Source organism: Geobacillus sp. WSUCF-018B (genome assembly GCF_002809985.1).
Lineage (GTDB): Bacteria > Bacillota > Bacilli > Bacillales > Anoxybacillaceae > Geobacillus > Geobacillus thermophilus.
Genome location: NZ_PIJF01000013.1, coordinates 1 through 56,406, shown reverse-complemented (window position 1 = coordinate 56,406; position 56,406 = coordinate 1). Strand labels below are relative to the sequence as shown.

58 protein-coding genes, 2 pseudogenes and 2 riboswitches are annotated in these 56,406 nt (G+C 52.3%); of the genes and pseudogenes, 42 read left to right on the top strand and 18 right to left on the bottom strand.

Annotated features, from left to right (window positions below):
* Positions 1-144 precede the first annotated feature (144 nt).
* Both CV944_RS05965 and yhbH read left to right on the top strand, forming a co-directional pair.
* Complete coding sequence (locus tag CV944_RS05965) at positions 145-2,040, top strand: PrkA family serine protein kinase (RefSeq protein ID WP_044742561.1); 1,896 nt, start codon at positions 145-147, stop codon at positions 2,038-2,040.
* A gap of 224 nt (positions 2,041-2,264) precedes the next feature.
* Positions 2,265-3,422: a sporulation protein YhbH gene (gene yhbH, locus CV944_RS05960; protein ID WP_050368243.1), complete on the top strand. Its 1,158-nt coding sequence runs from the start codon at positions 2,265-2,267 to the stop codon at positions 3,420-3,422.
* Positions 3,423-3,492: 70 nt separating this feature from the next.
* Here yhbH and CV944_RS05955 read toward each other — a convergent pair whose 3' ends face one another.
* A complete protein-coding gene (locus tag CV944_RS05955) occupies positions 3,493-4,182 on the bottom strand; it encodes a hypothetical protein (protein ID WP_100663955.1) in 690 nt (229 codons plus the stop codon).
* A 280-nt stretch (positions 4,183-4,462) separates the two neighbouring features.
* On the opposite strand from CV944_RS05955, the gene CV944_RS05950 reads away from it, so the two are divergent.
* Entirely contained in the window at positions 4,463-5,440 is a 978-nt protein-coding gene (locus CV944_RS05950) for a LacI family DNA-binding transcriptional regulator (RefSeq protein ID WP_100659400.1), read from the top strand.
* A 58-nt stretch (positions 5,441-5,498) separates the two neighbouring features.
* Here the strand turns inward: CV944_RS05950 and CV944_RS05945 are convergent, their stop codons facing one another.
* Together CV944_RS05945 and CV944_RS05940 are read right to left on the bottom strand one after the other, a co-directional pair.
* Positions 5,499-6,179, bottom strand: coding sequence for a response regulator (locus CV944_RS05945; RefSeq protein ID WP_100659401.1), 681 nt, complete (start codon positions 6,177-6,179; stop codon positions 5,499-5,501).
* A gap of 83 nt (positions 6,180-6,262) precedes the next feature.
* Positions 6,263-7,840: an ATP-binding protein gene (locus CV944_RS05940; RefSeq protein WP_100659402.1), complete on the bottom strand. Its 1,578-nt coding sequence runs from the start codon at positions 7,838-7,840 to the stop codon at positions 6,263-6,265.
* 106 nt (positions 7,841-7,946) lie between these two features.
* Here CV944_RS05940 and CV944_RS05935 point away from each other — a divergent pair, with 106 nt between their 5' ends.
* The 5 genes from CV944_RS05935 to CV944_RS05915 all read left to right on the top strand — a co-directional run bounded on the left by CV944_RS05935 (position 7,947) and on the right by CV944_RS05915 (position 13,776).
* The gene (locus tag CV944_RS05935; RefSeq protein ID WP_100659403.1) at positions 7,947-8,993 is read left to right on the top strand and encodes a TRAP transporter substrate-binding protein; all 1,047 of its coding nucleotides are present in this window, start codon (positions 7,947-7,949) and stop codon (positions 8,991-8,993) included.
* A gap of 166 nt (positions 8,994-9,159) precedes the next feature.
* Complete coding sequence (locus tag CV944_RS05930) at positions 9,160-10,425, top strand: dicarboxylate/amino acid:cation symporter (RefSeq protein ID WP_100659404.1); 1,266 nt, start codon at positions 9,160-9,162, stop codon at positions 10,423-10,425.
* A gap of 238 nt (positions 10,426-10,663) precedes the next feature.
* On the top strand, positions 10,664-11,491 hold the full coding sequence (locus CV944_RS05925) for an aldo/keto reductase (protein ID WP_100659405.1): 828 nt from the start codon (positions 10,664-10,666) through the stop codon (positions 11,489-11,491).
* A 147-nt stretch (positions 11,492-11,638) separates the two neighbouring features.
* Positions 11,639-12,331 (top strand): zinc metallopeptidase, encoded by a 693-nt coding sequence (locus CV944_RS05920; RefSeq protein WP_100659406.1) that lies wholly within the window; start codon positions 11,639-11,641, stop codon positions 12,329-12,331.
* A gap of 98 nt (positions 12,332-12,429) precedes the next feature.
* Entirely contained in the window at positions 12,430-13,776 is a 1,347-nt protein-coding gene (locus tag CV944_RS05915) for a hemolysin family protein (protein ID WP_100659432.1), read from the top strand.
* A 70-nt stretch (positions 13,777-13,846) separates the two neighbouring features.
* Here CV944_RS05915 and CV944_RS05910 read toward each other — a convergent pair whose 3' ends face one another.
* Positions 13,847-14,758, bottom strand: a complete 912-nt coding sequence (locus CV944_RS05910; protein WP_100659407.1) for an RluA family pseudouridine synthase — start codon at positions 14,756-14,758, stop codon at positions 13,847-13,849.
* 137 nt (positions 14,759-14,895) lie between these two features.
* On the opposite strand from CV944_RS05910, the gene CV944_RS05905 reads away from it, so the two are divergent.
* The gene (locus CV944_RS05905; protein ID WP_100659408.1) at positions 14,896-15,294 is read left to right on the top strand and encodes a YhcU family protein; all 399 of its coding nucleotides are present in this window, start codon (positions 14,896-14,898) and stop codon (positions 15,292-15,294) included.
* A 35-nt stretch (positions 15,295-15,329) separates the two neighbouring features.
* On the opposite strand, the gene CV944_RS05900 is transcribed toward CV944_RS05905, so the two are convergent.
* Entirely contained in the window at positions 15,330-15,806 is a 477-nt protein-coding gene (locus CV944_RS05900) for a thioredoxin family protein (RefSeq protein WP_100659409.1), read from the bottom strand.
* Positions 15,803-16,240 (bottom strand): disulfide formation protein C, encoded by a 438-nt coding sequence (locus CV944_RS05895; protein ID WP_013523012.1) that lies wholly within the window; start codon positions 16,238-16,240, stop codon positions 15,803-15,805. The genes CV944_RS05900 and CV944_RS05895 overlap by 4 nt, the downstream gene beginning before the upstream one ends.
* Positions 16,241-16,422: 182 nt before the next feature.
* On the opposite strand from CV944_RS05895, the gene CV944_RS05890 reads away from it, so the two are divergent.
* Both CV944_RS05890 and CV944_RS05885 read left to right on the top strand, forming a co-directional pair.
* Positions 16,423-16,869, top strand: a complete 447-nt coding sequence (locus CV944_RS05890) for a CBS domain-containing protein (protein WP_094239605.1) — start codon at positions 16,423-16,425, stop codon at positions 16,867-16,869.
* A gap of 113 nt (positions 16,870-16,982) precedes the next feature.
* A complete protein-coding gene (locus tag CV944_RS05885) occupies positions 16,983-18,740 on the top strand; it encodes a phospho-sugar mutase (protein ID WP_033009340.1) in 1,758 nt (585 codons plus the stop codon).
* Positions 18,741-18,781: 41 nt separating this feature from the next.
* On the opposite strand, the gene CV944_RS05880 is transcribed toward CV944_RS05885, so the two are convergent.
* Complete coding sequence (locus CV944_RS05880) at positions 18,782-19,039, bottom strand: YhdB family protein (protein ID WP_050368250.1); 258 nt, start codon at positions 19,037-19,039, stop codon at positions 18,782-18,784.
* A gap of 180 nt (positions 19,040-19,219) precedes the next feature.
* Between CV944_RS05880 and CV944_RS05875 the strand changes: the two genes are divergently transcribed.
* Positions 19,220-19,468, top strand: a complete 249-nt coding sequence (locus CV944_RS05875; RefSeq protein ID WP_100663954.1) for an MFS transporter — start codon at positions 19,220-19,222, stop codon at positions 19,466-19,468.
* Between the two features lie 29 nt (positions 19,469-19,497).
* On the opposite strand, the gene CV944_RS05870 is transcribed toward CV944_RS05875, so the two are convergent.
* Positions 19,498-20,103, bottom strand: coding sequence for a DedA family protein (locus CV944_RS05870; protein WP_100659410.1), 606 nt, complete (start codon positions 20,101-20,103; stop codon positions 19,498-19,500).
* Between the two features lie 147 nt (positions 20,104-20,250).
* Here CV944_RS05870 and CV944_RS05865 point away from each other — a divergent pair, with 147 nt between their 5' ends.
* From CV944_RS05865 to CV944_RS05835, 8 genes are all read left to right on the top strand, one after another.
* A complete protein-coding gene (locus CV944_RS05865; protein WP_100659411.1) occupies positions 20,251-21,672 on the top strand; it encodes a SpoVR family protein in 1,422 nt (473 codons plus the stop codon).
* A 284-nt stretch (positions 21,673-21,956) separates the two neighbouring features.
* Positions 21,957-23,294 (top strand): cytochrome ubiquinol oxidase subunit I, encoded by a 1,338-nt coding sequence (locus CV944_RS05860; protein ID WP_100659412.1) that lies wholly within the window; start codon positions 21,957-21,959, stop codon positions 23,292-23,294.
* Positions 23,291-24,319 (top strand): cytochrome d ubiquinol oxidase subunit II, encoded by a 1,029-nt coding sequence (locus CV944_RS05855; protein WP_100663953.1) that lies wholly within the window; start codon positions 23,291-23,293, stop codon positions 24,317-24,319. Before CV944_RS05860 ends, CV944_RS05855 begins: the two co-directional genes overlap by 4 nt.
* Positions 24,319-24,420, top strand: a complete 102-nt coding sequence (gene cydS / locus CV944_RS18035) for a cytochrome bd oxidase small subunit CydS family protein (protein ID WP_483299646.1) — start codon at positions 24,319-24,321, stop codon at positions 24,418-24,420. Before CV944_RS05855 ends, cydS begins: the two co-directional genes overlap by 1 nt.
* Before the next feature lie 82 nt (positions 24,421-24,502).
* The gene (locus CV944_RS05850) at positions 24,503-24,793 is read left to right on the top strand and encodes a hypothetical protein (RefSeq protein WP_100663952.1); all 291 of its coding nucleotides are present in this window, start codon (positions 24,503-24,505) and stop codon (positions 24,791-24,793) included.
* A 107-nt stretch (positions 24,794-24,900) separates the two neighbouring features.
* Positions 24,901-25,003, top strand: a riboswitch (guanidine-I (ykkC/yxkD leader).
* 56 nt (positions 25,004-25,059) lie between these two features.
* Positions 25,060-25,380, top strand: a complete 321-nt coding sequence (locus CV944_RS05845; protein WP_050368256.1) for a DMT family transporter — start codon at positions 25,060-25,062, stop codon at positions 25,378-25,380.
* Positions 25,381-25,757: 377 nt separating this feature from the next.
* Positions 25,758-26,030 (top strand): YkvA family protein, encoded by a 273-nt coding sequence (locus CV944_RS05840; RefSeq protein ID WP_063330078.1) that lies wholly within the window; start codon positions 25,758-25,760, stop codon positions 26,028-26,030.
* 14 nt (positions 26,031-26,044) lie between these two features.
* Complete coding sequence (locus CV944_RS05835; RefSeq protein ID WP_094239621.1) at positions 26,045-26,737, top strand: TerC family protein; 693 nt, start codon at positions 26,045-26,047, stop codon at positions 26,735-26,737.
* 39 nt (positions 26,738-26,776) lie between these two features.
* On the opposite strand, the gene CV944_RS05830 is transcribed toward CV944_RS05835, so the two are convergent.
* Positions 26,777-27,226 (bottom strand): hypothetical protein, encoded by a 450-nt coding sequence (locus tag CV944_RS05830; protein ID WP_100659414.1) that lies wholly within the window; start codon positions 27,224-27,226, stop codon positions 26,777-26,779.
* A 300-nt stretch (positions 27,227-27,526) separates the two neighbouring features.
* Between CV944_RS05830 and CV944_RS05825 the strand changes: the two genes are divergently transcribed.
* The 6 genes and pseudogenes from CV944_RS05825 (at position 27,527) to CV944_RS05800 (ending at position 33,911) form a co-directional block, all read left to right on the top strand.
* A complete protein-coding gene (locus CV944_RS05825) occupies positions 27,527-29,602 on the top strand; it encodes a carbon starvation CstA family protein (protein WP_100659415.1) in 2,076 nt (691 codons plus the stop codon).
* Positions 29,595-29,798: a YbdD/YjiX family protein gene (locus tag CV944_RS05820; protein WP_015374005.1), complete on the top strand. Its 204-nt coding sequence runs from the start codon at positions 29,595-29,597 to the stop codon at positions 29,796-29,798. Before CV944_RS05825 ends, CV944_RS05820 begins: the two co-directional genes overlap by 8 nt.
* Before the next feature lie 99 nt (positions 29,799-29,897).
* A pseudogene (locus CV944_RS17575) lies at positions 29,898-30,041 on the top strand (ketopantoate reductase C-terminal domain-containing protein); the annotation flags it as partial.
* Between the two features lie 198 nt (positions 30,042-30,239).
* Positions 30,240-31,907 (top strand): glycoside hydrolase family 13 protein, encoded by a 1,668-nt coding sequence (locus tag CV944_RS05810; RefSeq protein ID WP_100659417.1) that lies wholly within the window; start codon positions 30,240-30,242, stop codon positions 31,905-31,907.
* A 51-nt stretch (positions 31,908-31,958) separates the two neighbouring features.
* Positions 31,959-32,495, top strand: coding sequence for a YfiT family bacillithiol transferase (locus tag CV944_RS05805; RefSeq protein WP_100659418.1), 537 nt, complete (start codon positions 31,959-31,961; stop codon positions 32,493-32,495).
* A 210-nt stretch (positions 32,496-32,705) separates the two neighbouring features.
* On the top strand, positions 32,706-33,911 hold the full coding sequence (locus tag CV944_RS05800) for an MFS transporter (RefSeq protein ID WP_100659419.1): 1,206 nt from the start codon (positions 32,706-32,708) through the stop codon (positions 33,909-33,911).
* 23 nt (positions 33,912-33,934) lie between these two features.
* On the opposite strand, the gene CV944_RS05795 is transcribed toward CV944_RS05800, so the two are convergent.
* A complete protein-coding gene (locus CV944_RS05795) occupies positions 33,935-35,119 on the bottom strand; it encodes a class I SAM-dependent rRNA methyltransferase (protein WP_100659420.1) in 1,185 nt (394 codons plus the stop codon).
* Positions 35,120-35,263: 144 nt separating this feature from the next.
* Positions 35,264-35,371: riboswitch (TPP riboswitch) on the top strand.
* 102 nt (positions 35,372-35,473) lie between these two features.
* Between CV944_RS05795 and tenA the strand changes: the two genes are divergently transcribed.
* From tenA to CV944_RS05740, 10 genes are all read left to right on the top strand, one after another.
* Positions 35,474-36,157, top strand: coding sequence for a thiaminase II (gene tenA, locus CV944_RS05790; RefSeq protein ID WP_100659421.1), 684 nt, complete (start codon positions 35,474-35,476; stop codon positions 36,155-36,157).
* 30 nt (positions 36,158-36,187) lie between these two features.
* Entirely contained in the window at positions 36,188-36,778 is a 591-nt protein-coding gene (locus CV944_RS05785) for an ECF transporter S component (RefSeq protein ID WP_044745052.1), read from the top strand.
* Between the two features lie 12 nt (positions 36,779-36,790).
* Positions 36,791-38,245: an ABC transporter ATP-binding protein gene (locus tag CV944_RS05780; RefSeq protein WP_063210556.1), complete on the top strand. Its 1,455-nt coding sequence runs from the start codon at positions 36,791-36,793 to the stop codon at positions 38,243-38,245.
* Positions 38,242-39,024: an energy-coupling factor transporter transmembrane component T family protein gene (locus CV944_RS05775; RefSeq protein WP_033011047.1), complete on the top strand. Its 783-nt coding sequence runs from the start codon at positions 38,242-38,244 to the stop codon at positions 39,022-39,024. Before CV944_RS05780 ends, CV944_RS05775 begins: the two co-directional genes overlap by 4 nt.
* Before the next feature lie 20 nt (positions 39,025-39,044).
* Complete coding sequence (tenI, locus tag CV944_RS05770) at positions 39,045-39,668, top strand: thiazole tautomerase TenI (RefSeq protein WP_100659422.1); 624 nt, start codon at positions 39,045-39,047, stop codon at positions 39,666-39,668.
* Complete coding sequence (gene thiO / locus CV944_RS05765; RefSeq protein ID WP_100659423.1) at positions 39,652-40,785, top strand: glycine oxidase ThiO; 1,134 nt, start codon at positions 39,652-39,654, stop codon at positions 40,783-40,785. The genes tenI and thiO overlap by 17 nt, the downstream gene beginning before the upstream one ends.
* The gene (gene thiS, locus CV944_RS05760; protein WP_011230128.1) at positions 40,782-40,985 is read left to right on the top strand and encodes a sulfur carrier protein ThiS; all 204 of its coding nucleotides are present in this window, start codon (positions 40,782-40,784) and stop codon (positions 40,983-40,985) included. Before thiO ends, thiS begins: the two co-directional genes overlap by 4 nt.
* A 2-nt stretch (positions 40,986-40,987) precedes the next feature.
* Positions 40,988-41,755 (top strand): thiazole synthase, encoded by a 768-nt coding sequence (locus CV944_RS05755; RefSeq protein WP_063330480.1) that lies wholly within the window; start codon positions 40,988-40,990, stop codon positions 41,753-41,755.
* Complete coding sequence (locus tag CV944_RS05750; RefSeq protein WP_100659424.1) at positions 41,752-42,777, top strand: thiazole biosynthesis adenylyltransferase ThiF; 1,026 nt, start codon at positions 41,752-41,754, stop codon at positions 42,775-42,777. Before CV944_RS05755 ends, CV944_RS05750 begins: the two co-directional genes overlap by 4 nt.
* Positions 42,778-43,257: 480 nt before the next feature.
* Positions 43,258-44,532 (top strand): hemolysin family protein, encoded by a 1,275-nt coding sequence (locus CV944_RS05740; RefSeq protein ID WP_100659425.1) that lies wholly within the window; start codon positions 43,258-43,260, stop codon positions 44,530-44,532.
* An 87-nt stretch (positions 44,533-44,619) separates the two neighbouring features.
* On the opposite strand, the gene CV944_RS05735 is transcribed toward CV944_RS05740, so the two are convergent.
* A complete protein-coding gene (locus tag CV944_RS05735) occupies positions 44,620-44,832 on the bottom strand; it encodes an alpha/beta-type small acid-soluble spore protein (RefSeq protein ID WP_011230133.1) in 213 nt (70 codons plus the stop codon).
* A gap of 289 nt (positions 44,833-45,121) precedes the next feature.
* Here CV944_RS05735 and CV944_RS05730 point away from each other — a divergent pair, with 289 nt between their 5' ends.
* The gene (locus CV944_RS05730; RefSeq protein WP_094239628.1) at positions 45,122-45,364 is read left to right on the top strand and encodes a hypothetical protein; all 243 of its coding nucleotides are present in this window, start codon (positions 45,122-45,124) and stop codon (positions 45,362-45,364) included.
* A gap of 54 nt (positions 45,365-45,418) precedes the next feature.
* Here the strand turns inward: CV944_RS05730 and CV944_RS05725 are convergent, their stop codons facing one another.
* The 3 genes from CV944_RS05725 to CV944_RS05715 form a co-directional block, all read right to left on the bottom strand.
* On the bottom strand, positions 45,419-46,531 hold the full coding sequence (locus CV944_RS05725; protein WP_100659426.1) for an ABC transporter ATP-binding protein: 1,113 nt from the start codon (positions 46,529-46,531) through the stop codon (positions 45,419-45,421).
* Positions 46,532-46,663: 132 nt separating this feature from the next.
* Positions 46,664-47,554, bottom strand: a complete 891-nt coding sequence (locus CV944_RS05720) for a PucR family transcriptional regulator (RefSeq protein ID WP_100659427.1) — start codon at positions 47,552-47,554, stop codon at positions 46,664-46,666.
* A gap of 82 nt (positions 47,555-47,636) precedes the next feature.
* Positions 47,637-47,825 carry a hypothetical protein gene (locus CV944_RS05715; RefSeq protein WP_033011064.1) on the bottom strand — a complete coding sequence of 63 codons (189 nt, stop codon included), beginning with the start codon at positions 47,823-47,825 and terminating at the stop codon, positions 47,637-47,639.
* 108 nt (positions 47,826-47,933) lie between these two features.
* Here CV944_RS05715 and CV944_RS05710 point away from each other — a divergent pair, with 108 nt between their 5' ends.
* Entirely contained in the window at positions 47,934-48,335 is a 402-nt protein-coding gene (locus CV944_RS05710) for a hypothetical protein (RefSeq protein ID WP_033011066.1), read from the top strand.
* On the opposite strand, the gene CV944_RS05705 is transcribed toward CV944_RS05710, so the two are convergent.
* Genes CV944_RS05705 through CV944_RS05690 form a run of 4 tightly spaced genes read right to left on the bottom strand, consistent with a single transcriptional unit; the run spans position 48,295 to position 52,954 of the window.
* Positions 48,295-49,461 carry a YheC/YheD family endospore coat-associated protein gene (locus CV944_RS05705; RefSeq protein ID WP_100659428.1) on the bottom strand — a complete coding sequence of 389 codons (1,167 nt, stop codon included), beginning with the start codon at positions 49,459-49,461 and terminating at the stop codon, positions 48,295-48,297. The genes CV944_RS05710 and CV944_RS05705 overlap by 41 nt on opposite strands.
* A complete protein-coding gene (locus CV944_RS05700; RefSeq protein ID WP_047817844.1) occupies positions 49,458-50,807 on the bottom strand; it encodes a YheC/YheD family endospore coat-associated protein in 1,350 nt (449 codons plus the stop codon). The genes CV944_RS05705 and CV944_RS05700 overlap by 4 nt, the downstream gene beginning before the upstream one ends.
* Positions 50,804-51,871, bottom strand: a complete 1,068-nt coding sequence (locus tag CV944_RS05695) for a YheC/YheD family endospore coat-associated protein (protein ID WP_100659429.1) — start codon at positions 51,869-51,871, stop codon at positions 50,804-50,806. Before CV944_RS05695 ends, CV944_RS05700 begins: the two co-directional genes overlap by 4 nt.
* A gap of 6 nt (positions 51,872-51,877) precedes the next feature.
* Positions 51,878-52,954: a YheC/YheD family endospore coat-associated protein gene (locus tag CV944_RS05690; RefSeq protein ID WP_044745063.1), complete on the bottom strand. Its 1,077-nt coding sequence runs from the start codon at positions 52,952-52,954 to the stop codon at positions 51,878-51,880.
* A 125-nt stretch (positions 52,955-53,079) separates the two neighbouring features.
* On the opposite strand from CV944_RS05690, the gene CV944_RS05685 reads away from it, so the two are divergent.
* The 4 genes and pseudogenes from CV944_RS05685 to CV944_RS17945 form a co-directional block, all read left to right on the top strand.
* Entirely contained in the window at positions 53,080-54,213 is a 1,134-nt protein-coding gene (locus CV944_RS05685) for a DUF445 domain-containing protein (protein WP_094239632.1), read from the top strand.
* Positions 54,214-54,286: 73 nt separating this feature from the next.
* Positions 54,287-54,646, top strand: a complete 360-nt coding sequence (locus CV944_RS05680; RefSeq protein ID WP_100659430.1) for a YlbF/YmcA family competence regulator — start codon at positions 54,287-54,289, stop codon at positions 54,644-54,646.
* 133 nt (positions 54,647-54,779) lie between these two features.
* Positions 54,780-55,643 carry a Cof-type HAD-IIB family hydrolase gene (locus tag CV944_RS05675; RefSeq protein ID WP_100659431.1) on the top strand — a complete coding sequence of 288 codons (864 nt, stop codon included), beginning with the start codon at positions 54,780-54,782 and terminating at the stop codon, positions 55,641-55,643.
* Positions 55,644-55,851: 208 nt separating this feature from the next.
* Positions 55,852-56,406 (top strand): annotated as a pseudogene (locus CV944_RS17945) (DUF4277 domain-containing protein); the annotation flags it as partial.

Genomic DNA, 56,406 nt, shown 5'->3' with positions numbered 1-56,406 from the left:
ATTATAGCGAATATGGCCAAGCATGTGAATGAGAACAAGTTAGGACGGAGAGACAAAATTTTTTTTGCGGCGAATGATACGGGACATCCTCGCATAAATTGTAATAATCTTGCTGTTAGACATCCAAGGGTGAGGAGGTCCTTTATGGATATTTTACAAAAGATCGCACGGTACCGGGAAGAAGAAGAAAAGCTGAAATGGGAAGGGACGTTCGCGGAGTATTTAAAGATTTTAAAAGAAAAGCCGTGGGTGGCCCAATCGGCCCATTCGCGCGTTTATAATATGATTAAAGATGCCGGGGTCGAAGAGGTGAACGGAAGGAAACGATATAAGTTTTTTAGCCAGCACTTGTTCGGACTCGAAGAAGCACTCGAACGGCTTGTTGAAGAATACTTCCACCCAGCGGCGAAACGGTTGGATGTGCGGAAACGAATTTTGCTGCTGATGGGTCCGGTCGGCGGTGGGAAATCGACGCTCGTGACGCTTCTAAAGCGTGGCCTTGAAGAGTATTCCAAAACGGACCGCGGCGCGGTGTACGCCATTAAAGGCTGCCCGATGCACGAGGATCCGCTTCACCTCATTCCTCACCATTTGCGCGATGATTTTTACCGTGAATACGGCATTCGCATCGAAGGAGAGTTGTCACCGCTCAATATGATGCGGCTCGAGAAAGAATACGGCGGCCGCATTGAAGATGTGCTGGTGGAACGCATTTTCTTCTCGGAAAACCGTCGCGTCGGCATTGGGACGTTCAGCCCATCTGATCCGAAATCGCAGGATATTGCCGATTTAACCGGAAGCATCGATTTCTCGACGATTGCCGAATACGGTTCTGAGTCTGACCCACGCGCCTATCGGTTTGACGGCGAACTGAACAAGGCGAACCGCGGCATTATGGAGTTTCAAGAGATGTTGAAATGCGATGAAAAGTTTCTCTGGCATTTGCTGTCGCTGACGCAGGAAGGCAATTTCAAAGCGGGACGATTTGCGTTAATCAGTGCGGATGAACTGATCGTCGCCCATACAAATGAAACGGAATACCGGTCGTTCATTGCGAACAAAAAGAATGAGGCGCTTCACTCGCGCATTATCGTGATGCCGATTCCGTACAACTTGCGCGTCTCCGAAGAAGAACGCATTTACGAAAAAATGATTCGTGAAAGCGATGTTGCCGATGTGCATATCGCCCCGCATACATTGCGGATCGCCGCTATGTTCACGATTTTGACTCGGCTGAAAGAGTCAAAGCGGCCGGATGTGGATTTATTGAAAAAAATGCGTCTATACGATGGGGAAATGATCGAAGGGTTCAACGAAGTGGACGTTGAAGAGTTGAAAAAAGAACATCCCGACGAAGGAATGAGCGGCATTGACCCTCGCTATGTCATCAACCGCATTTCGGCTTGCATCATTCGGAAAGAAGTGCCGTCGATCAACGCGCTTGATGTGCTTCGTTCGTTGAAAGAAGGGTTGGATCAGCATCCGTCGATCACGAAGGAAGACCGCGAGCGGTACTTGAACTTCATTTCGCTTGTGCGCAAAGAGTATGACGAAATCGCCAAGCAAGAAGTGCAAAAGGCGTTCGTGTACTCATATGAAGAGTCGGCGAAAACATTGATGGATAACTATTTGGACAACGTCGAGGCGTATTGCAACAAAACGAAACTGCGCGACCCGCTTACCGGAGAGGAAATGAATCCGGATGAGAAGCTGATGCGCTCGATTGAGGAACAGATCGGCATTTCGGAAAATGCGAAAAAGGCGTTCCGGGAAGAAATTTTAATCCGCATTTCCGCCTACGCACGCAAAGGGCAGCGATTTGATTACAACTCGCATGAACGGCTGCGCGAAGCGATTCAGAAAAAACTGTTCGCCGATCTTAAAGATATTGTGAAAATTACAACGTCGACGAAAACACCGGATGAGCAGCAGTTGAAAAAAATCAATGAAGTCGTCGCGCGTCTCATTGATGAATACGGGTACAACTCCACGTCGGCCAATGAATTGCTACGCTATGTCGGCAGCTTGTTGAACCGCTAGGCATGCCTCGAGCGCCGGGGCATGCTTTTTTGCATCGATAATCGGGCTTGTCCGTCCGTTGTTCGCTTTTCTATTTTCGGCATTCATCTGTCAATTATTTTGAATTTTTGCATAGGATAAAATAAACAACTTGGCATAGTGATGGTCCGTTTTGATGACGCCAACATAAGTATATGCGGGAAAGTGAAAAGTGTGAGAACCATTTTAACAAAGGAGGGGAAAATATGAAAGGGAATTTCGTTGTATCGAAAGAAGACTGGTCCCTCCACCGCAAAGGATATGACGATCAAAAGCGGCATCAAGAAAAGGTAAAGGAAGCGATCAAAAACAATTTGCCGGATTTGATTACGGAAGAAAGCATCATTATGTCCAACGGACGCGATGTAATTAAGATTCCGATCCGCTCGCTGGATGAATATAAAATTCGCTACAACTATGAGAAAAACAAACATGTCGGCCAAGGAAACGGAGACAGCCAAGTCGGCGATGTCGTGGCCAGAGACGGAAGCGGGGAGGGGCAAGGGCCAGGGAAAGGCCAAGGAGCCGGCGACTTGCCGGGCCAAGATTATTACGAAGCTGAAGTGTCGTTGATGGAAATCGAAGAAGCGCTCTTCAGCCAACTGGAGCTGCCGAACTTGCAGCGGAAAGAACTGGATCAAAATGTCGTTCAACATATCGAATTTAACGACATTCGCCGCACCGGGTTGATGGGGAACATCGATAAAAAGCGGACGATGCTCGCCGCTTTCAAGCGCAACGCCATGAGCGGCAAACCAGGCTTTTACCCGATTTACCGCGAAGATTTAAAGTTTAAAACGTGGAATGAAGTCGTCAAGCCGGAATCGAAGGCCGTTGTCTTGGCCATGATGGACACAAGCGGCTCGATGGGCATGTGGGAAAAATACATGGCGCGCAGTTTCTTCTTTTGGATGACGCGTTTTTTGCGCACGAAGTACGAAACAGTCGACATCGCCTTTATCGCCCATCATACGGAAGCGAAAGTTGTCAGCGAGGATGAATTTTTCACGAAAGGGGAAAGCGGCGGGACGATTTGCTCATCCGCCTACCGCAAGGCGCTGGAACTGATCGAAACGAAGTATTCTCCGTCGCGCTACAACATTTATCCGTTCCACTTCTCCGACGGCGACAACTTGACATCGGACAATGCCCGCTGTGTGAAGCTTGTTCAAGAGCTGATGAAAGTGTCGAACATGTTTGGGTATGGGGAAGTCAACCAGTACAACCGCCATTCCACGCTCATGTCGGCGTATCGCAATATTAAGGATGAAAAGTTCCGCTATTATATTTTGAAGCAAAAATCAGATGTGTTCCACGCGATGAAAACATTTTTCCGCAAAGAAGAGAGCAAGCAGCTCGTTTGACCCTCTGGCAGCTGAAAAAAGGGGGTTTTTCTTTTTGGAAAGGGAGGGCAATCGCCCTCCCTAAAATAAGTTATTGCTTTTGCAGCGTCGCCGCCATGGCGAGCACGGCGCCAAGCACGTCTTCGTTGCGTGGAGCGTGCACGGTCAATAGCATTGGCGCTGGTTGGGCGCTGGCGATGACATGAACGGTGGCGCCGTCCGCTTGTGCAGTGTACCAAACCGCATCAGCGAACGGCTTAGGCAATCCGTTCGTTTGTTGGCGGGCGGCGTTGGCGTCGATCGCTTGGGCATGTTCTTTCGCCAGCTGCTCGTAGTTTGTTTCCCCCTCTGAAAGCAAGCGAATGCGGGCGAACGACTTACCGTGGAGCAATACATCAGCATGCGGCTCTTCGGCATCCAGCGTCCAACCGTCCAGCACGTAGAGGGAGAAATGCTGGTTGTCGCTTGTGGTCAACGTTGCTGTCCCTGTGACTGTTTGATTTCCGACTTGGTAAGACAAAGAAGTTGTTGGACGGGAAGAAGCAGCTTCATCCCCTGTCGCCCCGCTTTGTCCACCTCCTGCTTGATGTTGTTCATCAACCGGGGGAGCTTCTTGGTTCTTTGGCTCGGCTGTTTGCGTGTTGGCGGAGTTCTCGTCCGAACTTGCGGATTGTTTTTCTTTCGCAGCCGTCCCTTCTGATGCGGGCGCCTCTGTGCCGCAACCGGCAAGCAAGGCGGCGGTGACAGCGAGGGAAAATAACAGCTTCCCGTATCGATTCATGTTCATCCCTCCTTACGTTTCATATTACCGCTCATTATACCAATTGAAACGGTGGAAACAAACAGACTGCGTTCCCTATTTTTTCGGCTTGTTTGTTTTTGTCTGTTCTTTGGCATGATGAAGGGCGATATGCGCACCGCCCCACACGGCGGCGGCTAGAAGAGCGAGTAAAGCAAATCCGTAAAGCATGTGGTTCCCTCCTCATGTATACTAGATGGCAGAATCAACATAATGTATGAAACGCGTTTCAAAGCAAGTCTTTTTTAGGGGAGTGGGGAACATGGCGAATATCCGCGATTTGGCGAAAGAGGCGGGAGTGTCGGTGGCCACTGTATCGAGGGTGTTGAACGGATATCCATATGTGAGCGAGGAAAAACGAAAAGCGGTTTGGGAAGCGGTGGAGAAGTTAAATTACTCGAAAAATATTCAAGCCGTTCACTTGGCGAAAGGAAGGACAACGATTGTCGGGGTCATGCTTCCGTACATTCACCACCCTTATTTTTCGGCTGTAATCGAAGGGATTTCCAAGGAGGCGCTTCGTTATGGTTACCAACTGCTTTTGTTTCAGACGAATTATGATGTGGAGAGGGAGCTCGAGGCATTGGAACGGCTGCGGATGAAGCAAATGGATGGGATGATCGTATGTTCCCATGAAGTGGACTGGGAAGCGTTTGCCGCTTATCAGGAAGACGGTCCCATCGTTTTATGCGAGCAGGTGGAAGGGTATGATTTTTTCACCGTCTATATCGATCACTACCAGACGTTTGTCCAAGCGCTGCGCTACTTGATCAAAAAAGGGCACCGACACATCGGCTATTGCATCGGAAGAATGACGGGGCCGAACAGCCAAGCGAGGGCGGCGGCGTACCAGGATGTGTTGCGTGAAGTCGGCGTCATTCCTCGACGGCATTGGGTTTTTGATGGGTGTCTATTTCTTGAGGATGGAAAGCGGGTCATGGAGCAATGGATCGCGATGGAGGAGCGTCCGAGCGCGTTGCTTGTGACGAGTGACCAAGTGGCGGCCGGAATCGTGCTCGAGGCGCGACGCATCGGAGTGCGCATTCCAGAGGAGCTTGCCATCATTGGGTTTGATAATGATCCGCTGGCCGAAATGATGGGCATTACAACCGTGGCGCTCCCCCATTTTACGCTCGGGGAAAGAGCGTTCCGCCTTCTTCACCATTGGCTGGAGACAGGCCGTGTGACGCGAAAACAGGAAGAGCTGCCTGCTCGGTTGTTGGTGCGGGATACGGCATAATAGGGCCTGGCTTTCCATTTTTGACAATTCGTTTGAAGCCGCTTGAAACACCATCGTGTTATATAGTTTTCAGATGGTATCGGTTCACGGGGCGTCCGACGCCGCCGTATTGAACATCGAGCACGACTTTTCCCGTTTTCTCAAGGTATTCCAAGTAGCGGCGGGCCGTCACACGGGCGATGCCGACGCCCTCGGCCACTTCCTCGGCGGAAACAGGGAAGCGGTGCTGGCGCAAGTAGGCGACGACTTTTTCCAACGTCACTTCGTTTAATCCTTTCGGAAGTTCAGGGAGCGGGGCGGCAGGTTGTTCAGCCGTTTGCCGCAGTGCATCGAGTTCTGCCTGGGTGAGCGATTCCTTTTCTGCAAGCGACTGGCGGAACGCCCGATAATTTCCCAGCGCCTGTTTGAGCCGTTCAAATTTAAACGGTTTCACAATGTAATCGAAGGCGCCGTTTTGCAGGACGCGGCGCACTGTTTCAATGTCGCTTGCTGCTGTGATGGCGATGATGTCAACTTCATGGCCGCGGGCGCGGATTTGCTTTACTGTTTCAAGGCCGTCTAGCTGCGGCATGTAAATATCAATCATCGCTAAATCGGGACGCAGCTCGTCGATGAGGCGGAGTCCTTCTTCACCGTTTCCGGCAAGGCCGACGACGGTGAAGCCGTCCACTTGTTCGATCATTTGCCGGTTCACTTCCTGGACCATCGGATCGTCTTCAATGAGCAGTACACGGTACATGCTTTTCCTCCTTTGCACGGATGGAGCCTGTTTACATGATGGAGAAAGACACCAGCGCTGTTTCGCTAGGCTTCCTTGCTATGTTACATGTCAAATGTGATCGTAAAGATGGTGCCTTTTCCTTCTTCCGATTGAACCTCGATTTGTCCGTTTCCTTTGTCCACGATTTGTTTGACTAAATATAAGCCGATGCCGCGGCCATCGCTCCCTTTTGTGGAGAAGCCTTCTTCAAAGATGCGGCCGAGATGTTCGCGGGCGATGCCTTGGCCGTTGTCTTCGACAGAGAGGGAGCAGACATCCTCATTTTGTTCGATGCTGACGTATACTTCCTTCTCGCGGCCGGCGACGTTGCGGAACGAATCAAATGCATTTTCGATTAAATTGCCGAGGATCACGACGAAATCATGGTGATCAAGGCGCGGTGGAAACCGGTGCAGCCGGCTGTGCCGGTCGATCGTCACGCGAATGCCGAGCTCTTTGCCGCGGCGGATTTTGCTTAACAATAGCCCGGAGATGCTTTCGTCTTTGATGTTGCGGCTTAAAAACTGCGTCAGTTCTGCCTGTTCCTCTGTAACTTGGAAGACGTACTCGAGCGCTTTTTCGATATGGCCGAGCTGGATGAGGCCGGCGATCGTGTGGAGCTTGTTCATGTATTCATGGTTTTGCACGCGCAGGGCATGGACAAACGCTTTCACTCCTGTCAGTTCTTCGGCCAGCCGCTTGACTTCCGTGCGGTCTTGGAAAATGGCAATGGCGCCGACTGTTTTCCCGTTGACCTTGATCGGGATGCGGTTGCTCCAGATCGTCAAGTTGCCAATTTGCAGCTCACGATTATAAATCGGTTTGTTTACCTCAAGAATTTCCGGAAGATGTGTATCCGGGATGACAGAGCGGATCGGCTGCCCGATGACATCCCCTTCGACGCCAAGCATTTGTTTCGCCCGATCGTTGAAAATCGTGATGCGTTCATCGCTGTCAATGGCGATGACGCCTTCGTGCATGGCGTTAAACGCCTCTGTCCGCTCCACAAGCAGTTTGGCGATTTCATGCGGCTCGAGTTGGAACATTTGCCGCTTAATGTGGGAGGCAAGCAGCCAAGCTCCGCTTCCGCCGGCGAGCAGCGACAAAACGATCGCTATCGCAATTTCCTCTTTTACTGTGCTCATCGCTTCCCAAAATGTCGGCAGCCGGTAGGCGGCGATGACGACGCCGATTTGTTCGTGATCGCTGTTCATAATGGGGACGAAGGCGCGGATCACGGTTCCGATTTCCCCACGCGCTTTCGAGGTGTACGTATGCTCGGCAAATGCCGGCCCTTCATCGGCGCCGTGGGAAATGGTGCCGATCATTGCTGGGAGCGGGTGGGAGAGGCGAACTTTGTTCATATCGAGTACGACAATATAGTCAGCGCTGTGGATGACGCGCACCCGTTCGACGATCATGTTGACGAGCGCCCGGCTTTGCTTGTCGCCGACAATGTGGTGTTTGACTTCCGGCAGTTCAGACACTGTGCGCGCTGTCAACAAGGCGCGCTGGCTCAGTTCTTCTTCTTTTGTATGAAAAAAATCGCTGATGATAAACAAGCCGCTCAGCAGCATCGAAAAACTGACGATGACAAAAATTAAAATCGTGATTTTCCAACGGATCGGCAGCCGATTCATGGCGAGACTCCTCTTTTTTCGAAACAGTCATTATCATTTATTTTAGCATGATTCCTCTGATATGATAAAAGAGATGAAAAAATCAAGGACGAAAATGGTGTGGATGATGAGAAACAGTTGGAAATGGTGGCTGCTCCTTCTGTTCGCCGGCATCGGGTTGGCTGGATGGGCGGTGAGCCAGCAAGTCGGCCGGGAGCCGCTTGTTTATGATGATGAACAAAAGGGGCTGCAAAACCAAATTATTATTTACTTTAGCCATGTTGTTGCGGAAAACACGCCAAAAGGGTTGGCGGCGCAAAAGTTTGCCGAGCTTGTCGAACAAAAGACCGATGGCCGCGTCAAAGTTGAGGTGTTTCCGAACGGTTCGCTCTATTCGGACGGCGAGGAGCTTGATGCGCTGTTGCGCGGCGATGTGCAAATGATCGCGCCATCATTTTCAAAGGTGACAGAGCTTGTCCCCGAATGGCAAGTGCTCGATTTGCCGTTTTTGTTCCGCAACGATGACGATGTGCGCCGCGTCTTTACTGGAGAAATCGGGGCTGAGCTACTCGGAATGCTTGAGGCGAAGAAAATCAAAGGGTTGGCGCTTTGGAGCAACGGATTTAAGCAAATGATGAGCACCACCCGCCCGCTTATCGCACCTGATGACTTCCGCGGCTTGCGCTTTCGCATTATGCCGAGCGAAGTGATCGAAAAACAGTTTCGCCTGCTTGGCGGAGAACCGGTTGCTGTCTCATTTGACCATGTGTATCGGGCGCTTGAGCAGCATGAGTTTGACGGCCAGGAAAATACGATTTCCAACATTTACTCAAAAAGTTTCTACAAGTTTCAGCCTTACATCACCATCAGCAACCACGGGTACCTTGGTTATGCCGTGATGATGAACCAAGCATTTTGGGACCATTTGCCAAAAGACATCCAGCAAAAAATCACTGAAGCGATGGCTGAAGCAACACAATGGAATTTGCAGGAGTCAAAGGCGCAAAACGAACGGGAATTGAACGAATTGCGCCAGCGCGAGGACGTCCATCTTTATTTGCTGTCGGAAACAGAAAAACGGAGATGGGAACGGAAATTGGCCCCGCTGTATCAGGAATTTACGAGGCAGTTCGGTTCTAGACTTTTGAATGAAATCAAGAAATCCGATGAATAAGCTTCCGGTGACGGAAGCTTCTTTTATGGCGATAGATGCAGTTTTTGTAAACGTTTGAGACCAAAAAGACCAAAACGACCATTATCACCATAATATTTTGATTTTATGCTTTTTCCTTTATGATGATGTTGAAAGCGTTGTCAAGACAAAGAAAGGAGTGGGAGAAATGCGGAGCAAATTTAAAAATTTAACTGTGCAAGTCATTATCGGTATTATTTTAGGGATTATCGTCGGATTTTTATTCCCGGAATTCGGCACGAAGCTGAAAGTATTGGCCGATGGGTTTATTAAGCTGATTAAAATGGTGATTGCGCCGATCATTTTCTTCACGGTCGTCATCGGGATCGGCAATATGGGCGACTTGAAAAAAGTCGGCCGCATCGGCGGCAAGGCGCTCATTTATTTTGAAATTGTCACCACGTTTGCGTTGGCTATCGGGATTGTCGTCGTCAACCTAGTCAAACCAGGGGTCGGGTTTAACACCGATGCCGTAAAAGGCGGCGACATTTCGCAATATACGAAGCAGGCGGAAGAGACGAGCCACGGGTTTGTCGATTTCGTGCTCAGTATTATCCCGGATAACGTCGTCGCAGCGATGGCCAGCGGAGAATTGCTTCCGGTACTCTTCTTCGCCGTCCTGTTTGGCTTGGCGGCAGCAGGGTTAGGGGAGAAAGCCAAACCGGTGCTTTCGTTGTTTGAGCGAATCGCTGAAATTTTCTTTGGCGTCGTCAATATGGTCATGAAAGTTTCGCCGATTGCTGCATTTGGCGCGATGGCGTATACGATCGGCACGTTCGGCCTTGGTTCGCTCGTGTCGCTCGGTAAACTGATGGGTTCTGTTTACATTACGATGGCGCTTTTCATTTTCGTCGTGCTTGGCGGGATTGCCAAGTTTTATGGGTTTAACATCTTTAAGTTTCTCGCTTATATCAAAGAGGAACTGTTGCTTGTTTTGGGCACATCTTCGTCTGAATCAGCGCTGCCGCGGCTGATGGAACGTTTGGAAAAATACGGGTGCTCGAAATCGGTTGTTGGTCTTGTCGTTCCGACAGGGTATTCGTTTAACCTAGACGGCACATCGATTTACTTGTCGATGGCGGCGATTTTTATCGCTCAAGCGTACGGCATTGATTTAACCATTTGGCAAGAGCTGACGTTGCTTGGCGTATTAATGCTCACCTCGAAAGGGGCAGCAGGGGTTACCGGTTCCGGCTTTATTACACTGGCTGCAACGTTGGCAGCATTTCCGATGATTCCGGTCGAAGGCATCGCCTTGTTGCTTGGGGTTGACCGCTTCATGTCGGAAGCGCGGGCGATTACGAACATCATCGGCAACGCTGTGGCGACGGTTGTCGTTTCAAAAATGGAAAATGAGTTTCATCCTTCTGCTGGACAAAATCTAGCGGAAGGGAAGATGACAATCGCGAAGTGAGGAACGGGAATCTGCCCCTAAGGGCTGTATGAACAGCCTTTGGGGGCGGTTTTTTATTTTGGCAAAAAATATAGAAAAACGAGCCCCGAAACGCACTGCACATTGCAAATCGGCGGATGAAAAAAGGATGGAGCGAGACGGAGAGGGGATATTTTCCTCGTTTTTTGTGCATATATTTTGCTTTTTCCTGGACGTTTTTCCATAATAAAGCTATACCGATGTTGGAGGAGGAAGCAGATTGAACAGTTTGCAAGACTGCGCTGTATTACATAACGGTGTGCAAATGCCGTGGGTTGGCCTTGGCGTCTACAAAGTAAAGGAGGGCGAGGAAGTAAAAAGCGCGGTGCGCACCGCGTTGGAAATTGGCTATCGCCATATTGACACGGCCGCTTTTTACGAAAACGAAGAAGGGGTCGGGCAAGCGATCCGTGAATCCGGCATTCCGCGCGAGCAAGTATTTGTGACGACGAAAGTATGGAACACCGACCAAGGGTATGAGACGACGCTGAAGGCGTTTGATGCAAGCTTGAAAAAGCTTGGGTTTGATTATGTTGACCTGTACTTAGTCCACTGGCCGGTGAAAGGGAAGTATAAAGAGACGTACAAAGCGCTGGAAAAGCTGTATAAAGACGGCTATGTGCGCGCGATTGGCGTCAGCAACTTCCAAATTCACCATTTGCAAGATGTGCTGGCTGACTGCGAAATTAAGCCGATGGTCAACCAAGTCGAGTACCATCCGCGCTTAACGCAAAAAGAGCTGCAGGCGTTTTGCCGGGAAAACGGCATCCAGCTTGAGGCATGGTCGCCGCTTATGCGCGGGGAAATTTTAACCGAACCGACAATCGTTGAAATTGGCAAAAAATACGGGAAAACGCCAGCGCAAGTCGTGTTGCGTTGGGATTTGCAGCACGGCGTCGTGACGATCCCGAAATCGGTGACGCCGGCGCGTATTAAAGAAAATGCCAACCTTTTCGATTTTTCGTTGACAGCCGAGGAAATGAAGCAAATTGATGCGTTAAACTTGAATAAACGGATTGGCGCCGATCCAGACAACTTCAACTTTTGATAAACAGGATCGGCCAAACAGCGCCCGTCGTCGGCGCTGTTTTTTCTATAAGAGAAATGAAACCAAGGTGGCATATTTGACGTATGAAATGATGAACAAGTACAATAAATAATAGTATACACAATTGGAAAAACGGAGGGTGCTGAGATGCTATTCCATCCGATGGATATTTTCATTTTTATCGCCTTCCTGATATCGCTTTGGGCGCAATGGAAGGTATCAAGCAATTTCAATGCCTGGTCTGAAGTTCCAGCCTCATCGGGGTTGACGGGGGCGGAAGTGGCGCGCATGATTTTAGACCGCCACGGCTTGCATCACGTGCCGGTTGAGGTCGTTCCGGGACGATTGTCCGACCATTACGATCCAATTTCCCGCACTGTTCGTTTGTCGGAACCTGTCTTTTACGGGCGTTCGATCGCTTCCATTTCCGTTGCCGCCCATGAGGTCGGTCATGCGGTTCAGCATCAGCAAGGGTATGCGGCGCTCGTTCTTCGCCACCGGATGTTCCCTGTTGTGAATTTGGCTTCCGGCGTGGCTCCGTTTTTACTGCTGGTTGGGTTTTTGCTCCATCAATTTTCATTGATCGGTCTCGGCATTTTGTTCTTCTCACTGGCGGTGGCGTTTCAAGTCATCACGCTGCCGGTCGAGTTTAATGCGAGCGCCCGGGCGAAACGGTTTATCTTGGCGGAAGGAATTATCGCTCCGGATGAAGTTCGCGGCGTGAACAAAGTGCTCGGCGCAGCGGCGTTGACGTATGTGGCCGCGACATTGATCGCCGTATTTGAGCTGTTGAAGTATGTGCTCATCTTTACCCAAGGGAACAATAACGAAGAGTCGTAATGCGTTGTGCCGCCTTAGGCTGTCCGCCGTTGGCGGCATGGCGAAACTTTTGCACGCAGGAGGTGTACCTGGGCGCTTCATCCGCGCTCGGAGATGAATTGGACATAGCCAGTTTGCTGTTAGTGGCGTTACTTATTGCCTGCACCGCCTTTTTTGTCGCTTCGGAATTTGCGATCGTCAAGGTGCGCAGCACGCGCATCGACCAACTTATCAATGAAGGCAATAAACGGGCGATCGCGGCGAAAAAAGTGATTTCGAACTTGGATGGCTATTTATCGGCGAACCAGCTCGGCATTACGCTCACCTCGCTTGGGCTTGGCTGGCTTGGGGAGCCGACGGTGGCGCGGATGTTGCTGCCGCTGTTTGAACGCCTCCATTTATCGGAATCCGTTTCCCACTTTTTAGCCTTTATTATTTCGTTTTCATTGATCACGTTTTTGCATGTTGTTGTCGGCGAATTGGCGCCGAAAACATTTGCTATTCATAAAGCAGAAGCGATTACGCTGTGGACAGCCAAGCCGCTCATTTGGTTTTACAAAATCATGTATCCGTTCATTTGGACGCTCAACAACTCTGCGCGGCTCGTGACGCGCCTGTTTGGCCTCAGGCCAGTGGCGGAGCATGAAATCGCCCACTCTGAGGAGGAGTTGCGCCTCATTTTATCAGAAAGCTACAAAAGCGGGGAGATCAATCAATCCGAGTATCGCTATGTCAACAACATTTTCCGCTTTGACGATCGCATAGCGAAGGAAATTATGGTGCCGCGCAAAGAAATTGTCGCGCTCGATATTAACAAAAGCTTCAAGGAAAACTTGGACATCATTCGCGAAGAAAAGTATACGCGCTATCCGGTCATTGATGGCGATAAGGACCATGTGCTCGGGCTCATTAACGTGAAGGAAGTGTTTACGGATTTCATCGCCAACCCGTCCCATGATAAACAGATCAAAGACTATATCCGCCCGATTATTCAAGTGATTGAATCGATCGCCATTCACGATTTGTTGGTCAAAATGCAAAAAGAACGCATCCATATGGCGATTTTAGTCGACGAGTACGGCGGCACATCCGGATTGGTAACAGTTGAGGATATTTTGGAAGAAATTGTCGGCGAAATCCAGGATGAGTTCGATATCGATGAAACGCCGCTTATCCAAAACATTGGCGATCGGTTCATTTTGGATGGCAAGGTGCTCATTAGCGAAGTGAACGATTTGTTAGGGCTTGAAATCGATGATGACGATGTCGATACAATCGGCGGTTGGGTGTTGACGAAGCATTATGACATCAAAACAGGCGATACTGTGGAAATCGACAACTATCTCTTTACGGTCAAAGAGATGGATGGCCATCACGTCAAGACGCTCGAGGTGGTGAAAAAAGAACCGGATCGAGAGGAAGAAAGCGAAACGGCGGACGTTGAAGAAGAGCAGCTGCGTTTGTAAGGCAGACGGGGAAACGTCTGCCTTTTTTGCGTCTGCCTTGGGGGCGCCTGCTTTGGCGTGCCGCGAAACGTTAGCAGTGTTCTTGGTTGTAAACGGATGGAAGGGGAACGGGAAAGTCGTCCGTCGGTGCGAGGCAGACGACTTCCTCATTTGTAAACGGGTGGCGGAACGTTAGTTTAGCGGCATGCAGCGCATGACGATGAAATATCGGCTGGCCGCCGTAAAGCGTGTCGCCGACGAGCGGATGGCCGAGATGGGCCAAATGGACGCGAATTTGGTGCGTCCGTCCGGTGTCAAGGGTAAGCTCGACAAGCGACGCAGCGGGGAACGTTTGGAGCACGCGATAGTGCGTCACTGCTCTCGCCCCGGTTCGCGAGACGCGGCGGCGCGTCGGATGATGGCGGTCGCGGCCGATCGGCGCAGAAATCGTTCCGGATTTGGTGGACAGGCGGCCGTGAACGAGGGCGATATACGTCCGCTTAATGGCGCGCTGGGCGAGCATCCGGTCGAGCGTTGCGCCGGCGAGCGGATGTTTTGCAAATAGAATGGCCCCCGATGTGTCGCGGTCGAGCCGATGAATGTGGCGCACTTTTGTCAAAATAGCCTGTGACTGCAAATAAAAGGAAACGGCATTCGCAAGCGTGCCGGTTTGTCCCGCTTCAGACGGATGGACATCGATGCCGGCTTCTTTGTTTACGACGAGCAAATGGTCGTCCTCCCATAAAAGCGAAAGCTCCCGGTATTCCGGAACGATCAAGGAAGGCTCCGGCGCATACGCATGAAGCTGAAGCCGATCCCGCTCGCGCAACACTGTCTGCCATGAGACCGCTTCGCCGTTTCGTTTGACGCCGTGTTCCATTCGCCATCGGTGGGCCAGTTTTTTGGATGCAGCCCATACATTTTTCAGGAGCTGTTCGATGGTCAAGCCGCTCCAAAAGTCGGGAATCGAACATTCAAGCCAATCGCCTTTTCTCGTCCACAAATGTTGTCACCCTCCCAGTTCCCTGTAGTCGTGGAAACACTTTCTACCCCTACATAGGCGGCAAATATGGTACACTCATAGTATCGTCTTAGCGATGGAAAACGCAAGCATTGCGGCGAGAAAAGGTGGTATGAACATTGAAGATAATGTATGCGGCAACCCCGGAGCAAGAAAACTATATTCACTATTTGCTCAATTATTTTTACACCGATGTTTTCCCTTATTACTTCGATGATGAACAAATTCGCCAGTTTGAGGAATGGGGCATTCTTTCGCTGAACGATGGCCATGTTGCATATAATGGGACGATGAAAGAGGCATTCCAAATTATTTCTGCGCTGCAGTCGCTGATCACCGTCATTGAATATATCGGGGAACATGGAGAGTGCGATCAATACGAGTGGTTGTTTGTCCGCAATCAAAACATTTTGGCTCGTCATGGCATCACCTTTCCATTTCGGGCCAAGCAGTTTCTCCATAAGCGGGCGATGCCGTGCAGCATGTATGTTCCCGCTGTGAACCAGTGGGTGATGTAGGGCAAGGGGCTGCGTCTTGTAAAAGGCGCAGCTCCTTATTTTTTTGGCATTGGCAGTGAGGCAAACCATCGGCGAAACGTTTTTTCATCATGGTATCCTTCGATGCGTTTTGCCTCTTTGCCGTTTTCATAATGGACAATGGTCGGGGTTGCTTCAATATGGTATCTGTCCCAACCGTCTTCAAATTCGAGCAAGTTGAACAGTTTTAAGTCGATGCCCAGCTGTTTCGCCAAAGGAACGACGATCGGCGTTGTCCGCTGGCAGTGCGGGCATGTCGGGCTGTAAAAGTAAACGGTCAGCGTCTTGCCGTCAGCCAGTTGCTGTTTCAACTCCGCGGGCAAAATAATGTTGCGGTAGTTCGGGTCGTCAAGTTGGGCGACAGTGGCTGGGTTCAGCTCGCTTTTATGGTAAGGGTTGTTGCTTGCGGCTTCTTTTTGTTCGTACATCGTAATAAACGCGATCGCAGCGAACAGGACGACAATGATGCCGCCAAATGCGAGCAGTTTTTTCAACGTTCGCTCTCCTTTCTTTGCTGGCGCATGACGGTCCAACTTAACAAAATAATGATCATAAAGGCAGTGAACGCCAAAAATGGAATGGTGATAAATCCAAGCCAGTTTATATATTGCCCTGTGCACGGAATGCGGCCGCAACTGATGGCGTATTCTTGAAGCAGCGGAATTTTTTGCAATCCATAATGATACAGAGAAATACCCCCGCCAATCAATGACAGTGTGAAGCTATAGCGAGCCGCCGCAGCGTCTTTGCGCACGATGGCGATTCCTAAAATGATGACTTGCGGATACATAAAAATGCGTTGAAACCAGCACAGGTCGCACGGAATGTACCCAAGCACCTCCGAAAAATAAAGGCTTCCGAGGGTGGCGATGAGCGCGGTCGCCCATGCGGCCAAAAGCAAGTGTTCTGCGCGTTTTTCTTGTTCCATCCTTCTCCCCTTCTTCCGTTGCAGACACCGTTGCCCGATCTTACACTGTTCAGCTCCATTATATAGGGATGGAAAACGGAACGTCCATTCATAACCGGCAAAGGGCAGGAAAGAAAACAACATTTTCTATCTATATCGCTCGACAAACGAGCCATACTAATCGGTGAAAGGGGAGGATCACATTGACGAACAACAGCGGAACGAAAGTGCAAGACATTATGACGAAAAACGTGGCGACCATTTCGCCGAACCAAACAGTGCAAGAAGCCGCGCAAATTATGAGTCAAAAAAATATTGGCGCGCTGCCGGTTGTGGAAAACGGGCAAGTGAAAGGAATGATCACAGACCGCGACATTACATTGCGTGTCTCGTCCCAAGGGAAAGACCCGTCGACGGTCAAAGTAGCGGATGTGATGACAAACCAAGTCGTCACCGGTACGCCAAACATGAGCGTTCAAGATGCCGCCAATGTGATGGCGCAGCACCAAGTCCGCCGCTTGCCGATCGTCGAAAACAACCAGCTTCAAGGCATTGTCGCTTTAGGCGATATTGCGACGAACAGCGCATCGAACGAAGCGGCCGAACAGGCGCTGACGAACATTTCCGAACCTTCGCAGCCGCAAGGGTAATGGAAGAAAAAGGATGTCCCGGAAAACAGGGACATCCTTTTTCTTTCGGCAGGTATATTGTATGATAGCAGCGAATACATAAAAAGGGGAAATCAAGATAGGGAGGGCAACCGATGGACTGGAGACAAAAATACGAACAATGGCTTCATGCTCCGCAGCTCGATCCGGAGTTGAAGCAGCTGCTGAACCAACACAGCGATGATGAACGGTGGCTCGAAGATTGCTTTTACAAAAATCTCGAGTTTGGCACCGGTGGGATGCGCGGCGAGATTGGACCGGGAACGAACCGGATGAACATTTACACGGTTCGAAAAGCGTCGGAGGGGTTGGCGCGATACATACAGTCGTTTGGCGATGAGGCGAAGCGGCGCGGCGTTGTCATTGCCTATGACTCGCGGCATAAATCGCCGGAATTCGCCATGGAAGCCGCGAAAACGTTGGCGACAAACGGCATCCAAACGTACGTCTTTGAGGAACTGCGGCCGACGCCGGAACTGTCGTTTGCTGTCCGCCATTTGCGGGCGTTTGCCGGCATTGTGATCACCGCGAGCCATAATCCACCGGAATACAACGGCTACAAAGTCTATGGCGAAGACGGCGGGCAGCTGCCGCCGGATACTGCTGACGAAGTGATCCGCTACGTCAATGGAGTTGAGAACGAGCTTGCCATTCAGGTTGATGATGAAACGACGTTAAAAGAAAAAGGATTGATCCGCATCATCGGCCCAGAAATCGACGAGGCGTATGTAAATGCGGTGAAAACAATTTCCCTTCATCCGGAGCTGGCCCGTGAAACAGCGATCAACATTGTCTTTACCCCGCTTCACGGCACGTCAAACAAACCGGTGCGCCGCGCCTTGGCCGAGTTAGGTTACCAAAACGTCTTTGTCGTCAAAGAGCAGGAACAGCCGGATCCGAATTTCTCGACCGTTGCTTCGCCCAATCCGGAAGAGCATGCAGCTTTTGCCTTGGCGATGGAGCTTGGCAAACAAGTGAACGCCGATTTGTTGATTGCGACTGACCCGGACGCGGACCGGCTCGGCATCGCGGTCAAAAACGAGCAAGGGGAGTATGTCGTGTTGACCGGCAACCAAACAGGGGGACTGCTCCTCCATTACTTGCTGTCGCAGCGACAAGAAAAAGGTCTTTTGCCGAGCAACGGCGTCGTTTTAAAAACGATCGTGACATCCGAATTTGGCCGGGAAATCGCTGCATCATTTGGCCTTGAGACTGTCGATACACTCACTGGATTCAAATTTATCGGCGAAAAAATTAAGGAATATGAACAAACAGGGCAATATACGTTCCAATTCGGTTATGAGGAAAGCTACGGGTATTTGATCGGCGATTTTGCCCGCGATAAAGACGCCGTCCAGGCGGCTGTCCTCGCTGCGGAAGTATGCGCGTTTTACAAGAAGCAAGGGCTGTCGCTCTATGAAGCATTGCTGCAGCTGTTTGCCAAATACGGCTATTATCGTGAAGGGCAGCGGTCGCTGACATTAAAAGGCAAGGAAGGGGCGGAGACGATCGCCGCGATTTTAGCGTCATTCCGCCAGCATCCGCCGGTGGAAGCTGCAGGGAAAAAGGTGACCGTGATCGAGGATTATACAACGAAAGAGCGGACGAATACGCTGACTGGAGAAAAAACGGCAATCACGTTGCCGACTTCAAATGTGTTGAAATATATGCTCGAGGACGGCTCATGGTTTTGTCTGCGGCCGTCGGGAACGGAGCCGAAAATGAAGGCATACTTCGGCGTGAAGGGGATTTCGCTGCAAGACAGCGAGGAAAAATTGGCGCGTCTTTCCGACGCGGTCATGCAACGGGTGCACGATGTGCTGCGAGCCGTTTCGCCTTCGTACATTCAATGAGAGAACAGCGGGGAGTGGGTTGAACCCATTCCCCGTTGTTTTTACGAATAGAAATACGCGTACTGCTCGACTCCCGTTTTTTGTTCGCTTACCTCAAGCGCATGGTCGATGTAGCGAAGCAAAGCCGTGAGCCGCTCTTGAATGACGGAGTAGTCATGTTCGAAATTATAGGCGTGGAGAAACTTCTCAATTTTTTTTGACAATATGTCATCAGGCGTGCGCACCATCAAAATCAGCAAATTGTCCCATTCGGAGCGATGCGTATAGTAAAGCGCCTTATCATAGTCGACGGTGTTCAAGCGGCATGCCTCCTTTATCAAGAAGGAGTCATTGTTAGTGTATGACGGTGGGGCGTTTTGTTGCCCTGTAAATGTTGCGACAGAAGGCAAAATATAAATTATAACCGAAATGAAAACGAAAAAGGAAAAATAAATGTTGCAATTTTGTGACAAGGGTAGTATCCTCAAAATAAGGGGATGATGAGAATGAACAAACGGCACGAAGGGCAAGAAATGATCAACATGTGCAAATGGATGGCGTCAGTGGGATTGATTGTCGGAGTCGTACTGTTTTTGCTTAGTTTTATCGCAAGCGCTTACAACAAAGACTTTTTCTTGACGATTGTCAGCCTTGGAATTATAGGGGCCTCGATGGTGATGTTTGGATTCGGTTTGTTTATGGGGCTGTTGACAGAAACGTATCACCGCGGCCCGCGCGAGAACGTATAGCGTGCATCGAGAAATGGAAAACACCGGGATTACCCCGGTGTTTTCCGCTTTTGTTGCATGTACCAATAAAGGATGGCGAAGCCAAGAGCGGCCAAAAAGATGGGAAATAAGAACGGACGGTAGGCGTGGATGTACTGCTTGACGGCCATCCAGCGGCTTTCGAAATAGGCGCCGATCGTTAAAAAGACGGCGACCCACACCATCGCCCCGCTGTAGGCAAACAAGGCAAACTTTCTCAAACTGTAGGCGTTTGTGCCGGCCCAAAAGGCGGCGAGATGTCGAACACCGGGGATGAAATAACAAATGAACAATACCGCTGGGCCAAGTTTTGAAAAAAGCGCTTTTGTTTGCTCGAGCCGTTTCTCGGTTAGATGGAATTTGGCACCGAATTTATGCAAAAACGGCAGCCCTAATGTGATGCCAAGGATATAACTGAGTGAAATGCCTGCGATCGCCCCGAACCAACAGGCGAGAAAGGCGAGCGGATACGAAAAGGCGCCGGTTGAGACGCGATAGCCGGCATACATCAACAGCAATTCATCTGGAATCGGCAATCCGACGATGCCGAGCATGAGCGAAACCATAATGCCGACGTAGCCAAAATGTTCGATGAGATGATGCCAATATTGATGCAAACGATCACCACGCTTTATGGAAATATGTCGTGTACAACACAAATTATAACGGACGGCAGGCAGAAATGGAAAGCACGGGCAATGATTCAATGTATCAAAACTTCTTTTCCCTCATACATTGTGGTAAGGGGAAAAGGGGGGATTTGGATGCGGCAGGACGAGCTGAAAGAGCTGGAACGAGCGATTGCGGAGATTACAGAAATCGCAGAAGGATTTGGGTTGGACTTTTACCCGATGCGCTATGAGATTTGCCCGGCTGACATTATTTATACATTTGGCGCTTATGGGATGCCGACGCGGTTTTCCCACTGGAGTTTCGGGAAACAGTTTTACAAAATGAAGCTCCATTATGACTTAGGATTAAGCAAAATTTACGAACTTGTCATTAACTCGGATCCTTGTTATGCATTTTTGCTCGATACGAATACACTGATCCAAAATAAGCTAATTGTCGCCCATGTGTTGGCCCACAGCGACTTTTTCAAAAACAACGTCCGTTTCAGCAACACGAAGCGGGATATGGTGGAAAGCATGGCGGCGACAGCAGAGCGGATCAAACATTATGAGCACCAATACGGAAAATGGGAAGTGGAAAAGTTTCTGGATGCCGTCTTAGCCATTCAGGAGCATATCGATCCGTCGCTGTTGCGGCCAAAGTTGTCATGGACGTGGGAGGATACAGAGGTGTATGAAGAAGAAGCCCCGCCTAAGACATCCACGCCATATGACGATTTATGGACGCTCGATGAGCGAAACAAACCGAAAGAGCCGCCGCGGAAAAAGCGCCGCAAGTTTCCGCCGCAGCCGGAAAAAGACGTTTTGCTGTTTATCGAAGAATACAGCCGTGAACTGGAGGACTGGCAGCGCGACATTTTGACGATGATGCGCGAGGAAATGCTCTATTTTTGGCCGCAGCTAGAGACAAAAATCATGAACGAAGGCTGGGCGACGTATTGGCATCAGCGCATTTTGCGGGAAATGGACTTAACGAGCGATGAAGCCATTGAATTCGCGAAGTTAAATGCCAACGTTGTGCAGCCGTCGCGCACCGGCATCAATCCGTACTATTTAGGGCTGAAAATTTTTGAGGACATCGAAGAGCGCTGGAACAACCCGACGGAAGAGATGAAAAAATACGGTGTCAAGCCAGGCTCAGGACGGGCGAAAATTTTTGAAGTGCGCGAGCTGGAATCCGATATTTCGTTTTTGCGCAACTATTTGACGAAAGAGCTGATCATGCGGGAAGATATGTACTTATTCCAAAAACAAGGGAAAGATTACAAAATTGTCGACAAGCATTGGGAACATATCCGCGACCAACTCGTCAGCATGCGGGTGAACGGCGGATTCCCGTATATCACGGTCAATGACGGCGATTATATGCGCAACGGAGAGCTGTATTTAAAACATTGGTATGAAGGGATCGAACTCGATCTGAAGTATTTGGAAAAAGTGCTGCCATACATTTATCAGTTGTGGGGCCGTCCGGTCCATATGGAGACGGTCGTCGAGGAAAAGCCGATGTTGTTTACGTATGATGGGAAGACAGTGCATCGAAAATATTTGTGATGACGAACGGCAGGGATATCCTGCTTTTTTTGTTTGTCACGGCAGATATGTGAAAAACGTCACAAATTATTCGAATTTGCGATGGATAAGAGCAGAAAGTTTATGGGATAATAAACACAGCTGGATTGTGATGCTTATCACAATTATATTGTGTGAGGCATGTACGGGGAGGAATGAACGTGTGGAAACGGCAAGAAACGTGGCTCATCTGGATTAGTTTTTTGGCGGCAGCCGCCGTGTTTGTTTCGTTGCTGGGACGGCTGTTTTCACAGGGGGGATGAACCGTGCGCGAGTATGATCCAGTGTGGCTCAGCCGTGTGCTGACAGAGTTGACGTTGACGTTTCATATCATTTACGCCACGATCGGCGTCGGGATTCCGCTCATGATCGCCATTGCCCAGTGGGTCGGAATTCGGAAAAACGATATGCATTACATTTTGCTCGCCCGCCGCTGGACGCGCGGCTTTGTCATCACCGTCGCCGTCGGCGTTGTGACCGGAACGGCGATCGGCTTGCAGCTGTCGCTTTTATGGCCGAACTTTATGCAGCTGGCTGGCCAAGTGATCAGTTTGCCGCTGTTTATGGAGACGTTCGCCTTCTTTTTTGAAGCCATTTTTCTCGGGATTTATTTGTATACATGGGACCGATTTGAAAACCAGAAAAAACATTTGCTGTTGCTCATTCCGGTGGCGGTCGGCTCTTCGGCTTCGGCCATGTTTATTACGATGGTGAACGCCTTTATGAACACGCCGCAAGGGTTTGAGATGAAAAACGGCGAGCTCGTCAACATCGACCCGATCGCCGCGATGTTCAATCCGGCCATGCCGACAAAAGTCGCCCACGTGTTGGCGACGGCGTATATGACGTCGGCGTTTGTGCTCGCTTCGATCGCGGCGTGGCATTTATGGAAGGGCAACCGCCACGTGTATCACCGCAAGGCGCTTCATCTGACGATGAAAACGGCGTTCATTTTTTCCGCAGCGAGCGCTCTTGTCGGCGACTTGTCAGGCAAGTTTTTGGCCGAATACCAGCCGGAAAAGCTGGCGGCTGCCGAGTGGCATTTTGAAACGAGCTCCCACGCGCCGCTCGTGTTGTTTGGCATGCTGACAGAGGATGGCGAGGTGAAGTATGCCATTGAAATCCCATATGCGTTAAGCATTTTGGCGCACAACCACCCGGGGGCGGTTGTGACCGGGCTGAACGACATTCCGAAAGATGAGCGCCCGCCGCTTTATATCCACTATTTGTTCGATGCCATGGTGACGATTGGTGTGTTTTTGATGATTTTATCGGCTGCTTATTGGCTTGGATCGATTTTTCGTTGGAAATGGACAGAGAAAACTTGGTTTTTTGGATTGTTGACTGCAGGGGGGCCGTTGTCGATGATCGCGATTGAAGCCGGATGGTATTTGGCGGAGGTCGGTCGGCAGCCATGGATTTTGCGCGGTTATATGAAAACGGCCGAAGCTGCAACATCGTCTGCCCATGTCGATGTGATGCTTGTGTTGTTTTGCATATTATACCTCGTATTAGGAATCGCCAGCGTGATCGTCCTTGTCCGTTTGTTTCGCCACAATCCGGTTGAGCGGGAACTGGCGGAGCGTGGGGAGGTGGCGCCGTGACGCTTGAAGTCATCGGTATTTCAGTGCTGTGGTTGTTTTTGTTCGGCTATATTATTGTCGCTTCCATTGATTTTGGTGCTGGATTTTTCAGCGCTTACAGCTATTGGGCGAACAAACAGCATATTTTGCACCGCATCATTCAGCGCTATCTGTCGCCGGTATGGGAAGTGACAAACGTCTTTCTCGTCTTTTTCTTTGTCGGGATCGTCGGATTCTTTCCGAAGACGGCGTATTATTATGGCTCAGTGCTGCTTGTTCCGGCCAGCATTTCGATTGTTTTGCTCGCCATTCGCGGCTCGTACTATGCGTTTCACACCTACGGGGGAACGGAGCGGAACTGGTATTTGCTCGTTTACGGGCTGACAGGCTTGTTGATTCCCGCCTCGCTGTCGATCGTCTTGACGATTTCGGAAGGCGGATTTGTCGAGAGGCGCGGAGAGGCCGTTGCGCTGGATTACGGGAAACTGTTTGCAAGCCCTTTGTCATGGAGCATCGTGTTGTTAAGCGTCACAAGCGTCTTATACATTTCCGCCGTGTTTTTGACGTATTATGCGAACGCGGCCGGGGATGAGCGGGCGCGGGAGCTGTTGCGCCGCTATGCCCTTCTTTGGAGCGGACCGACGATGTTGTCGGCGCTGCTCATCATTTACCAGCTGCGTCATCACAATCCCGAACATTACGCCCGTCTATGGGAGATGGCGTGGATGCTCATCATTTCGCTTTTGTTTTTTGCGGCCACCGTTTATTTGCTTTGGCGGCAGCGGCGGTTTGGCTGGGCGTTTATCGCGCTTTTGTTTCAATATGCATTCGCGTTTTACGCGTATGGCATTTCCCATTACCCGTATTTGCTCTACCCGTATTTGACGATTTACGACGGGTTTACAAACGAAACGATGGCTATTGCCTTGATTATCGCATTTATCGCTGGCTTGCTGCTTTTAATTCCGTCGCTGTATTTGCTTATGCGCCTCTTTTTGTTCAATAAGGCATATGTCAAAGGAGAATGGGAAGGGGGAAAAGGATGATGCAAACGTTTTTGATTATGTATGCGCCGCTGCTGATTGTTGCACTTTCCGTCGTTGCCGCCTTTTGGGCCGGATTGAAAGACGAGCGGGTGAATGAATAAGGCTGCATAAACAACAATGCATAGTTTGCCGCATATGGCCCACACTAGCGGATGACAACGACTCAAGGAAGGGTGGGCGATCATGAAAGACGTATTGCAGCGTGTGAAAGAACAGTTGGAACAGGCGTTTGACGAACCACGCTCGACGAGTCTTGATGGGGCGATTCATGAGCTTGAACAATTGAAGGCGAGTTCCGGAGAGAAGAGGCAAATGATTGAAGACGTCATTCGCGCTGTCACCCATGCGCGCAATGCACGGGTCGAACTTGCCGCCGCCGGTGACGAATCGGCGACAAACGCTTTCGCTGAGGCCTATCGGGCGCTCGATCAAGCGATTGAATCGTACAGCGATGTTGATAACGATCCGGTATAAGGCAGGTGGGGATGCCCCATCTGCTTTCTTCTATGACGGTAATGCGGCAGGTCAAATCAGTAGCCGATCGGCAACAAACATGGTACAATAACAGCGGATAAAGGAAGAAAAAGGTTTTCTAGGGTTCCGCAGCTGCCTGGCGGCTGGACTGCGACCGAGAGAAAACGCGCGTCATTCTCGCGTACACGGAGGGATAAAAGCCCGGGAGGAGTATCATTTTTGATATTTCTCACGGCTTTTTTATTTTTCGAAAGGAGGAATGAAACATGGCGTGGGTATACTTAGTTGTCGCCGGGATATTCGAAATCGTCTGGGCCATTTCCCTGAAATATACGGCTGGGTTCACCCGTCTGTGGCCGTCTGTCGTCACTGTTGCGGGGATGGCGGCCAGTTTTTACTTTTTATCGATGGCAACGAAAACATTGCCGATCGGCACCGCCTATGCGGTTTGGACGGGAATCGGGGCGCTCGGGGCGGTCATCATCGGCATGCTGTTTTTAAATGAGCCGATAAACGCGCCGCGGATTGTCTTTTTATTGTTCATTCTTGTCGGGATCATCGGTTTAAAGTTCACAGCCGGGCAATGAAAAGGCGGAGGGAATTGTTGCGCTGTTTGGAAAGGGAGTGGAGGCGGTTTTTTGCAACAGATGAAAAAATGGTATTGACAGGATGCACAAACATTGAATATCATGAAATTGCAAAGTGAATATGCATTTGTTAAAGGGGAGTAGCTTTAACAGCAAAGTCGTCAGTTCAGGGCGTGCGCCCTCGGCTTTGTTGGCAACGGCAACGTTGTTAGCGAGACCTTTACCTGCGGCGGTAAAGGTCTTTGTTTGTGAAAAGACCTTTACCAAGAATGGTAAAGGTCTTTTTTCATTGCTCGAAACGAAAGGGGGAAGATAATCGTAAAAGAAAATGGACGAGGCTTTGGAAGAAAATCGTCAGAAGGATGGAGGGGAATGGTATGCGCAAGTGGTGGAGGCGACTTCGCCTGGTCGTTCACGTCCGACGTTTTCTTCCGTTTTTGGTTGAATTTTTTGCTTCGCGCGAGGTGCCGATGCGAAAAAAAGCGTTCTCTGTCGGGCTGTTTCTGCTATATATGGTGCTGCCGTTTGATCTCATTCCGGATTGGCTCGCGTTGTTTGGTTTTATCGATGATTTCGCCGTTCTTATGTTTATTTTGCAACAAGTCATCAAGATGGCGCCGATTTCGCTAAAGGAAAAATATAACTTGTGAAGGGGGATTGTTCCATGGATGTATTGTCAGCAGAGTTTTGGACGGCGTTGCTGTCGATCATCATTATCGATCTTTTGCTGGCAGGGGATAACGCCATCGTAATCGGGTTGGCGGCCCGCAACTTGCCGAAACATCAGCAAAAAAAGGCCGTTGTCTGGGGAACGGTCGGCGCTGTCGTCATCCGGGCGCTGGCAACGATTTTTGTCGTCTGGCTGCTGAAAATCCCAGGGCTTTTGCTTGTCGGCGGTGTGCTGCTTGTCTGGATCGCTTACAAGCTGCTTGTTGAGGGGAAAGATCATGATGATGTTGAAGCCGGGGGAAGTTTATGGGAGGCGATTCGCACCATTATTATTGCCGACGCGTTGATGGGGCTTGACAACGTGTTGGCGGTGGCTGGTGCGGCGCATGGAAGTTTTCTTCTCGTGATCCTTGGGCTGCTCATTTCCGTTCCAATCATGGTGTGGGGCAGCACGCTTATTTTAAAATGGATTGAACGCTTTCCGATTATCATTACGATTGGAGCCGGTGTTCTTGCTTGGACAGCGGCAAAAATGATCGTTGGCGAGCCGTTTTTGAAAGAGTATTTTGCCAATCCTGTGGTGAAATACGGGTTTGAGCTGCTTGTTGTTGCTGCCGTCATTATGGTTGGGACAATGAAAAAAAGAAAGTCCGCCAAAGAGCCGCAACCGAAAGCCGCCAATGAATAATTGGCGGCTTTTGTGGCTGGGCAATCACCAAGCGGATGGCTATTTCCATTTCAGCAGCAGAAATTGCAGCAGCCATCCAATGGAGAGCCCGGGGATGACAGATAAGATCGGCAGCCAAATCGGTCCAAAAAACACGCCGCCGATCGTCACGTGCGACGAGTACATCAAGCCGATCGTCACAAAGTAGGCGGAGACGACAAACGGCAAAAACGAGTACGGCGTTTGCCCGCCGCCAGCGTCTTTAAACGCATCCCACATGGCAAAAAAGTATAAACATGGATAAAACATCAGCCATCCGATGTCGATGATGCGGGCCGCCTCATCTGTACGTCCTAAAAAGCTGAGGCGGATGGCTTCGTTGAAGTGAGATTGGGTATTAATCACAAATTCCAACGCAATAAACAAAATTCCTTTTATATACTTTTTGTTCAACAGTTGCCCGAAGCCAGGCAAAGCAATGCTCCATAACAATGCTTCGATCGCCTTCACTTTCTCGAACCCTTTACTGAAATAGTAGTTGATCGTTGTTTTGTCCATTGCGCCGTCAGATGGAGCTGGGGACAATCGATGGGTGCTTCATGGTCAGTTGCTGGTTAAGCCGATGGGTGCAATTACATTTTTTGCGCCAAAGACTTGTTTTATACTTTTTTGCAATAGGAATGCAGGAAAACTTTCCCATAGAACCAAACGATATGTTAGCTGAAGATAAAAAATACTTTAAATTTTTTAGAATAATGAATATAATAGTTACGTAAAGGATTTTGACAAATAAATAAAGGGGGAAGCCGTGTGAAGGGACTAAAATCGATCTTGTTATGGGGGCTCATTTCCGTCCTCGGGGCCGCCGCGTTTGCCATTTTGGCTTTAAGCCGCGGTGAGTCGGTCAACGCCATGTGGCTGATCGTCGCCGCCGTCTGCACGTATGCGGTCGCCTATCGTTTTTACAGCCGGTTTATCGCCCGCAAAGTGTTCGGTCTTGATGATAACCGGAAAACGCCGGCTGAAGTGTTTAACGACGGGAAAGACTATGTCCCGACGAACAAATGGGTGCTATTTGGCCATCACTTTGCCGCTATTGCGGGTGCGGGACCGCTTGTCGGACCGATTTTGGCCGCGCAGATGGGCTATCTGCCTGGGACGCTTTGGATTGTGATCGGCGTTGTGCTCGGCGGAGCGGTGCAAGACTTTGTCATTTTGTTTGCTTCGATGCGCCGCAACGGGAAATCGCTTGGCGAAATGATCAAGGAAGAAATGGGACCGGTGACGGGCTTTATCGCAGCGCTTGGCATTTTGGGCATTATGATTATTTTATTGGCCGTATTGGCGCTCGTTGTTGTGAAAGCGCTTGTCGGAAGCCCGTGGGGGATGTTTACGATCGCCGCGACGATTCCGATTGCGATTTTGATGGGCATTTACATGCGCTTCATTCGCCCGGGGCGTGTTGCCGAGGCATCGCTTGGGGGATTTGTGCTGTTGATTTTGTCGATTGTGGCCGGTCAGTACGTCGCAGAGCATCCGACGCTTTCGGCGATGTTTACGCTCAAAGGGGAAACGATCGCGATCTTAATGATCATTTACGGATTTGTCGCTTCGGCGCTGCCGGTATGGCTGCTGCTTGCGCCGCGCGACTATTTGAGCACATTCTTGAAAATCGGCACCATCGTCGGATTGGCGCTTGGCATTTTCGTTGTGATGCCGGATTTGCAAATGCCGGCAGTGACGAAATTTATCGACGGTACAGGACCGGTCTTCGCCGGCAATTTGTTCCCGTTCTTGTTCATCACGATTGCCTGCGGCGCAGTGTCCGGGTTCCACGCGCTCGTTTCATCCGGCACGACGCCGAAGATGATTGAGCTTGAAAGCCATGCGCGGCCGATCGGCTACGGTGCGATGTTGATGGAGTCGTTCGTCGCGGTTATGGCGATGGTGGCGGCTTGCGTCTTGACGCCAGGGGCGTATTTTGCCATCAACAGCCCGGCGGCAGTGATCGGCACGGATGTCGTTCAGGCGGCCAAAGTCGTGTCGTCGTGGGGATTTACGATCACCCCTGACATGCTGACGGAGCTGGCGAAGGACGTCGGCGAGCAAACGGTGTTGTCGCGCACGGGCGGGGCGCCGACGTTGGCGATCGGGATGGCGCACATTTTATCGAGCGCCATCGGCGGCAAGGCGCTCATGGCGTTCTGGTATCACTTTGCCATCCTGTTCGAAGCGCTGTTCATCTTGACGACGATTGACGCTGGCACGCGCGTCGGCCGCTTTATGATCCAAGATATTATGGGGACGTTCTACAAGCCGCTTGGCAAAACGGATTCGCTTGCCTCGAACTTGATCGCCACGACCCTTTGTGTGTTGGCGTGGGGTTACTTCCTGTACCAAGGCGTCGTCGATCCGCTTGGGGGCATCAACACCCTATGGCCGCTGTTTGGCATCGCCAACCAAATGTTGGCGGGCATCGCCTTGTTGTTTGCGACGACCATTCTATTTAAAATGGGCAAAAAGGCTTATGTTTGGGTGACGCTCGTGCCGACGACATGGCTTTTGGTCGTCACGCTGACGGCGGGGTATCAAAAGCTGTTCCATGAAAACGTTAAAATTGGTTTCTTGTCGCATGCGAAAATGTTCCAAGACAGCTTGAGCCAAGGCAAAATTTTGGCGCCGGCCACGAATGAGGCGCAAATGCGGCAAATTATTATGAACGACTACATTGATGCGACATTGTGTGCGATTTTCATGCTCGTTGTGATTGCGATGTTGATCTCGGCGTTGAACATCTGGATCAAAGTGCTGCAAAACAAACATGTGCCGCTCAAAGAAGCGCCGTACGTGCCGCGCGATGGAGAAGGAGCGAAGCATTATGCCTAAATGGCTGCAAACTGTGTTGGCCTATCGCCGGCAGTTTCTTGACTTGCTTGTCGGCGTGCCGAGTTATGAAAAATATGTCGAGCATATGAAAACCCATCATCCGGGTGAGCCGATCAAGTCGCGGAAAGAGTTTTTCTGCGAGGCGCAAGAGGCGCGCTACAATGCCAAGGGCGGCAAAGTGTCGCGTTGCTGCTAGCGGCTGGAAAGGAAGGAGGGGGGCCCCTTCTTCCTTTTTTCAACGTCTGCATCGAAACGCTGTCCATTCCAGCCTAGGCTTGGCTATGAACATGTGGGAAAAGGGCTGCCGATTGAAGCCGATCATTTGCAAGGGTATTTGCTGGAGCTGGCGAAACAGTATGACATCCACGCCCCGATGCTTGAAACCGTCTATCATAACTTGAAAATTTACGAAGCGGGCCGCACCGCTAATGAACGTTGATTATCGTTCGAATCGGCCGTTTGCCAGCATGTCGATCGTCTGGCAAACGGCTGTTGTTTTACGGGCGGCAATTGAAAACAACAGCCTAAAAATATTCGTCAATCATTTTTTCGCTAGTCTTGAAAAAGAGAGTTGTATATTGCCGTCATGTAGTGTACAGTGGATAGTGAAAACGTGTGCACAAAGGGGGAGGCAGCCTTGAAAAAAACATGGTGGAAAGAGGGCGTCGCCTATCAAATTTATCCGCGCAGCTTTATGGATGCCAACGGCGACGGCATCGGCGATCTTCGCGGCATCATCGAAAAGCTGGATTATTTGGTGGAGCTTGGAGTCGACATCGTTTGGATTTGTCCAATTTACCGGTCGCCGAACGCCGATAACGGATATGACATCAGCGATTATTATGCCATTATGGATGAGTTTGGAACGATGGATGACTTCGATGAATTGCTTGCCCAAGCCCATCGGCGCGGGTTGAAAGTCATTTTGGATTTGGTCATCAACCATACGAGTGATGAGCATCCGTGGTTTATCGAATCGCGGTCATCGCGCGACAATCCGAAGCGCGACTGGTACATTTGGCGCGACGGCAAAGACGGGCGCGAACCGAACAACTGGGAAAGCATTTTCGGCGGCTCGGCATGGCAGTATGACGAGCGGACGGGTCAATATTATCTGCATATTTTTGATGTCAAACAGCCCGACTTGAACTGGGAAAACAGTGAGGTGCGCCAGGCGCTTTATGAGATGGTCAACTGGTGGCTGGATAAAGGTATCGACGGCTTTCGCATCGACGCGATCTCCCACATTAAGAAAAAGCCGGGTCTTCCCGATTTGCCAAACCCGAAGGGGCTGAAGTATGTACCGTCGTTTGCCGGGCATATGAACCAGCCTGGCATTATGGAATATTTAAGAGAGTTGAAAGAGCAAACGTTTGCGCGATATGACATTATGACGGTCGGCGAGGCGAACGGAGTAACGGTTGATGAGGCCGAACAATGGGTCGGGGAAGAAAACGGCGTGTTCAATATGATTTTTCAGTTTGAGCATCTAGGGCTATGGGAAAGGCGTGCGGATGGTTCCATCGATGTCCGCCGCCTAAAGCGGACGTTGACGAAATGGCAAAAAGGGCTTGAAAACCGCGGGTGGAATGCGTTGTTTTTGGAAAACCACGATTTGCCCCGCTCCGTTTCGACGTGGGGCAATGACCGCGACTATTGGGCGGAAAGCGCCAAGGCGCTCGGCGCGCTCTACTTTTTCATGCAAGGGACGCCGTTCATTTATCAGGGGCAAGAGATCGGGATGACGAACGTGCGGTTCGATGACATCCGTGATTATCGTGATGTGTCCGCTCTTCGCCTGTATGAACTCGAACGGGCGAAGGGGCGGACCCATGAGGAAGCGATGACGATCATTTGGCAAACCGGGCGCGACAACTCGCGCACCCCGATGCAATGGTCTGGTGCCCCAAACGCTGGATTCACGACAGGTACGCCATGGATCAAGGTGAACGAAAACTATCGTACGATCAATGTCGAGGCCGAGCGGCGCGACCCGAACTCGGTATGGTCGTTTTATCGACAAATGATTCAGCTTCGGAAAGCGAACGAGCTGTTTGTTTACGGAACGTACGATCTGCTTTTGGAAAACCACCCATCCATTTACGCGTACACAAGAACGCTCGGACGTGATCGCGCGCTTGTAGTCGTCAACTTGTCGGACCGCCCGTCACTTTACCGCTATGACGGCTTCCGCCTTCAGTCAAGCGATTTGGCGCTCTCGAACTACCCGGTCCGTCCGCATAAAAATGCGACGCGTTTTAAGCTGAAACCGTACGAGGCGCGCGTATACATCTGGAAAGAATAAGAAGGAATTTGCCTTTCTGTGTGGAATGAATACGGAAGGGAGATGATCAACATGGGGACGGTCGATCCGATTCGCTACCCGATCGGAACGTTTCAAGCGCCGCAGCAGTTTGAGGCTGGGAAGGTGCAAGAGTGGATTGCTGCCATCCGCGGGCTGCCGAACGACTTAAGGGCCGCTGTTTCCGGCTTGAATGATGAGCAGCTCAACACGCCGTACCGCGACGGCGGCTGGACGGTGGCCCAAGTCGTCCACCATTTGGCCGATGCAAGCATGAACGCGTTTTTGCGCACGAAATGGGGAGTGACGGAAGACGACCCAACGGTGAAGCCGTTTGCGGAAAGCGAATGGGCGAAAACGGCAGATGCCCGCTCGCTGCCCATTGAACCGTCGCTTTTATTGCTTGACGGACTGCATGCACGGTGGACGACGCTGCTCGAGTCGATGACAGAAGCCGATTTTCATCGCCTCATCCAACCGGAAGGAGCGTTGCGGCCGATGCCGCTGTACGTATTGACCGCGCTGTATGCATGGCATGGCAGGCATCATACGGCGCAAATTGTGTCATTGCGGAAACGGAAAGGATGGTAAAAAGCCGCCGATTGGCGGCTTTTTTTACTCGATCGGCCGCACCGCTTGGGGCGGCCGATATATAGGCTCGCTCCGGAGAAAAGCCGCCTTTGCGCGGCTTTTTTCAAAAAACGTGCTGGACAAACATTTTTGTTAAACGAAAGCATACAGTTATGCTATACTGACAAATATTAAGGGACACGAAATACATATCGTACAAGGGGGATCGGTATGAATGCGCAACAAAGGCAAGTTGTTGCGGAACAGAAAGAAAAAATTTGGACGCGCAATTTTATTTTGATTTGCTTGGCCAACTTTTTCATTTTTCTTGGATTTCAAATGACGCTGCCGACACTGCCGCTGTTTGTCGAACACTTAGGCGGCAACGACCAGCTCATCGGCCTTGTCGTCGGGATTTTCACTTTTTCCGCACTTCTCGTCCGTCCGTTTGCCGGCCATGCGCTTGAGACGCGGGGACGGCGGTTTGTCTTTTTGCTTGGGCTGCTCATTTTTGTCGTTTCGGTCGGTTCGTACAGTGTCATCACCAGCATGCTTCTTCTCTTTTTGATGCGCGTCGTCCAAGGAATTGGCTGGGGGTTTTCGACAACGGCGTCCGGCACAGTGGCGACGGACATCATTCCGGCCAGCCGCCGCGGGGAGGGAATGGGTTATTACGGATTGTCAGGAAACATCGCCCTCGCTTTCGGTCCGTCGCTTGGGCTTGTGCTTGCCGCTATGATTCCGTTTAGCCATTTGTTTCTGATTTGCGCTCTGCTTGGCGTTGCTTCCGTATTGTTTGCGGCGGCCATCACCTATAAAAAAGTGGAGGGAAGGCCGCGCTATGAGACGAACAAGTGGGACCTTTACGAAAAAACGGCGCTCGTTCCGTCCGTGCTTCTCTTCTTTTTAACGGTGACGTTCGGCGGCATTGCTTCGTTTTTGCCGCTGTATACGGCGCAAAAAGGGATCGGCGGTTTGCAGCTGTATTTTTTGCTTTATGCGCTCGCCCTGATGGTGACGCGCACGTTCGCCGGCCAGCTGTATGACCGGAAAGGACATCGGGCTGTCTTTCTCCCAGGTGCGGGGCTCATTTTGCTTGCGATGCTGCTGCTCGCCTGGCTGCCGGGGGAATGGGCGCTGCTTTTGGCGGCAGTATTGTATGGCTTCGGTTTTGGCATGGTGCAGCCAGGGCTGCAGGCGTGGTCGGTTGAGCGGGCCCCTGTTCATCGGAAAGGAATGGCGAATGCAACGTTTTTCTCCTTTTTTGATTTAGGCGTTGGCATCGGGGCGATGGTGTTTGGCCAAATCAGCCACTGGTTCGGCTATCCGAGCATTTATGTAGCCGCCGCCGGTTCGGTGCTTGTTTCCATGCTCGTTTACTTGAGCGTGCTGCGCAAAGAACAACCTCTTCATCCGCGGCAAGAAAGAAACGCTTAAGGTTTGTCCTTAAGCGTTTTTCTTTAGCGCCGCGAGTGCACTTCGTAGATGGCAAATTTTAAATAGTCGCCTTCATCGGCGGCAAGCAGTTTCGGGTGGTCATAGCCGGCGCCGTTCCAGTACACTTGGCGGAGCACTTTTTTGGCGTCAAACGCCGCATCGGCGATCATCTCTTGGAACATGTGCGGGCGAACATGGTACGAACAGCTCGACGTGACGAAAAAGCCGCCGTCTTTGACGAGTTTTAACCCGTTCAAATTGATGTCTTTATAGCCGCGCAGCGCTTTTGGCACCGCGTGGGCCGATTTGGCGAACGCCGGCGGGTCGATGATGACGACATCCCACTGTTTGCCGGCTCGCACCGCTTCGCGCAAGTAATCGAATGCGTTGGCGACGACAAATTCTACATTTGTGAATCCGTTTAAGGCCGCATTTCGTTTTGCCGTCTCAATTGCATGCTCGGAAATGTCGACGGCGGTGGCATGCTTCGCTCCGTACAGGCAGGCGTTCAGCATAAATGAGCCGGTATGGGTGAAACAATCAAGCACCGTCGTCTCCGGGCCGATGAGCGGGCGGAGGGCGGCGCGGTTTTGCCGCTGGTCGAAGAAAAAGCCGGTTTTTTGCCCGTTTTCAATGTCGACAATGTATTTCACGCCGTTCTCCTCGATTTCCATCTCCGTCTCCGCTTCCCCGTACCAAAACCCTTTTTCCTGTTTGAGACCCTCAAGCTCCCGCACGGACACATCGTTGCGCAAATAAATGGCCCTTGGAGCGAACACGTCAAGCAAGCCGCGCAAAATCCACTCTTTGTGCACTTCCATCCCGAGCGCCAAAATTTGCACCACAAGCACGTCCTCATATTTATCGACGATGAGCCCCGGCAGAAAATCGGCCTCGCCGTAGACGGCGCGGCATGAACGGACGCCCGGGAGCATCCGTTCGCGATACGCCCAGGCGCGGCGGATGCGGTCGATGAAAAAGCGCTCATCGAGCTCGTCATCCGGGTTTTGCGTCAACACCCGGACGATGATTTGCGAGGCTGGATTGATGTAGCCTTTCGCCAACCAGTACCCTTGATGGTTATAGACATCGACAAAATCTCCCGGTGTGATGTCACCCTCGATACGGTCGACTTCGCTCTGAAAAATCCACGGATGGCCTTGTTCGAGCCGTTTTTTTCGCTGCCGCTTCAAGATCACTTTCGCCATCAGTTCCAACTCCCATCCGGTAATCAATCGTTGCGCTTTTATCATAGCGAATTGCGGAGCGCGGCGCAATGACAGCCGGAAAAAAAGGTTGACAACCGATGCGGCCGTGATATGATAAATGTAAAGAAAATTTCATCACGATCAGACATCCACTAGGGGGGCCTGTAAACAGGCTGAGATCAAAGTGTGACTTTGAGACCCTTAGCACCTGATCTGGGTAATGCCAGCGTAGGGAAGTGGAGGAGCTGCAGGCCGGCTTTGGCCGCATTGGAAAATCTGTATGCTCGCGCCGCTTTCTTTACGCGAATCGGTAAAGAAGGCGGCGCTTTTATTTTGGAAAAAGGGGGAATACGAATGTCGTTTGCAAGGCGCGTGCGCCAAGCGGCCGATCCGATCTGGCAGGCGAGTTTCCGCCATCCGTTTGTTCAGGAGCTTGGCCAAGGGACGCTTGCGCGCGAGAAGTTTCGCTATTACGTGATGCAAGATGCCTATTATTTGCGCCATTTTGCCCGTGTGCAGGCGATCGGGGCGGCGAAATCGCCGGATTTGGCGACGACGGCCCGGTTGGCGCACCATGCCCAAAGCACATGCGAAGCGGAATTGTCGCTTCATGAAACGTTTGCCGGACTGCTTGGCATCACCGAAGAGGAACGGGCTGCGTTCATGCCGGCGCCGACGGCTTACGCGTATACATCGCATATGTACCGGGCGGCGTATGAAGGGCATTTGGGCGATGTCATTGCCGCGATTTTGCCGTGCTATTGGCTGTATTACGAAATCGGTGAGCGGCTGAAAACGTGCCGGCCGAACGATCCGATTTATGAAAAGTGGATCAGTACATACAGCTCCGATTGGTTTCGCTCGCTTGTTGAGGAGCAGATCGACCGGCTTGACGCCATTGCCGTTGCCGTGACTGAGGAGGATCGGCGCCGGATGGAACAGCATTTTTTGATCAGCAGCGACTATGAGTATCAGTTTTGGGAGATGGCGTACCGACTGGAGCGGTGGCCATCGGCCGAGCTCGTGAAGAGCCGGTGAAACGGCGACAACACGAAAGGAAGAGTTTTCATGGGAACAACATCGAAAGGGTTGAAACTGGCCGATATTTTAACGACGATTGTGATTGCCGTTGTGTTCGGCGTCATTTACAAAGTGTGGGGGCCGTTGTATGAAGTGGTGAAAGTATTCGGGTTTCATGCCGATCAACTGATTTATGGCATGTGGTTTATCGCGTCGTCGCTTGCGTATTTGCTGATCCGCAAACCGGGGGTGGCGCTGCTTGCCGAGATCGCGGCTTCATCGGGCGAGTTGGTGATGGGGTCGCAGTGGGGGCTTGAGGTGTTGATTTATGGGGTTGTACAAGGGCTGTTTGCCGAGCTTGTCTTTGCGGCGTTCCGCTATCGGCGGTTTGACGTGTTTGTCGTGTCGCTCAGCGCCGTCGGCGCGACGGTCGGTTCGCTGATCATGGACTTTTACAAAGGATATATCGAGGCGCTCGCCCCGTGGAACATGGCGCTCTTTTTGCTGGCGCGTTTTGTCGGCGCCGTTCTTATCTCCGGCGTGTTCGCCGTTTCGCTGGCCAAGGCGCTTGAGAAAACCGGGGTGACGCAAATGTGGCGGCCGGCTTCCAAAGAGGACTATGATGCGCTGAACCGGTAAGGGGAATGACCGATGAAGCAAGCCATTGTCATCGAACAGCTGCGCCTGAAGTTTCCCGGGCATAGCGACTTATTGTTCCGCGATTTGTCGCTGTCCGTTGCTGCCGGGGAGAAAGTGCTTCTCCTCGGCCCGTCTGGATGCGGCAAGTCGACGCTTTTGCAAGTGATGGCCGGCATCATTCCCCACTCGATCGACGTGCCGATGAAAGCCGGGCGCCTTGAGCGGCCGGAACGATGGGGATATGTGTTTCAAGATCCGGATACGCAGTTTTGCATGCCGTATGCCGATGAGGAAATCGCGTTTGCCCTCGAAAATCGAAGTGTGCCGCGCCGCGAGATGCCCGCCCGCATCCGCTTGCTGTTGGACCAAGTCGGGTTGGCGATCGAACCGCACACCGACATTCATACGCTTTCCGGTGGGATGAAGCAGCGGTTGGCGCTCGCTTCTGTTCTTGCGCTTGAGCCGGATGTTTTGTTTTTGGATGAGCCGACGGCTTTGCTCGATGAGGAAGGGACGAAAGCCGTATGGCAGGCGGTGCGGGATGTGAGCCGGGACAAAACGGTCGTCATCGTCGAGCATAAAATCAGCCATGTTCTTGACTTCGTCGACCGGATTGTGTTGCTTGGCAGCGACGGGTGCATCATCGCCGATGGAGGAGCGAGGGAAGTATTTTCCCGATATAAGGACGTCATGACGGCGGAAGGCATTTGGCACCCGGACGTTTGGGAGGAATGCGGACCGATCGTGCGCCGGGAGGAAAGGCAGGAAGGCGAGGAGCTGATCCGCCTTCACCGTTTCCGCGGCTTTCGCGGCCGGGAGGTGAAAATCAGCGTACCGGAGGCGGTTGTGCGGGCGGGAGAATGGATCGCCGTCACCGGCCGAAACGGCGCGGGCAAAAGCACGCTTTTGCATGGGTTGATGCAACTGATTCGCACCGAAGGCGAATATACATTGTTCGGGGAGGATATCGAGCTCCGGCAGCCGCTTTACCGCCATATCGCGTTCGTGTTTCAAAATCCCGAATTTCAATTTGTCACCCATACTGTGCGCGATGAACTGGCGTATTCGCTGCGGCTTGAGGGGCGGCCTGAAGAGGAAATCAATGAGACGGTCACCCGCCTGCTCAGCGCGTTTGGCCTTGACGGAAAGGAAGAAGTGCATCCGTACCAGCTGTCAGTCGGGCAAAAACGGCGGTTGAGCGTGGCTGCTTCGATCGTCGCCGGCCAACGCCTCTTTTTGCTTGATGAGCCGACATTTGGACAGGATGCGAAAAACACGTTTGCGTTGTTGGCGATGTTGGAGTCATACCGCAGGCAAGGGGCGGCGATCATCATGGTCACCCACGACGAACAAATTGTCCGTCGTTTTGCGACGAGACGATGGGTGGTGGAAGACGGAGCGCTTGTTCGCGATGAGCGCCTCGCTGCTGTGGAGCCTGTATTGGCTGAAGGAGGAACATGGCGATGAACTGGGACATTCAGCGCCGTGAGACATGGCTTTATGAAGCGAACCCGAGTTTGAAGCTCATTGTGCTCGTCATGCTCTTTTTTGCGGTGTTGTTCATTCATAACCCGAACGTGCTCATCAATTTGTCGCTCGCCCTGTTCGTTTTGTTTTGCTTCGGCACCGGGTATCCAGCAAAGCTGCTTGTTTGGCTGTTTTTGCCGTTTTTCCTGATCTTTGTTTCCACTGCTTCATCGATGATGATGTTTGGCGAAGGGACGACAACGTGGTTTCGCTGGGGGCTCATCCACGTAACAGCGGAAAGCTTTTGGCGCGGCATGCATCTCGGATTTCGCGCCTTGGCGCTCGGGCTGTTAGGCTTGATTTTTTCCTTGACGACTCGGCCGGTGCAGCTGTTTTATTCGCTCATGCAGCAATTGAAGCTGAAACCGAAGTATGCGTACAGTTTTTTGGCGGCGGTCCGCCTGCTGCCGATCATGATTGAGGAGTTTCAAACGGTCCGGTATGCGCTGAGAGTGCGCGGCGTGCCAAACCGCGGCGGCCTTGGCAAAGTGAAGCGTTATGCCATCCCACTTTTGGCACAAAGCATCCGCCGCGCCCAGCGCATCGCCGTGGCGATGGAGGCGAAACAATTTTCCAACAGCGGCCAGCGTACGTTTTATTATGAAATCAAGTTTGGCAAATGCGATATTTGGTTTGTCGTCTTGACCGTTGCGTTGTTGGTTGCCGCTTATTATGCGGGCGTCCATTACCCGTATATTTCAGTCCATGATGTACGGTAGGCAGAAAGAAAGGGATTGTGATGGGGGCTCTTCACTTCATTTCCACCGGGCGGCAAACAGCCGACGAATTCGCGGCCATTTGTGCGCGTATCCATCCGTATGCGGATGCCATTCACATTCGCGAGAAAGAAAAAACGGCGCGCGAAGTGGCCGAGTTTGTCGCCGCGCTGCTTTACGCCGGGGTGCCGCCGCAAAAAATCATCGTCAATGACCGGGTTGATGTCGCCGCTGTCTACGGTGTCAAAGGTGTGCAGCTTGCTTATCACAGCCTGCCGGTGCGCGCCGTCCGCCGTTCGTTTCCGGACTTGACGGTTGGTTGCTCGGTGCACGGGTCGGAGGAGGCGAAACAGGCCGAACAGGATGGCGCTCACTTTTGTTTGTATGGCCATATTTTTCCGACGGACAGCAAGCCCGGTTTGCCGCCGCGCGGTCTGGACTCGCTTGCGGAAATCGCGGCCGCCGTGTCCATTCCAGTCATCGCCATTGGCGGCATTCACGCCGGCAACGCCTGCCGGGTGATGGAGGCCGGTGCCGCGGGAGTGGCGGTGTTATCGGCTGTCTTTTTAGCGCCTGATCCGGTTGTGGAAGCAAGACGTTTGGCGCAAATCGTGAGAGGGGAGAGGAAAAATGGGGGCACATTATGATGTCGTCGTTGTCGGCGGCGGGGTGATTGGGGCGGCCATCGGTTTTGAGCTCGCCAAGCGGCGGCATCGCGTCGCCATTTTTGAAAAAGGAACGATGGGAAGCGGGGCGTCAAGCGCGGCGGCCGGTATGCTGGGGGCGCAATCCGAGTTTTCGACGTCAAGCCCGCTTGTGCCGCTTGCCTTGCAAAGCCGAGCTCTCATGCCGGCCTTGGCTGAAGAGCTGAGGGAGAGGACCGGCATCGATATCGGCCTTGTCGAAAAAGGATTGATCAAACTAGCGACAACGGAAGAGGAAGCAGACGATCTCTATCGCCATTATACATTTTGGCGGGGCATAGGCGAACCGGTGCAGTGGCTCACGAAAGGGGAGGCGCTTGAAATGGAGCCGCGTCTTGCGGCGGAAGCGCTTGCCGGCGCGATGTACATCCCTGGCGATGGGCAAGTGAGCGCTCCGGATTTGGCCGCCGCTCTTGCCTATGCCGCCGCCTCCGCCGGCGCTTGTCTGTACGAGTATACGGAAGTGTTCGACATCCGTTCCGACAGCAGTGGGCATGTGTTAGACACAACAGGCGGGACGTTTGCCGCCGAGGCGGTCGTCATCGCTTCCGGCGCTTGGGCGGCGCGGCTCGGCGCGCGGGTCGGGCTTTCGCTTTCCGTTTATCCGGTCAAAGGAGAATGCGTCATGGTGCGCGCCCCGGTTCCGTTGTTGCAAACGACTGTATTTGCGAAAAACGGCTGCTACATCGTTCCGAAATCAGGAAACCGGCTGCTCATCGGAGCGACGTCCACGCCCGGCACGTTCGATCGACGTGTATCGGCCGGTGGGGTGATGAACTTGCTTCACCGCGCCGCCCATCTTGTTCCGGACATCGAACAGGCGGAATGGGTGGCATCATGGAGCGGCATTCGGCCGCAGACCGAAGACGGCTTGCCTTATCTAGGCGAGCATCCGGAGCGGCGCGGGATATTTGTCGCTGCCGGACATTACCGGAACGGCATTTTGCTCAGCCCATTGACCGGTCTGCTTGTCGCCGACTTAGTGGAGCGGAAAGAGACGGCGTTTGATCTTGCGCCATTTTCGTTGACACGCCATATCGGAAAGGTGGGGGTGGAATGACGTTAGTGATTAACGGGGAGACGGTCGCCGTGCCCGACGAGGTGAAAACGGTGGGCGATTTGCTTGCCCATTTCCGGCTTGAGAACAAGCTTTGCATCGTCGAAGTCAATGTCCGCATCATCCAAAAACATGAGTATGGGACGACGGTGCTATGCGATGGTGATCGCGTGGAAATCGTTCATTTTGTAGGAGGCGGTTGATGATGTTGAAAATTGGCCCATATGAATTTTCTTCGCGGCTGTTGCTCGGCACGGGCAAATATCCGAGCTTGGACGTGCAAAAAGAAGCGGTGGAAGCATCAGGGGCGGAAATTTTAACGTTCGCCGTCCGGCGGATGAACATCTTTTCCCCGGAGCAGCCGAACTTTTTAGAGCAGCTCGATTTAAGCAAATATAAGCTTTTGCCGAACACCGCCGGGGCGAAAACGGCCGAAGAAGCGGTGCGCATCGCCCGACTCGCCAAGGCATCCGGATTGTGTGATATGATAAAAGTAGAAGTGATCGGCTGCGACAAAACGCTTCTTCCCGACCCGGTTGAGACGTTAAAAGCAGCGGAAATGCTGCTTGAGGAAGGGTTTATCGTCTTGCCGTACACATCCGATGATGTCGTGCTGGCGAAGCGGCTAGAGGAGCTTGGCTGCCATGCGATCATGCCGGGGGCATCGCCGATCGGGTCTGGGCAAGGCATCCTTAACCCGCTCAATTTGAGCTTTATCATTGAGCAGGCGAACGTGCCGGTGATCGTCGATGCCGGCATCGGCGGGCCGGCCGATGCGGCGCTGGCGATGGAGCTTGGCGCGGATGGGGTGCTCTTGAACACCGCTGTTTCCGGCGCGGCCGATCCAGTGAAAATGGCAAAAGCGATGAAGCTGGCGGTGGAAGCGGGACGGCTCGGTTATGAAGCCGGGCGCATCCCGAAAAAACGATACGCGTCAGCAAGCAGCCCAACGGAAGGAATGAGTGTTGTTTGAATGAACGGTATTCCCGGCAGCAACTATTTGCACCGATTGGCGAGGAAGGGCAAAAGAAAATACGGGGAAAGCATGTCGTGTTAGTCGGCGCCGGAGCGCTCGGCACAGGCAACGCCGAAGCGCTCGTTCGCGCCGGCATCGGCAAATTGACAATCATTGACCGCGATTATGTCGAATGGAGCAATTTGCAACGCCAGCAACTGTACAGCGAAGCGGATGCGAAAGAGCGGCTGCCGAAGGCGATCGCCGCCAAACGGCGCCTTGAACAAATCAACAGCGAGGTTGAGATCGAGGCCATTGTCGGCGACGCCGGCCCAGAAGAATTGGAAACGATCGCCCTCAAGCAACGCCCTGACTTATGGATCGATGCGACAGATAATTTTGATACGCGCCTTGTCCTCAATGACGTTGCCTACAAGTACAACATTCCGTGGATTTATGGCGCTTGTGTCGGCAGTTATGGTTTAAGCTGCGCCTTCATTCCGAACCGCACGCCTTGTTTGTATTGCTTGCTTGAAACGGTGCCGCAAGGGGGATTGACGTGCGATACGGCCGGCATTATCAGCCCAGCGGTGCAAATGGTTGTCAGCTATCAGATGGCTGAGGCGTTGAAAGTTTTAGTCGAGGACTGGGCCGCGCTGCGCGGCAAGCTCGTTTCGTTTGATCTTTGGACGAATGAATACGCCTCCATTCGCATTGACGGGGTGAAAAAGGACGGTTGCCCGACGTGCGGACGTCATCCATCTTATCCGTTTCTTTCCTATGAACAACGGACGAAGACTGCCGTCTTGTGCGGGCGCGATTCTGTGCAAATCCGTCCGCCTGCCCCGCGCCAGTACGACTTGAATGAATTGGCGGAGCTGTTTCGCCGCCAAGGGCTTCAAGCGGAAGCGAACCCGTATCTTGTCTCCGTTTCGCTCGGCGACAAGCGATTGGTTGTCTTTCGCGACGGCCGTGCGCTTGTGCACGGCACGAAAGACGTGCAGGAGGCAAAGGCGATCTATTACCGCTATTTAGGTTGAAACGAGGGAAAATGAAATAAGGGCGTCCATTGATGGGAGGACGCCCTTGTTTTGTTCATCAAACTGTCAAAAAGACACCCTTCTCCTCCCTGCTTTTCCCGCCGGCAATATGGTACGATGAAAGAGGGGAAGAAAAGGGAGGGGAAGACGAATGGCCGAGTGGTCGGTGACATTCAACATTGCCTCATTGCTTGTTCTTGTGTATTTGATTGGTTCCTGTTGGCTTGAATCATGATGCGCCTCGGTTCATCCGGCGCATTTTTCTTTTTGGTTGTCTGGATTTATATGGAAGGACAACTCGCCAGCTATAGTCAGTTGGCGAAAAATTTGTTATATTTAAGGTAAGGAACGGAAACGGCTGCCGATAGCCGCGCAGCCTCATTCCGCCCGATGCCGAAAGTTTTGCTTCAGCAGGCATGTTTTGGGAAAGGAATGGATATGAATAACATAGTCATGTTCCGATAGGAGTGTGAAGATTCGTTGGAAGAGTGGCCGTTAAGGTTGTTCGGTTGGTTTTTCCTTTTCTTGCTCGCGAACGCATTGTTTGCATCGGCTGAGGCGGCGTTTTCATCCGCCAGCAAAACCCGGTTAAAACACTACGCGGAAGAGCATTCAAACAACAAGCGGCTTCAAGCAGTGGTCGGGCATCTTGACCGTGCATTGTTAGCGCTTGCTATGGCCAGCCGTCTAACAGGCATCATCGCGGTGGCGCTATTTATCGAGATCGCTGCTTCTCTGCTTGGGGAGCAGACCGGTTTATTTGTCGCCATTGCGGTCATGACCGTTTTGTCTGTCGTCTTCGGTGAAATTTTGCCAAAATCGATGGCGAAAGAGTACGCGGAGCCGCTCGCCATCCGGTATGCCGGCCTGGCCTATGGGCTGATGAAGCTCATGGCGCCGATTACGGCATTGTTTCAAGCCCTGAAAGAGCGTATGACCCGGCGATTCGCCAATGGGGTGGCTGTGCCGGCCGTCACGGAGGAAGATATTAAGGTGATGGTCGAGCTGAGCGAAGAAGAAGGGGTTATCGACAACAAGGAAAAAGAGCTGATTCAACGTTCGCTCGATTTTGATGAAATTTTAGTCGGAGAAATTTTTACGCCGCGCGCCGATATGGTGGCGGTCGAGGTCAACCAGCCGATTGAAGAGATTCGCGATGTATTTTTGGAGGAAAAATATTCCCGAATCCCGGTCTATGAAGGGGATATTGACAACGTAATCGGCATTTTGTCGGAAAGCGACTTTTTCAGCGAACTTGTCCAAAAGCGTGACGTGTGCGTCCGCGAGCTGTTGCGCCAGCCGCTGTTTGTCGTCGAATCGATGAAAGTGTCTGATTTGCTGCCGGAGCTGCAAAAAAGCAAAGTGCATATGGCGATCGTTGTTGACGAGTTCGGCGGCACGGCCGGCTTGATTACGCTTGAGGATATTCTTGAGCAAATCGTCGGCGAAATATGGGATGAGCATGATGAAGCGGTAAAAACCGTGCGTCAAATCGATGAACATAGTTTTGAATTCAGCGCTGAACTGCCGCTTGACGAATTTTGCGAAGTGATGAACATCGACGTGCCGGAAAGTGAATCGCATACGTTGGGCGGCTGGATTTTTGAAATGTTTGAGCGCATTCCGGCGGTCGGCGAAACGTTGCAATACGGCCCGCTGACGTTGACCGTCCGCCAAGTCGACAACCGTCGCATCCGCAAAGTGCTTGTTTCCTTGAGCCAGCAACCGCTCGCCGAGCAGGCGGGGGGCGTCTAGGCGCTTTCGGACCGCATGAATATAGAAGAGCCCCAGGCTGACTGCCTGGGGCTTTTGCCATCTATTATGAAGTTGTCTGTCAACCGGTTATTGAATGTTGCCGAATTGGCCGCCGAGTTGTTGTTGAGCCATCGCTACAAGGCGTTTGGTAATTTCCCCGCCGACCGAACCGTTTGCGCGCGAAGTCGTGTCAGCGCCAAGGTTCACACCAAATTCTTGGGCGATTTCGTACTTCATTTGGTCGATCGCTTGTTGGGCACCAGCGACGAGCAGTTGGTTATTGTTGTTGTTGCGTGCCATAGTTGATCATCTCCCCTTAGAAATTTTGATGGCTGGGTTGGCTGGATTTGCACCAGCGCTGCACGCGAAGAAGCGTGCTGCCAAGCTTGGCTGAACCCAACGGCCCACCTGCTTTTGCGTTCGCCAGCGGAAGTGTTTTGGCAGGCGGCCTGTTTCGCTGGCGGTACTCATAGTTTGGAACGTTTTTTGCCCGTTATTCACTGCGATAATATGGTAATTTTTTACGTTTTATCGACGCCATCATTAGGAAATATGTAAAAGTAAGAGGCGTCTTAGAGGAGGAAGCAGCATGAATGTGTGCCCGCTTTGCAACGGGCTGCGCCGGGTGACGGTGTATTGCAGCTATTGCCGGCAGCCGATGGAAGACCAAGGGAAAGTGACGGATTATTTCGATGACTACAGTCCGTACATGGATGCGGATGTGATGAAGCTTGCTGACGGTTACCCGCACACATATCGAAACCACGAATGCGTCCATCTGTTCTATTGCCCGCACTGCCGGGAGGAGGAGGTGCGGTTCATTAGAGAATAGGCTCTAGCGATGCGCTAGAGCCGAATGAGTCTATATACAAACAATGGGGGGAGCTTACTTCTCATCCGCCGCCCGGATGCGCCGCTCCGTCTCGACGTCAAAGAAATGCGCTTTGTTCATATCAAGCGCAAGGTCGATGCGGTGGCCCGGCTTGATTTCCGTGCGGGCGTCGATGCGAGCGACCAATTCTTGGTTGTCGATGCTAAAATAGATCATCGATTCAGCGCCAAGCAGCTCAGCGACTTCAACATGCGCGGTAATTTTTGTCGTTGGCGATGCCTCCAAGAAGAGCGGCTCATCATGAATGTCTTCCGGACGGATGCCCAAAATGACTTCCTTGCCGACGTACCCTTGCTCACGCAACACTTTCATTTTCCCTTCTGGCACGCCGAATGTCGTCTGGCCGACGACAAACTTGCCGTCTTGCAGCGTTCCTCTAATAAAGTTCATCGCTGGCGAGCCGATAAAGCCGCCGACGAAGATGTTTTCCGGTTTCTCATACACTTCGCGCGGCGTTCCGACTTGCTGGATGACGCCGTCTTTCATGACGACGAGGCGGGTGGCCATCGTCATCGCTTCCGTTTGGTCATGGGTGACGTAAATCGTTGTCGTTTCAAGACGCTGATGGAGTTTGGCGATTTCCGAGCGCATTTGCACGCGTAATTTGGCGTCCAAGTTTGAAAGCGGTTCGTCCATTAAAAACACTTTCGCATCGCGGACGATGGCGCGTCCCAATGCTACGCGCTGCCGCTGTCCGCCGGAGAGCGCCTTCGGTTTGCGGTCCAAATATTGCTCGAGCCCAAGAATGCGCGCCGCCTCGCGGACGCGTTTGTCAATTTCCGCTTTCGGGAATTTGCGCAGTTTTAAACCGAACGCCATGTTGTCATAGACGCTCATATGCGGATAAAGGGCGTAGTTTTGGAATACCATGGCAATATCGCGGTCTTTGGGCGGTACATCGTTCACTCGTTTTCCATCGATGTAGAGATCGCCTTTAGAAATTTCCTCCAGGCCTGCAATCATCCGCAATGTTGTCGACTTGCCGCAGCCGGACGGACCGACAAAGACGATGAATTCCTTATCTTGAATATGTAAGTTAAAATCTTTTACAGCCGTGACGTTGTTATCGTAAATCTTATACACATGATCCAACACGAGTTCCGCCATCACGAATCCCCCTGTATTGAAATCGTTTTCTCACACTCATATTATATAGATGAATGTAAATATTCGTAAATGGACAAGGTGCACAAAAAAAAGCCGCCCGTTTTCGGCAACATGACGGGGAAGCGTCCGCTGCTACGCACGGCGTTGGTGCAAAATAGCCAAATAGGCAGCCGCGGCGCCTTTAAACCGCTTGATGTCAATGCCGGTTTGCTCGGCCCATTTGTCGATCCGATATTGCAAGCTATTGCGGTGCATATATAGTTTTTTCGCCGCCATGGAGACGTTTAAATTGCACTCTAAAAATGTTTCCATGGCGCGCACTTCCTCTTCGCCCAGCCCATCGAGAAACGATAAAATTTGCCCTGTCTTGCCGTCGCCCGCTGCGCTTTCAAGGAGTGGAAGCGGAATGACGTCCTCCCATTCGTACACCGTCTGTTTCGGCCAAAAGCGCCGGGCGGCGGCAAAACATTGCTGCTCGAGAAGGAACGACTCGTACAGCTCCCCGTTCACCGGGCGAACGGGGCCGATCAGCAAATGCATCGTCGCATAAAAATCGGCGGCGAGCGCATCCGCCATTTCGGCCAGCAAGAGCGGCTCGGCCGTCCGTTTTTGTTTGGCCTCAATCAGTAGCCCGCGCTTGTCTTCATTCCAAACGATCAGCACCCGCGAGGCAAATAGGTTGTGGATCGTTTCGGCAAATTCCTGTTTGTTGGCGATCGGGCGATTGACGAGAAAATGAATGAACCGGCAGTATGGGGCAGAGAGCATCGCAGGAGCGTCGGGGCGGCCGGTGGCCATCCATTGTTTCCACGCCCGTTCTTCTTCGCTTTCCGGCTCCCGCCGGCGGTTGGCTGGGGTCAATAACAGCGCCAACAGCTGCCGCTCTCGTTCCGTCAACCGCTCTTTGGCGATGCCCACCTCATCGCCCTCGGCGGTGTAAAACCATTCGTACGCCTCGGGATCGGCCGGTTGACCGTTGATGATAATGTCCCCTTTATAAAGTGATTCGAGCTCTTTTAACATCACGGCGCCCCCTTTTCTACCTTTTTTCATTCATTATAACAGAAAGGCCGATTTTCCTGGTGGACAGGAAAATCGGCTCCGTTTACTCGCCGGCGTCGTATGGCGGTTCTTCTTTGACCAGGTCGCGCGCTTCTTCGATGTTGACCTCATCGCCGCGGCCGTGCACGACGCCGCCAGCCATCCCTTCATTAATCATGCGGTCAATATCCATGTAATATTCATCGCGCCCCTCATATAAGGCGTCTTGGCGCCCCGCTTCGTTCCGCTCCATGGTTTCACTCCTTCCTCATCGTTTTTTCCTAGTTTGTCCGAAACAGGCATAGACTATCCGCTTCGCTCATATGGATGAAAGAGGACTGGCAAGAAGGAGGGAAATAGGGTGGTTGCTGTGATCAAACAATTGCTGGAAACGACCGCTGCGGCTGAAGAAAAAGCTCGTCAGTTGGCAGCGCTTGAAGAAGACGGGCAAACATGGGAAACGTATTTCGCCGAGGTTCAGCGACAACGTCAACTTTGGCAGTATGTTCACCATTTGATGACCGGTGCAGGCTGGGGTGAGAGAAAGAAACAGCAAGAAGCGGCCAGCGCTGGCCGCTTCGAGTTGCTGCAAGCGCTGACCGCCGATGAGTGGAAAAAAGCGAAGCTGTGCCGACAAGTAAGTCAGCGTTTAAGCGGAGCCGTCCGGCAGGCGGCAGACGGTGTGCTGCAGCAGGCGCTTCGTTATAGCAAAGAATTTTTTGCTATGGCGCAAGATGAGCTAGTTCGGCAAACAGTCGATTGAGCCGCTGAAGCCGACGTGCTTCAATATCCGGCTCGTCAAAAGCCATCGGTTTGGCGTTTATTTCATAAATGTAAAGCTCCTGCTGTTTTCCGACGCCGATGTCGGCAGAAAATTCGCCGACAAGGCCGAACTGCTCGTTGAGGCGTTCGCCGCTCCAGGCGATGAGGCGCTCGAGCGCCTGTTCATCAATGCGGCTTTGAATTTCCGAATACGGAAGGATCGTTCCGCCGTGAAATACATGGGTTGTCAACGACCGAGGGCCGGCGAGGCGGACGCCGACGCCGGTGATCGTATGGCGATGGCGCTGCCAGTGGGCGAGCACGCGCAAATCGTAACGGCGCCCGTTCCATGTGTCTGTACAGGCGGCTGCTTGAACAATATAACGATGGGATTGGACAAGCGGCTCTAGCTCGTCGAGCGACCTTACCCGTTTTTGGCCGCGGGGGGATTCGCATATGGCTCCCGCCCCAGGCGAGGCGGTGAGACGGAGCAATCCGCTCCCCCTTGCCCCGTCGTCTCGTTTCAAGTAAATACAGCCGTATTGATGGAGCCAAGAGTGAACATCAGCCAACGAACGGACCGGCGCCGTTGGCAGCAGGTGAGGCCAAAGACGGCGGTCCGTCTGCAGCGCGCGGCAAACGTCCGATTTGCGGAAAAAAGAGCGGTTGACGAGCGGGATGCCATGGGAGGCAAGCCGGGCGGCTGCTGTTTGAAACGGCTTGCTCTGTTCTTCTTCCCGGCTTTTGACTCGGTTGTAGACGACGTCCGGCAACGGAGTGGACGATTCGACAAACCGTTCGAGCGCCGGGGCGAATACATAACCGGAGACCATGTTCTCGCCAATGCCGGCCGCGGTGCTGACGATGGCGATGCCGCCATCGGCATGAAGCGAGCGTATGACGGTCTCCACCCATGGTTTCCTTCCGCCAAGCAAAGCCGAAATGGATGATTTGCTCACCAATATGCCGACAAGCGGCCCGACCCGCCCGTTTTGCTCGTTGACCGCAAAGGTAAGATCGGGGAGGGAGGCGGCGGCGGCAAGCTCGCCGCGGCCGAACCGATAGAAGCCGTCCGGCCGCCTGCTCACCCATTCATTGGCGTCGCGCCGGTAACCGATCGTGATCATAGTCCAAACGCCTCTGGATCGATGATGGCCGTTTTGCTTAGATGGACCGCATAGGCAAGCGGCAGCAGCGCCGTCCGCTCATCAGCCTCCTTGAGGCCCGGGTGTTTAAAGATGGAGCGCCCCGGTTTGGAATTGGCTTCAAACATCCAAATGTTCCCCTGCTCATCTACCCCAAAATCAAAACCGATTTCGCCAATTAACGTGTCTGATGTTTCATCGAGGCAACGGCTAAGTGTCAAGGCGGCGTCGCGGAGGCGGGCGAGCACCGTTTCGCGCTTGGCGGTGTTTGGAAAAATTTCTTCCAATGTTTTGACCATGCCGCCGCTGTTCATATGGGTCGTAATGCTTTGCCGCCCGGCTATTTTGGCGGCGACGGCGCTTACTTGCCATTGGCCGTTTTCATTTTTGTTCGTATGGACGCGGAAATCTGTCGGCCGTCCGTTGATGGTGATGAGCGGGACGGCTTGCTGAATGACGTAACGATGAAGCGGGGCGTGGGCGAGCAAATGATGCCATAGCGCCATGGCGGTCGGAAACAGCGTTGTTTTCGTTTCGCCGTGTTCGTCACGAAAGCGGCATTCGTATGCATCCTTTTTTTTCACCAAATGGTAAATGCCGCGCCCGAGGCTGCCATCAGCCGGTTTCACATACGCTCCCGTATACCGGTTGAGAAACTGTTCGATCGTCTGCCGCGTGACATAGGCGGAGGTTTCCGGCAAATATGGCCGTGCGTCGCGATGGACGGCAAGCCGGCGGTACACCTCCCATTTATTGAAAAAGCGCCCGTTGAACACTGGAATGCCATAGGCGGTCTGCAGCGTTTTCGTCACGGTTTGGAACATGTCGTCATTTTCAATGCGCCGGTTCGGCAGGCGGTTGTAAATCACCGTCGGCAACGGAACCGTATGCCGTTCCCAACCGCGTTCCGTGTAAAAATAGCCGTTGACCGTTCCATGCTCCCAGTCGATATGAGGAAGGCCAAACAAGAAGGCGAACCCGCCGACTTGTTTTTCTTGCGCTAACAGTTTGGCGAAGAAAAAACTGCGCCCTCCGACCGGACGATGGGGCGACTTGGTAAATCCAGCGGTGAAAACGCCGACGAGCGGTCCGATATGGACGGCTTCGTCAGTCAAAAACACGTGCACCTTAGCGGCAAACGGGATCAACAGACGCTGGGCGACATCGCCGGCGACGATGATGCTGTCGGACGGTCCGGAAGATGAGATGATCGTGCACGGAGCGAGGAAGCTGCCAAAGGCAACGGCTGTTCGTCCGTCCGCTTTCAGTGAGGAGGGAAGGATAACTGTATTGGACTCGTTGTCATCAATGACCAATGGATAGATCATCGGTTGGCCACCTCGCTCGCCAAAAACCGGCAATACCGAAGCGGCGCTTCGTAAATATCGTTTTGCTGCTCTGGCGGAAGAAGGCTGATGATTTTCCTTCCCGGCTTGGAATTGACGTCCAAAATCCAAACCGCTCCGTTGTCAGCAACGCCGAGATCCAGACCGATTTCAAACAGCGGACCGAGTTCATTGTCCATATAAGCCGGCAACGTACGGATGATCGTGTCAATGCCATCCAGTACTAAGATGCGTTTCGAAGAAGGAAGGTGGTCGAACCAGTCAGCGAACGGGCGCATGTCTGCACCAGCACGGAGATTGGCCACCCACGTTCCAGGGCGTCCGATGCGCACAGCCCGCACCCGTTCAACCCAGCGTCCGGTTTCATCTTTTTGCAGCAGAAAGCGAAGGTCGAACGGTTCTCTTACCTCGGTGGAGAGGGAGAGAAGCGGTTGAAGCGCATAGCCGTCCCGGCGCTGCAAGGAAGCGACGAATTGTTCAAGTTCGTTTCGGCGGGTGATCACGGCCCGCTCTTGGCCGCACCCGTCTTGAACGGACAATGTCTTCCCTTTCTTTTGGATAATATAAATGCCGCGTCCGCCAGAGCCGTGCACCGGTTTGGCGACGATGGCTTGTTCATGGCGAAGGAGATCAAGCACGTGATCGGCGCGCTCAAGACGGACGGTCGGCGGCACATATGCCGACAACAGCGGATGGGCGGAAAGCGTCTCATAGACGCTCCACTTGCCGGGCAGGCCATAGCCTAAAAACGTGACATCCGGGCGTTGCTTCAGCCAATGCATAATCGGTTTCGCTTTTTTGGAACGGTCGTCGTGGCCGTAAAAGCAACGGTCGTACAAAAACGGCGGAATGGGAAAGACGGCATCGGTCCATTCCCCACTTTTGTCATCAAAGACGACACCGCGGACATTTTCCGTTCGCGGGTCGATCGCCAGCGGCGAAAAACGGTATATGGAAATGCCATACTGCTTGGCGCGGCGGGCTACCTCGGTGCAGTACGCGCTTTCCTGTTGCTCATCAAGGGTGACAAAACCGAGTGAAATCAATGTCGTTCACTCCTTTTCTTCCATCAATGTCAGGCAATAATCAATCACGGCTTTCGCGGATGGGCGCACCGTTTGTTGAGAAAACGTCATTTCCGCCTGTTTGGACGGTTTTGTATTCACTTCGATGATCCATGGCCGTCCGTTCCTATCGATCGCCAGATCAATGCCGAGCTCCCCATACAGCCCCTCTGCTTCAACGGCCAAGACGGCCGCCGCTTCAAGCGCAATTTCTTTCAACAACTGTTTTTGTTGAAAGGCGTCTGTTTTCGTATACCATTGGCGCAAAACGGTGCTGATAGGCAGCATCTCCCCGCCGCGGGCGAGATTGGCAACAAACTGCTCGGGAGGGGCCGCGCGGGCGACCGCTGACGTGACGCGCCAATCGTTGTGGCGGATGCGATGGCAAAGAAGGCGAAAATCGACAGGGCGGCCGTCAAGCGTTTGAAGTTCAAGGCCTTGCTGGATGATCATCGGCGTCCGGATTTGTGGCTGCAAGGCAGAAACGGCCGCGGCAACCGAGCGGTATAGCGCCGATGACGAAGAGGTGGAACGGCGGAGACAAATTCCTTCATCGGTGCATTCAATGCGGAAAATCCCCCGCCCTTGGCTTCCGTGCACAGGCTTGAGAAAGACGGACGGGAAGGCGGCGAGAAACGCCTCGAGTGAGTCTTGGCCGTCCCACAGCGCCGTTTTCGGCAAGTACGGATGCAAGTACTCATGCCGCTCCAAATAACGGTGCACCTCCCATTTATGCAAAAAGCGGCGGTTGAACATCGCCCCGTCTTCCTCGTCAAGCCGGGCGAGCAGCTGCTGAAAGGCAGGCGCATATTCAGACTTGCGGGAGTGAAGGCGGTTGTAGACGACGTTCGCCCGCGGCACGTCCCCCTTGATCCATTCGCTGCCGGTTAACCGATATCCGGTGTGCTGCAAATAGAGTGACGGCGATGTGACATAAACAAAAAGGCCGTGCGTTTCTCCATATTTTGCCAATTCCTCACAAAAAAGGTGGATGGAGCCAAAAGAGGCCCGTTCCCGGTCTTCCTTTATTTCAGTCAATACGGCAACGGTTCGTTGGTTGCTCATCGCAGTCCCTCATTTGCGCATTTGTCAGGCAAGTTCTATAATGAACAATTAGGCAAACGTTTATATCGTATCGTATGATGAGAGCCGCTGTTTGGTGACAGCGGCACGGATGAAAGGGGAAGGCGATGGGGACGTTCATTTATTTGTCGTTTATGGTGGCGGTTGGAGCGCTTATCGGCGGGGTGACGAATTTGATCGCCATTGTCATGTTATTCCGCCCGCACGAGCCGATGTACTTGTTTGGGAAACGGCTGCCGTTTACGCCCGGCTTGATTCCAAAACGGAGGCGGGAACTGGCGGAACAGCTTGGGAAAACGGTTGTCGAGCATTTGGTGACGCCGGAAGGGCTCCGGCGCAAGCTCAACGATTCAGCCTTCATGGCGGGGGTGGTCGAGGAAGGACGGAAGTGGCTGAAACGGTGGCTGGCGCGCCGGGAGACGCCGGCGCAGTTGCTTGAGCGCCTCGGCATTCGTTCTCCGGATGAGCGTCTTGAGGCGTTGGCGGCCGGACAAGCCGCGCAGGCGTATGAGCGATGGAGCCAAACGTGGCGCACGCGGCCGATTCGTGATATACTGCCGCTTGAGTTGAAGGAAACGATGGAAGCGCGCATCGAGCAGCTGGCCGGCTACTTGGCCGACCGGGCGCTCGAGTATTTCAGCAGCGTAGAAGGAAAACAACAGCTTTCCGGCATGATCCAACGCTTTTTTCAAGAGCGGGGAATGGTCGGGGGCGTGCTGCAAATGCTGCTTGGCAATGTCAATTTAGTGGATAAAGTGCAGCCGGAAATCGGCAAATTTTTGCGCCATGCCGGCACAAGGGCGGCGATCGCCCGCCTCCTTTGGACAGAATGGAACAAATGGATCGACTATCCGCTGGCAACGGTGGAGGAGATGGTCGGACGAAGACGCATGAGCGAGGCGGTGCAGGCCGCAGCCCGCGGCCTCGTCCGGGGAAGCGGCTGGCTGCACCGCCCGCTCGCCGATCTTCTTGCGCCATATGAACAGGACGTACTCGACCGGTTCGTTCCGCAGGCGGCTGCCGCTGCTGTCCGCCTGCTCGGCGATCAGATGGAGTCGGTTGTGGCGCAGCTTGGATTGGCAGATGTCGTTCGTGATCAAGTCGAATCGTTTTCGCTCCGAAGGCTGGAGGCGATCATTTTGGCCATCGCCCGACGCGAGCTGAAGATGATCACCTATTTAGGCGCTGTGCTTGGTGCAATGATCGGCGCCGTCCAGGGCATGATCGGCCTATGGTTGTAGCAGCGAGTCATATGACCGCCGACTGGCGCATACGCTAGAACGTAAACGATATTGAAGTGGGAGGCTTCTTCTTATGTCCGAATCTCTTCGTGCGCTCGCAAGACAGCTTGAACAGGCGATCCGGGCGAGCGAGCCGTTTCAGCAGCTGAAACAGGCGTACGATCATGTCCGACACGACGACACCGCCTATCGGCTATTTGCTAACTTCCGTGACATTCAGCTTCGGCTGCACGAAAAACAAATGCGTGGAGCCGCTATTTTGCCGGATGAAATTGAACAGGCGCAAAAGGCGATGGCGCTTGCCCAGCAAAATGAGAAACTGGCCCGTCTGATGGCGCTCGAGCAGCGAATGAGCATGACGATCGCGGAAGTGCAACAAATCGCCATGAAGCCGCTTGAAGAGCTGCACCGTTCATTTATGGAAGGAAGGTAGGAAAAACACCCGGTCGGGTGTTCTTTTTTTGTCCGTTTCGTCATAGTCATAAAAATGATAAGGAATGCAAAGCCGCCCCCAGCTTGCTGGCGGCGGCAAGAGAGGTTGAGACGGACAAAAGGGGGAGACAGCCGTGTATAAGCTGTTGGCGCTCAACATTGACGGAACGATTTTAAAAAACAACGGCCGCCTGCCGCGCGAGACGAAGGAGGCGGTCGACTATGTGAAGCGAAAAGGGGTTTATGTGACGTTAATGACCAGCCGCAATTTGCTTTCCGCCCGCAAAGTGGCGAAAGCGCTGCGGCTTGACGGGATGCTCATCGCATTTCAGGGAGCGATGATCGCCAGAACGCTTGATGACAAGCTGTTTGACGCCGTGATCCCTGAGGAGCGGACGTTTAATATTGTGCAAATTTTGGAAAATTTCAACTGCAACATCCGCCTCATGCATGAGCGGTATTCGCTCGGCAATCGGAAGAAAGTGAAGAAAAACCTTGTCGTGCAAACGGTTCTCTCCTCAAGCGACCCGTTTTTCTATCCGACCCAATTTGTCGATTCACTTGGCGATGTGCTGATCGACGAACCGATCGCTGTGCCGAAAATTGATGTATATTTTGCTACAGACGAAGAGAGGGATGCAGCGGCCGCTTTATTGACGAAATCGATTCCGTCCATTGATATGATTATGCAGCCAAACGGAAAAATGGAAATTGTCCCGCAAGGAGTGTCTAAACTAGCCGGGCTGCGCCGGCTGGCTCAACATATCGGCGTGTCGTTGAAAGAAACGGTTGTCATTGGCGACGGCCTTGACGATTTGCCGGCGATTGAAGCGGCTGGGCTCGGCGTCGCCATGGGGAACGCGCCGCTTGAGGTGAAGCGGGCGGCCGACTGGGTGACGCGTTCGAACGAACAGCTCGGCGTCGCCTACATGGTGAAAGAACATTTCCGCAAACAGCAACGGATCGAGTTTTTGCAAAAACTCAAAACGAAACAGTAAGCAGCTTGAACGGGGAGCGAACCGTGAGCGGACAACTGGCGTTTGCCGTTTTCACGAAAATCATAAAAATGAGGCCGGAGCGAATGCCCGGCTTTGTTCATTTTATATCTCACATTTCGCACCCTTCCGACGAAAATCGGGAGGATTTTTTCATTCCGATGTCGAATGAATCCTTGACACACAAGGAATGTAAAGGAGTTTTTCTCTCATGAATGTGAAAGTCAAAGGGGTCTATCGTAATGATTATTTGAATATAATAAGTGTTCTAGTCAAAAAACTGGACATCCCCCACTTGATTGACCATCTTGTACCCGTCGATCCACAGTGCCAAACACGAGTCAGCGATGCCGTTCAGGCCATCCTTTACAATCTATTTGACGGCCGGCAAGCCCTGGTTCACTTAGAACGATGGGCTCAGGAGATCGATCTAGGAGGCTGGTGATTTAGTACAAAATGCTGCTAGTTCCAGATATTTCTCAATTAGAAAAACCTTGCGAAATCAGCCTTCTTTTTTGGCGAAATGCCGCTGATTTGCTCGTGACAACCGTTTTTCACCGGCCTTCTAGAGAAACTCATCCGTCCCGGTCTCCAACCTTCCTGGTTGAACGACGATGCCTTGGCTCGTCATCTCGATCGCCTGTATGAGGCTGGCATTCACAACGTCATCAGCACTTGCTTGATTCACATTTATCGCAAAGAAGGCCTTTCCCTCCGAGCCTTTCACGCCGATACGACGGACAAGACGGTTTACGGCGCGTATGAA

Excerpts from the sequence above, each read along its gene's own strand:
- CV944_RS05945 (WP_100659401.1), bottom strand. The coding sequence starts at position 6,179 with ATGTACCGTGTACTGCTCATTGAAGACGATCCGATGGTCCAGGAAGTG.
- CV944_RS05955 (WP_100663955.1), bottom strand. The coding sequence starts at position 4,182 with ATGAATCGATACGGGAAGCTGTTATTTTCCCTCGCTGTCACCGCCGCC.
- CV944_RS05920 (WP_100659406.1), top strand. The coding sequence starts at position 11,639 with ATGCTATTCCATCCGATGGATATTTTCATTTTTATCGCCTTCCTGATA.
- CV944_RS05705 (WP_100659428.1), bottom strand. The coding sequence starts at position 49,461 with ATGATCACGATCGGTTACCGGCGCGACGCCAATGAATGGGTGAGCAGG.
- CV944_RS05805 (WP_100659418.1), top strand. The coding sequence starts at position 31,959 with ATGGGGACGGTCGATCCGATTCGCTACCCGATCGGAACGTTTCAAGCG.
- thiO (WP_100659423.1), top strand. The coding sequence starts at position 39,652 with ATGGGGGCACATTATGATGTCGTCGTTGTCGGCGGCGGGGTGATTGGG.
- CV944_RS05845 (WP_050368256.1), top strand. The coding sequence starts at position 25,060 with ATGGCGTGGGTATACTTAGTTGTCGCCGGGATATTCGAAATCGTCTGG.
- CV944_RS05930 (WP_100659404.1), top strand. The coding sequence starts at position 9,160 with ATGCGGAGCAAATTTAAAAATTTAACTGTGCAAGTCATTATCGGTATT.
- CV944_RS05685 (WP_094239632.1), top strand. The coding sequence starts at position 53,080 with ATGGGGACGTTCATTTATTTGTCGTTTATGGTGGCGGTTGGAGCGCTT.
- thiS (WP_011230128.1), top strand. The coding sequence starts at position 40,782 with ATGACGTTAGTGATTAACGGGGAGACGGTCGCCGTGCCCGACGAGGTG.
- CV944_RS05775 (WP_033011047.1), top strand. The coding sequence starts at position 38,242 with ATGAACTGGGACATTCAGCGCCGTGAGACATGGCTTTATGAAGCGAAC.
- CV944_RS05795 (WP_100659420.1), bottom strand. The coding sequence starts at position 35,119 with ATGGCGAAAGTGATCTTGAAGCGGCAGCGAAAAAAACGGCTCGAACAA.
- tenA (WP_100659421.1), top strand. The coding sequence starts at position 35,474 with ATGTCGTTTGCAAGGCGCGTGCGCCAAGCGGCCGATCCGATCTGGCAG.
- cydS (WP_483299646.1), top strand. The coding sequence starts at position 24,319 with ATGCAAACGTTTTTGATTATGTATGCGCCGCTGCTGATTGTTGCACTT.
- CV944_RS05680 (WP_100659430.1), top strand. The coding sequence starts at position 54,287 with ATGTCCGAATCTCTTCGTGCGCTCGCAAGACAGCTTGAACAGGCGATC.
- CV944_RS05885 (WP_033009340.1), top strand. The coding sequence starts at position 16,983 with ATGGACTGGAGACAAAAATACGAACAATGGCTTCATGCTCCGCAGCTC.
- CV944_RS05690 (WP_044745063.1), bottom strand. The coding sequence starts at position 52,954 with ATGAGCAACCAACGAACCGTTGCCGTATTGACTGAAATAAAGGAAGAC.
- CV944_RS05935 (WP_100659403.1), top strand. The coding sequence starts at position 7,947 with ATGAGAAACAGTTGGAAATGGTGGCTGCTCCTTCTGTTCGCCGGCATC.
- CV944_RS05755 (WP_063330480.1), top strand. The coding sequence starts at position 40,988 with ATGTTGAAAATTGGCCCATATGAATTTTCTTCGCGGCTGTTGCTCGGC.
- CV944_RS05700 (WP_047817844.1), bottom strand. The coding sequence starts at position 50,807 with ATGATCTATCCATTGGTCATTGATGACAACGAGTCCAATACAGTTATC.
- CV944_RS05730 (WP_094239628.1), top strand. The coding sequence starts at position 45,122 with ATGAATGTGTGCCCGCTTTGCAACGGGCTGCGCCGGGTGACGGTGTAT.
- CV944_RS05850 (WP_100663952.1), top strand. The coding sequence starts at position 24,503 with ATGAAAGACGTATTGCAGCGTGTGAAAGAACAGTTGGAACAGGCGTTT.
- CV944_RS05780 (WP_063210556.1), top strand. The coding sequence starts at position 36,791 with ATGAAGCAAGCCATTGTCATCGAACAGCTGCGCCTGAAGTTTCCCGGG.
- CV944_RS05725 (WP_100659426.1), bottom strand. The coding sequence starts at position 46,531 with ATGGCGGAACTCGTGTTGGATCATGTGTATAAGATTTACGATAACAAC.
- CV944_RS05715 (WP_033011064.1), bottom strand. The coding sequence starts at position 47,825 with ATGGAGCGGAACGAAGCGGGGCGCCAAGACGCCTTATATGAGGGGCGC.
- CV944_RS05785 (WP_044745052.1), top strand. The coding sequence starts at position 36,188 with ATGGGAACAACATCGAAAGGGTTGAAACTGGCCGATATTTTAACGACG.
- tenI (WP_100659422.1), top strand. The coding sequence starts at position 39,045 with ATGGGGGCTCTTCACTTCATTTCCACCGGGCGGCAAACAGCCGACGAA.
- CV944_RS05865 (WP_100659411.1), top strand. The coding sequence starts at position 20,251 with ATGCGGCAGGACGAGCTGAAAGAGCTGGAACGAGCGATTGCGGAGATT.
- CV944_RS05875 (WP_100663954.1), top strand. The coding sequence starts at position 19,220 with ATGAGAATGAACAAACGGCACGAAGGGCAAGAAATGATCAACATGTGC.
- CV944_RS05720 (WP_100659427.1), bottom strand. The coding sequence starts at position 47,554 with ATGTTAAAAGAGCTCGAATCACTTTATAAAGGGGACATTATCATCAAC.
- CV944_RS05820 (WP_015374005.1), top strand. The coding sequence starts at position 29,595 with ATGCCTAAATGGCTGCAAACTGTGTTGGCCTATCGCCGGCAGTTTCTT.
- CV944_RS05800 (WP_100659419.1), top strand. The coding sequence starts at position 32,706 with ATGAATGCGCAACAAAGGCAAGTTGTTGCGGAACAGAAAGAAAAAATT.
- CV944_RS05895 (WP_013523012.1), bottom strand. The coding sequence starts at position 16,240 with ATGGAACAAGAAAAACGCGCAGAACACTTGCTTTTGGCCGCATGGGCG.
- CV944_RS05965 (WP_044742561.1), top strand. The coding sequence starts at position 145 with ATGGATATTTTACAAAAGATCGCACGGTACCGGGAAGAAGAAGAAAAG.
- CV944_RS05735 (WP_011230133.1), bottom strand. The coding sequence starts at position 44,832 with ATGGCACGCAACAACAACAATAACCAACTGCTCGTCGCTGGTGCCCAA.
- CV944_RS05835 (WP_094239621.1), top strand. The coding sequence starts at position 26,045 with ATGGATGTATTGTCAGCAGAGTTTTGGACGGCGTTGCTGTCGATCATC.
- yhbH (WP_050368243.1), top strand. The coding sequence starts at position 2,265 with ATGAAAGGGAATTTCGTTGTATCGAAAGAAGACTGGTCCCTCCACCGC.
- CV944_RS05940 (WP_100659402.1), bottom strand. The coding sequence starts at position 7,840 with ATGAATCGGCTGCCGATCCGTTGGAAAATCACGATTTTAATTTTTGTC.
- CV944_RS05950 (WP_100659400.1), top strand. The coding sequence starts at position 4,463 with ATGGCGAATATCCGCGATTTGGCGAAAGAGGCGGGAGTGTCGGTGGCC.
- CV944_RS05840 (WP_063330078.1), top strand. The coding sequence starts at position 25,758 with ATGCGCAAGTGGTGGAGGCGACTTCGCCTGGTCGTTCACGTCCGACGT.